The organism is Arthrobacter sp. UNCCL28, from assembly GCF_900102805.1.
Taxonomy (GTDB): Bacteria; Actinomycetota; Actinomycetes; order Actinomycetales; family Micrococcaceae; genus Arthrobacter; species Arthrobacter nicotinovorans_A.
This window is the reverse complement of the sequence record NZ_FMWE01000014.1, coordinates 1-48,893: the sequence shown is the minus strand read 5'-3', so window position 1 is coordinate 48,893 and position 48,893 is coordinate 1. Positions and strand designations below refer to the sequence as shown.

The 48,893-nt window shown below is 62.8% G+C and carries 49 protein-coding genes, 1 pseudogene and 1 riboswitch; of the genes and pseudogenes, 21 read left to right on the top strand and 29 right to left on the bottom strand.

Annotation, left to right across the window (positions count from 1 at the left end; all coding sequences use genetic code 11):
- The 5 genes from BLQ01_RS21570 to BLQ01_RS21550 form a co-directional block, all read right to left on the bottom strand.
- On the bottom strand, nt 1–767 hold a 767-nt coding region (locus BLQ01_RS21570; RefSeq protein WP_175493517.1), incomplete at its 3' end, for a serine dehydratase beta chain.
- A 557-nt stretch (nt 768–1,324) separates the two neighbouring features.
- Entirely contained in the window at nt 1,325–1,711 is a 387-nt protein-coding gene (gcvH, locus tag BLQ01_RS21565; RefSeq protein WP_026542540.1) for a glycine cleavage system protein GcvH, read from the bottom strand.
- Between the two features lie 322 nt (nt 1,712–2,033).
- Entirely contained in the window at nt 2,034–3,167 is a 1,134-nt protein-coding gene (gene gcvT, locus BLQ01_RS21560) for a glycine cleavage system aminomethyltransferase GcvT (RefSeq protein ID WP_091554331.1), read from the bottom strand.
- Nucleotides 3,168–3,180: 13 nt separating this feature from the next.
- Complete coding sequence (gene gcvP / locus BLQ01_RS21555) at nt 3,181–6,027, bottom strand: aminomethyl-transferring glycine dehydrogenase (RefSeq protein WP_091554330.1); 2,847 nt, start codon at nt 6,025–6,027, stop codon at nt 3,181–3,183.
- Between the two features lie 180 nt (nt 6,028–6,207).
- A riboswitch (glycine riboswitch) is annotated at nt 6,208–6,305 on the bottom strand.
- 93 nt (nt 6,306–6,398) lie between these two features.
- Nucleotides 6,399–6,938 (bottom strand): TetR/AcrR family transcriptional regulator, encoded by a 540-nt coding sequence (locus tag BLQ01_RS21550; protein WP_026542543.1) that lies wholly within the window; start codon nt 6,936–6,938, stop codon nt 6,399–6,401.
- A 73-nt stretch (nt 6,939–7,011) separates the two neighbouring features.
- On the opposite strand from BLQ01_RS21550, the gene BLQ01_RS21545 reads away from it, so the two are divergent.
- On the top strand, nt 7,012–8,562 hold the full coding sequence (locus BLQ01_RS21545; protein WP_091554327.1) for an MFS transporter: 1,551 nt from the start codon (nt 7,012–7,014) through the stop codon (nt 8,560–8,562).
- Nucleotides 8,563–8,639: 77 nt separating this feature from the next.
- Here BLQ01_RS21545 and BLQ01_RS21540 read toward each other — a convergent pair whose 3' ends face one another.
- Nucleotides 8,640–9,299: a cyclodeaminase/cyclohydrolase family protein gene (locus tag BLQ01_RS21540; protein WP_026542545.1), complete on the bottom strand. Its 660-nt coding sequence runs from the start codon at nt 9,297–9,299 to the stop codon at nt 8,640–8,642.
- A 90-nt stretch (nt 9,300–9,389) separates the two neighbouring features.
- Between BLQ01_RS21540 and BLQ01_RS21535 the strand changes: the two genes are divergently transcribed.
- A complete protein-coding gene (locus BLQ01_RS21535) occupies nt 9,390–10,613 on the top strand; it encodes an amidohydrolase (protein ID WP_091554326.1) in 1,224 nt (407 codons plus the stop codon).
- An 87-nt stretch (nt 10,614–10,700) separates the two neighbouring features.
- Here the strand turns inward: BLQ01_RS21535 and BLQ01_RS21530 are convergent, their stop codons facing one another.
- Nucleotides 10,701–10,916, bottom strand: coding sequence for a hypothetical protein (locus BLQ01_RS21530; protein ID WP_091554323.1), 216 nt, complete (start codon nt 10,914–10,916; stop codon nt 10,701–10,703).
- A gap of 114 nt (nt 10,917–11,030) precedes the next feature.
- Entirely contained in the window at nt 11,031–12,029 is a 999-nt protein-coding gene (locus tag BLQ01_RS21525) for an NAD(P)/FAD-dependent oxidoreductase (RefSeq protein ID WP_091554337.1), read from the bottom strand.
- 108 nt (nt 12,030–12,137) lie between these two features.
- Between BLQ01_RS21525 and BLQ01_RS21520 the strand changes: the two genes are divergently transcribed.
- On the top strand, nt 12,138–12,719 hold the full coding sequence (locus BLQ01_RS21520) for a helix-turn-helix domain-containing protein (protein WP_139183531.1): 582 nt from the start codon (nt 12,138–12,140) through the stop codon (nt 12,717–12,719).
- Nucleotides 12,720–12,737: 18 nt separating this feature from the next.
- Here the strand turns inward: BLQ01_RS21520 and BLQ01_RS21515 are convergent, their stop codons facing one another.
- On the bottom strand, nt 12,738–13,040 hold the full coding sequence (locus tag BLQ01_RS21515) for a helix-turn-helix domain-containing protein (RefSeq protein WP_091554318.1): 303 nt from the start codon (nt 13,038–13,040) through the stop codon (nt 12,738–12,740).
- A 68-nt stretch (nt 13,041–13,108) separates the two neighbouring features.
- Between BLQ01_RS21515 and map the strand changes: the two genes are divergently transcribed.
- The 4 genes from map to BLQ01_RS21495 all read left to right on the top strand — a co-directional run bounded on the left by map (nt 13,109) and on the right by BLQ01_RS21495 (nt 17,744).
- The gene (gene map / locus BLQ01_RS21510) at nt 13,109–13,888 is read left to right on the top strand and encodes a type I methionyl aminopeptidase (RefSeq protein ID WP_026542551.1); all 780 of its coding nucleotides are present in this window, start codon (nt 13,109–13,111) and stop codon (nt 13,886–13,888) included.
- A 254-nt stretch (nt 13,889–14,142) separates the two neighbouring features.
- Nucleotides 14,143–15,159, top strand: a complete 1,017-nt coding sequence (locus BLQ01_RS21505) for a nitrilase-related carbon-nitrogen hydrolase (protein ID WP_091554315.1) — start codon at nt 14,143–14,145, stop codon at nt 15,157–15,159.
- Nucleotides 15,156–16,181: an agmatine deiminase family protein gene (locus BLQ01_RS21500; RefSeq protein WP_091554314.1), complete on the top strand. Its 1,026-nt coding sequence runs from the start codon at nt 15,156–15,158 to the stop codon at nt 16,179–16,181. The genes BLQ01_RS21505 and BLQ01_RS21500 overlap by 4 nt, the downstream gene beginning before the upstream one ends.
- 12 nt (nt 16,182–16,193) lie before the next feature.
- Nucleotides 16,194–17,744 (top strand): APC family permease, encoded by a 1,551-nt coding sequence (locus BLQ01_RS21495; protein ID WP_091554311.1) that lies wholly within the window; start codon nt 16,194–16,196, stop codon nt 17,742–17,744.
- 109 nt (nt 17,745–17,853) lie between these two features.
- On the opposite strand, the gene BLQ01_RS21490 is transcribed toward BLQ01_RS21495, so the two are convergent.
- The 12 genes from BLQ01_RS21490 to BLQ01_RS21435 all read right to left on the bottom strand — a co-directional run bounded on the left by BLQ01_RS21490 (nt 17,854) and on the right by BLQ01_RS21435 (nt 28,328).
- Nucleotides 17,854–18,399, bottom strand: a complete 546-nt coding sequence (locus BLQ01_RS21490) for an AMIN-like domain-containing (lipo)protein (RefSeq protein ID WP_091554308.1) — start codon at nt 18,397–18,399, stop codon at nt 17,854–17,856.
- Between the two features lie 216 nt (nt 18,400–18,615).
- Nucleotides 18,616–18,918: a DUF4193 domain-containing protein gene (locus BLQ01_RS21485; RefSeq protein WP_026542556.1), complete on the bottom strand. Its 303-nt coding sequence runs from the start codon at nt 18,916–18,918 to the stop codon at nt 18,616–18,618.
- Between the two features lie 125 nt (nt 18,919–19,043).
- Nucleotides 19,044–19,247, bottom strand: a complete 204-nt coding sequence (locus tag BLQ01_RS21480) for a hypothetical protein (protein ID WP_091554306.1) — start codon at nt 19,245–19,247, stop codon at nt 19,044–19,046.
- Nucleotides 19,248–19,311: 64 nt separating this feature from the next.
- A complete protein-coding gene (gene lhgO / locus BLQ01_RS21475; RefSeq protein WP_091554304.1) occupies nt 19,312–20,529 on the bottom strand; it encodes an L-2-hydroxyglutarate oxidase in 1,218 nt (405 codons plus the stop codon).
- Nucleotides 20,530–20,692: 163 nt separating this feature from the next.
- Nucleotides 20,693–21,187, bottom strand: a complete 495-nt coding sequence (locus BLQ01_RS21470) for a DUF805 domain-containing protein (RefSeq protein ID WP_026542559.1) — start codon at nt 21,185–21,187, stop codon at nt 20,693–20,695.
- Between the two features lie 170 nt (nt 21,188–21,357).
- On the bottom strand, nt 21,358–21,828 hold the full coding sequence (locus tag BLQ01_RS21465; RefSeq protein ID WP_091554301.1) for a DUF3237 domain-containing protein: 471 nt from the start codon (nt 21,826–21,828) through the stop codon (nt 21,358–21,360).
- The gene (gene menE, locus BLQ01_RS21460; protein ID WP_091554299.1) at nt 21,825–23,375 is read right to left on the bottom strand and encodes an o-succinylbenzoate--CoA ligase; all 1,551 of its coding nucleotides are present in this window, start codon (nt 23,373–23,375) and stop codon (nt 21,825–21,827) included. The genes BLQ01_RS21465 and menE overlap by 4 nt, the downstream gene beginning before the upstream one ends.
- 12 nt (nt 23,376–23,387) lie before the next feature.
- Complete coding sequence (locus BLQ01_RS21455) at nt 23,388–24,713, bottom strand: MFS transporter (RefSeq protein ID WP_091554297.1); 1,326 nt, start codon at nt 24,711–24,713, stop codon at nt 23,388–23,390.
- Nucleotides 24,714–24,745: 32 nt separating this feature from the next.
- Nucleotides 24,746–25,201: a MaoC family dehydratase gene (locus BLQ01_RS21450; protein ID WP_026542563.1), complete on the bottom strand. Its 456-nt coding sequence runs from the start codon at nt 25,199–25,201 to the stop codon at nt 24,746–24,748.
- A 31-nt stretch (nt 25,202–25,232) separates the two neighbouring features.
- Nucleotides 25,233–26,465 carry an acyl-CoA dehydrogenase family protein gene (locus BLQ01_RS21445; RefSeq protein ID WP_091554295.1) on the bottom strand — a complete coding sequence of 411 codons (1,233 nt, stop codon included), beginning with the start codon at nt 26,463–26,465 and terminating at the stop codon, nt 25,233–25,235.
- Between the two features lies 1 nt (nt 26,466).
- Nucleotides 26,467–27,357, bottom strand: coding sequence for an amidohydrolase family protein (locus tag BLQ01_RS21440; RefSeq protein ID WP_026542565.1), 891 nt, complete (start codon nt 27,355–27,357; stop codon nt 26,467–26,469).
- Between the two features lie 2 nt (nt 27,358–27,359).
- On the bottom strand, nt 27,360–28,328 hold the full coding sequence (locus tag BLQ01_RS21435; RefSeq protein WP_091554293.1) for an SDR family NAD(P)-dependent oxidoreductase: 969 nt from the start codon (nt 28,326–28,328) through the stop codon (nt 27,360–27,362).
- A 139-nt stretch (nt 28,329–28,467) separates the two neighbouring features.
- Between BLQ01_RS21435 and BLQ01_RS21430 the strand changes: the two genes are divergently transcribed.
- From BLQ01_RS21430 to BLQ01_RS21415, 5 genes and pseudogenes are all read left to right on the top strand, one after another.
- Nucleotides 28,468–28,926, top strand: a complete 459-nt coding sequence (locus BLQ01_RS21430; protein WP_026542567.1) for a MarR family winged helix-turn-helix transcriptional regulator — start codon at nt 28,468–28,470, stop codon at nt 28,924–28,926.
- Between the two features lie 129 nt (nt 28,927–29,055).
- Complete coding sequence (locus tag BLQ01_RS21425) at nt 29,056–29,274, top strand: hypothetical protein (RefSeq protein ID WP_081733408.1); 219 nt, start codon at nt 29,056–29,058, stop codon at nt 29,272–29,274.
- Between the two features lie 108 nt (nt 29,275–29,382).
- A pseudogene (locus BLQ01_RS22755) lies at nt 29,383–29,748 on the top strand (glycosyltransferase family A protein); the annotation flags it as partial.
- Nucleotides 29,749–29,921: 173 nt separating this feature from the next.
- Entirely contained in the window at nt 29,922–30,251 is a 330-nt protein-coding gene (locus BLQ01_RS22750; RefSeq protein ID WP_254779562.1) for a hypothetical protein, read from the top strand.
- Nucleotides 30,252–30,261: 10 nt separating this feature from the next.
- Nucleotides 30,262–30,993, top strand: coding sequence for a DUF72 domain-containing protein (locus BLQ01_RS21415; RefSeq protein WP_091554291.1), 732 nt, complete (start codon nt 30,262–30,264; stop codon nt 30,991–30,993).
- Between the two features lie 28 nt (nt 30,994–31,021).
- On the opposite strand, the gene BLQ01_RS21410 is transcribed toward BLQ01_RS21415, so the two are convergent.
- Nucleotides 31,022–31,483, bottom strand: coding sequence for a GatB/YqeY domain-containing protein (locus BLQ01_RS21410; protein WP_091554289.1), 462 nt, complete (start codon nt 31,481–31,483; stop codon nt 31,022–31,024).
- Between the two features lie 219 nt (nt 31,484–31,702).
- Between BLQ01_RS21410 and BLQ01_RS21405 the strand changes: the two genes are divergently transcribed.
- Complete coding sequence (locus BLQ01_RS21405; RefSeq protein WP_026548241.1) at nt 31,703–31,987, top strand: DUF3040 domain-containing protein; 285 nt, start codon at nt 31,703–31,705, stop codon at nt 31,985–31,987.
- Between the two features lie 10 nt (nt 31,988–31,997).
- Here the strand turns inward: BLQ01_RS21405 and BLQ01_RS21400 are convergent, their stop codons facing one another.
- Nucleotides 31,998–33,269, bottom strand: coding sequence for an NAD(P)/FAD-dependent oxidoreductase (locus BLQ01_RS21400; protein ID WP_091554287.1), 1,272 nt, complete (start codon nt 33,267–33,269; stop codon nt 31,998–32,000).
- A 119-nt stretch (nt 33,270–33,388) separates the two neighbouring features.
- On the opposite strand from BLQ01_RS21400, the gene BLQ01_RS21395 reads away from it, so the two are divergent.
- Both BLQ01_RS21395 and BLQ01_RS21390 read left to right on the top strand, forming a co-directional pair.
- The gene (locus BLQ01_RS21395) at nt 33,389–34,174 is read left to right on the top strand and encodes a histidine phosphatase family protein (RefSeq protein WP_091554285.1); all 786 of its coding nucleotides are present in this window, start codon (nt 33,389–33,391) and stop codon (nt 34,172–34,174) included.
- Nucleotides 34,158–35,081, top strand: a complete 924-nt coding sequence (locus BLQ01_RS21390; RefSeq protein WP_254779561.1) for an NAD(P)H-hydrate dehydratase — start codon at nt 34,158–34,160, stop codon at nt 35,079–35,081. The genes BLQ01_RS21395 and BLQ01_RS21390 overlap by 17 nt, the downstream gene beginning before the upstream one ends.
- 13 nt (nt 35,082–35,094) lie before the next feature.
- Here BLQ01_RS21390 and BLQ01_RS21385 read toward each other — a convergent pair whose 3' ends face one another.
- Nucleotides 35,095–36,756, bottom strand: a complete 1,662-nt coding sequence (locus tag BLQ01_RS21385; protein WP_091554282.1) for a RecQ family ATP-dependent DNA helicase — start codon at nt 36,754–36,756, stop codon at nt 35,095–35,097.
- A 270-nt stretch (nt 36,757–37,026) separates the two neighbouring features.
- A complete protein-coding gene (locus BLQ01_RS21380) occupies nt 37,027–38,586 on the bottom strand; it encodes a glycoside hydrolase family 32 protein (RefSeq protein WP_091554280.1) in 1,560 nt (519 codons plus the stop codon).
- A gap of 338 nt (nt 38,587–38,924) precedes the next feature.
- Here BLQ01_RS21380 and BLQ01_RS21375 point away from each other — a divergent pair, with 338 nt between their 5' ends.
- The 6 genes from BLQ01_RS21375 to BLQ01_RS21350 all read left to right on the top strand — a co-directional run bounded on the left by BLQ01_RS21375 (nt 38,925) and on the right by BLQ01_RS21350 (nt 45,494).
- The gene (locus tag BLQ01_RS21375) at nt 38,925–40,361 is read left to right on the top strand and encodes a glycoside hydrolase family protein (RefSeq protein WP_091554278.1); all 1,437 of its coding nucleotides are present in this window, start codon (nt 38,925–38,927) and stop codon (nt 40,359–40,361) included.
- 50 nt (nt 40,362–40,411) lie between these two features.
- Nucleotides 40,412–41,749, top strand: coding sequence for an ABC transporter substrate-binding protein (locus BLQ01_RS21370; protein WP_091554275.1), 1,338 nt, complete (start codon nt 40,412–40,414; stop codon nt 41,747–41,749).
- 46 nt (nt 41,750–41,795) lie between these two features.
- Nucleotides 41,796–42,674, top strand: coding sequence for a carbohydrate ABC transporter permease (locus BLQ01_RS21365; protein ID WP_091554273.1), 879 nt, complete (start codon nt 41,796–41,798; stop codon nt 42,672–42,674).
- A complete protein-coding gene (locus tag BLQ01_RS21360; protein ID WP_026542580.1) occupies nt 42,674–43,573 on the top strand; it encodes a carbohydrate ABC transporter permease in 900 nt (299 codons plus the stop codon). Before BLQ01_RS21365 ends, BLQ01_RS21360 begins: the two co-directional genes overlap by 1 nt.
- 38 nt (nt 43,574–43,611) lie before the next feature.
- Entirely contained in the window at nt 43,612–44,703 is a 1,092-nt protein-coding gene (locus tag BLQ01_RS21355; protein ID WP_175493516.1) for a LacI family DNA-binding transcriptional regulator, read from the top strand.
- A 137-nt stretch (nt 44,704–44,840) separates the two neighbouring features.
- Complete coding sequence (locus BLQ01_RS21350; protein WP_175493515.1) at nt 44,841–45,494, top strand: DedA family protein; 654 nt, start codon at nt 44,841–44,843, stop codon at nt 45,492–45,494.
- Nucleotides 45,495–45,504: 10 nt separating this feature from the next.
- On the opposite strand, the gene arr is transcribed toward BLQ01_RS21350, so the two are convergent.
- From arr to pnuC, 4 genes are all read right to left on the bottom strand, one after another.
- Nucleotides 45,505–45,924, bottom strand: a complete 420-nt coding sequence (arr, locus tag BLQ01_RS21345) for an NAD(+)--rifampin ADP-ribosyltransferase (RefSeq protein WP_035761178.1) — start codon at nt 45,922–45,924, stop codon at nt 45,505–45,507.
- A gap of 74 nt (nt 45,925–45,998) precedes the next feature.
- On the bottom strand, nt 45,999–46,772 hold the full coding sequence (locus BLQ01_RS21340) for an NUDIX hydrolase (RefSeq protein WP_051420997.1): 774 nt from the start codon (nt 46,770–46,772) through the stop codon (nt 45,999–46,001).
- Nucleotides 46,769–47,878: an AAA family ATPase gene (locus BLQ01_RS21335; protein WP_091554266.1), complete on the bottom strand. Its 1,110-nt coding sequence runs from the start codon at nt 47,876–47,878 to the stop codon at nt 46,769–46,771. Before BLQ01_RS21335 ends, BLQ01_RS21340 begins: the two co-directional genes overlap by 4 nt.
- A gap of 1 nt (nt 47,879) precedes the next feature.
- Nucleotides 47,880–48,545: a nicotinamide riboside transporter PnuC gene (gene pnuC / locus BLQ01_RS21330; RefSeq protein ID WP_091554264.1), complete on the bottom strand. Its 666-nt coding sequence runs from the start codon at nt 48,543–48,545 to the stop codon at nt 47,880–47,882.
- Nucleotides 48,546–48,893 lie beyond the last annotated feature (348 nt).

The window sequence follows — 48,893 nt, the reverse complement described above, 5'->3', positions numbered from 1 at the left end:
AGCCGCTCCAACCAATCAGGAGCACGACGCCGGACCCGCAACCCACCAGGAAGCACACCCTCACGCTTCAAACTGGTTTCAACACAGGCCTCCATCACGGACCAGATATGCAGCAAACCCTCCCGGATCTCCTCCTCGGACCGGGACGCACGCTCATTAATGAACATAATGTCGCTGATCCCCAACCCCTTGGACGCACACCGGCCCAACAACTCCGCCGCCGTCCTAAACGGCAACGGCAACTCCTTCTTGGACTCCTCCAACTCCTGCTGCGCAGCGTTCTCCTCACCCTCTCGTTTAATGAACCCGCCACCCACCGAGAAGAACGTCGCCTCCCGCACGATGTTTCCCTCAGCATCCGAGACAGCAAACTTCATCCCGTTCGTATGCCGCGGCAACACCGTCAACGGATGCAGAATCATGTCCTCCACCGCGTACGGCAACTCCACCCCCTCACCAGAGGCACCAGCCAGGTTCAACACACCCGTCTCCGCAATAGCAGCCAACCGCGCCTCCACCTCGTCAGGCAGGATCAGCTCAGGGTGATACCCCTCCAAACCCAACAGCGTGGCCGTCATGGTCCCATGACCACGACCCGTCGCAGCCAACGACCCATACAAATCCACCCGCAACGACGCCACCGAACCCAGGACACCAGCGTCCCTCAACTCACCAGCAAACACCGCAGCAGCACGCATCGGCCCCACAGTATGCGAACTCGACGGACCAATACCCACAGAGAACAGATCGAAAACACCAACAGCCATGGTCGGGATTCCTTAATACAGTTTGAAACGGTCCGGCAGATGGTCCTGCCGGATGGCCTCCCCCGCTTGTGGCGGAGATCGGCCGAAGCACGACGCCGGATGGCCCCCAAAGGCGGCAACCCGGCGTCGCAATTTTATTCAGTTCTACAATCCCACGCTACGCCACTGCGCTTGAGTGGTGGAGGGCTGCCCGATCGGCCAAGCTCGGCCGCTGCAACGCCCAATACGGGGATTCGCTGCAAACATGCCATGCGCACGGCACCCCCAGCAGCAAACCCACGAATACGCCAAACAACACCTCACCGGAACCCGAACTAGCCCCACCTGGGACTGGCATCCAAGCTCGGCCGCTGCAACGCCCACTACGGGGATTCGCTGCCAAACATGCCATGCGCACGGCACCCCCAGCAGCAAACCCACGAATCGGCCGGCGCACTTGGGGTCGTCGTCCGGAAGCGGGCGCCCAAAGGAGCATCGCATCCGCCCAGCGGGTGCCTATGCGACCGAGCCCGCGGAGGATGCCAGCCCCAACGGGCGCCAGCTAAGAGGAGCAGGGCTTAGGAGAGGTCTCCGCCATTCTTGGAGGCGTATTCCTCGGCGGACAGCAGCGGGCCGTCGGACTCGGCGGCGACCTTGAACAGCCAGCCGGCGCCGTAGGGGTCGTTGTTGATCAGTGCGGGGTCCGAGACAACGGCGTCGTTGATCTCCGTGACCTCGCCGGTGACCGGCGAGTACAGGTCCGAGACGGACTTCGTGGACTCAACTTCGCCACAGGTCTCGCCAGCGGTCACCGTGGAGCCAACCTCGGGCAGGTCAACGTACACAATGTCACCCAGAGCGTCGGTGGCAACCTCGGAAATACCGACGGATACCGAGTTCCCTTCGCCGCGGGAAACCCACTCGTGCTCGTCGGAGTACTGAAGTTCGGGCGCTACTTTGGGCATTCTGTTTCCTTTACGTGTAGTGGCTACATCTAATTGTGTCGTGTCTGGGCCGTGAGCGTGGCTGATTCGCGGGCGTGGGGCACCGAATTCCTCCGCGTGCTGCTCCTCCGTCGCTTTGACGCACGCTTCCGGAATCCGCTCCCCCACCGCACGGCCACGCGAGTCAGACCTTCGGAACTACGCGGGCCCCTTCGAGTCCGGGATCCGGAAGCGTGCGTCCAAGGGAGCGTCACGTCCGCTCAGCGGGCGTTCCCGCGACCGAGCACGCGGAGGATGCCGGACCCGACGGGCTTTTGGGCGACCCGTCGGGTACGGCTCCGGCTTACTTTTGGCGTTTGTAGAACGGCAGTGCGACGACTTCGAACGGCTCGCTCTTACCGCGGAGGTCAATGTCCAGGGCCGTTCCCAGCTCTGAATGCTCGACGTCGACATACGCCAACGCTACCGGGTAGCCGAGCGTGGGGCTTGGCTGGCCGGACGTGACTTCGCCAATTACTGCGCCGTCCTTGAGGACCGGGTAGTGGCCTCGGCCGGCACGGCGGCCCAGGCCCTTGAGGCCAACAAGCTTGCGTCCGCTGGTGGAGCCTGCGCCATCTGCCTTGAGGGCAGCGAGTGCGTCCTTGCCCACGAAGTCGCCTTCCTTGGACAGAGCCACCACCGGTCCGAGTCCTGCTGCGAAGGGGTTGCCTTCGCGGGAGAGCTCGTTGCCGTAGAGCGGCATGCCGGCTTCCAGGCGCAGGGAGTCGCGGGAAGCCAGGCCGGCGGGAGTGAGTTCGCCTTCTTCAGCGGCGTCGGCGATGGCCTGCCAGAGGGCGGCTGCGGAATCGTTAGCTACGAAGATCTCGAAGCCGTCTTCGCCGGTGTACCCGGTGCGGGCCAACAGCAGTTCCTGCGTGCCGCCGTCGAACGTGAACGGGACATCAACCGCGGCGTAGTACTTCAGGTCGGTGACCAGCGCGTGTTGTTCGGCGGGCACCAGGCGGAGGAGGATCGCTTCAGCCAGGGGTCCCTGAACGGCAATCAGCGAGGTCCCAGCGGATGCGTCCTCAACGACGACGTCGAACCCGGCGGCGCGCTCCAGAAGGGCTGCGGCAACAACCGCAGCGTTTCCGGCGTTCGGTACCACGAGGAACTTCTCCTCACCGCGACGGTAGGCGATGAGGTCGTCGATGATTCCGCCGTCTTCCTGGCAGATCAGCGAGTACTTGGCTTTGCCGATTGCCATGGCGGAGATTTTGCCCACCAGGGCGTAGTCCAGGAAGGCTGCTGCCTCGGGACCGGTGACCCAGACTTCGCCCATGTGGGAGAGGTCGAACAGGCCCGCGGACTTGCGGACAGCATGGTGCTCAGCCAACTCCGAGGAGTATTTGAGCGGCATCTGCCAGCCACCGAAGTCGGTGAAGGAAGCGCCGAGTTTCTTGTGCTCTTCGTAAAGAGCTGTGTAGTTCTCGTTCATTTTCCGGAACCCCTTAGTTCTCGAAGTCTTCGATCGGCGGGCAGGAGCAGACCAAGTTGCGGTCACCTGCGGCGCCGTCGATACGGCCGACCGGCGGGAAGTACTTGTCCTGCTTGAGGTGGTGGACCGGGAAGGCAGCCTGCTCGCGTGGGTACGCCCGGTCCCAATCGGAACTTACGACGGCGGCAGCCGTGTGGGGCGCGCGGCGAAGCGGGGAATCCTGCACGGAGAAATCGCCGTGAGCCACCTGCTCAATCTCGGCACGGATGGTGATCATGGCTTCGATGAAGCGGTCGATCTCGGCAAGGTCCTCGGACTCGGTGGGCTCCACCATCAGGGTTCCGGCAACCGGGAAGGCCAGGGTGGGGGCGTGGAAGCCGAAGTCGATCAGGCGCTTGGCAACGTCCTCAGCGGTGACGCCGGTCTTGGCCGTCAGTTCGCGGAGGTCCAGGATGCACTCGTGGGCCACCAGTCCGCCCTCGCCGGTGTAGAGGACCGGGAAGTGGTCGTTCAGGCGGGATGCGATGTAGTTTGCAGCCAGCAGCGCCGACTTGGTTGCCTCGGTGAGGCCCTGGCCACCCATGAGCTTCACGTAGGCCCAGGAGATGGGCAGAACGCCGGCGGAACCGAAACGCGATGCCGAAATGGGCACGTCGTTGCCTTCGGTCCAGGAGGCTGCATCGCCTGGCATGAACGGTGCAAGGTGCGCCTTGGCTGCCACAGGCCCGACACCCGGGCCGCCGCCGCCGTGCGGGATGCAGAACGTCTTGTGCAGGTTCAGGTGGGATACGTCGCCGCCGAACTTGCCCGGCTGAGCGAGCCCAACAAGGGCGTTGAGGTTTGCGCCGTCAATGTAGACCTGACCGCCGGCTGCGTGGATGGCGTCGCAGACTTCGCGGACGTCGGCATCGTACACACCATGCGTGGACGGGTAGGTGATCATGATGGCCGACAACACCTCGCGGTTGGCCTCGATCTTGGCGGCAAGGTCCGCGTGATCGATCGTGCCGTCAGCAGCCGTGGCCACCACAACAACCTTCATCCCGGCCAGCACTGCCGAGGCCGCGTTGGTGCCGTGGGCGGACGCGGGAATGAGGCAGACGTTGCGCTGCTCGTCGCCACGGGACAGGTGGTAGCCACGGATGGCCAACAGACCCGCGAGCTCGCCCTGGGAACCGGCGTTCGGCTGGATGGAAACCTGGTCGTAGCCGGTGATCTCGGTCAGCTGGGATTCGAGGTCCGTGATGAGTTCACGCCAGCCCTCGGTCTGGGAATCCGGAGCGAACGGGTGGATGGAGGCGAACTCGGGCCAGGAAATGGCTTCCATCTCAGCGGTGGCGTTCAGCTTCATGGTGCACGAACCCAGCGGGATCATGGTGCGGTCCAGCGCGAGGTCCCGGTCCGAGAGCTTCCGGATGTAGCGCAGGAGCTGGGTTTCGGAGCGGTGCGTGTTGAACACCGGGTGCTGCATGAAGTCGCTGGTGCGCTCCACGGAAGCTTCAAGCGCGAAGCCTTCAACGGCTTCGGAAACCGAAGCCCCGAAGACAGCAGCGACGTCAGCGACAACCTCTGACGTGGTGGTCTCATCAACAGAGATACCAACAGTGTCAGCGTCAACGCCGCGCAGGTTGATGCCCTTGGCCTCGGCAGCAGCGACGATCTCTGCAGCCTTGCCCGGGACGCGGACCGTGATGGTGTCGAAGAAGGAACCGTGAAGGACCTCGACGCCGGCAGCCTTCAGTGACGCTGCGAGGGTGCGGGCGTGGCTGTGGGCGGTCTCGGCAATCGCCTTCAAACCCTCCGGGCCGTGGTAAACGGCGTACATGGAGGCCACGATGGCCAGCAGTGCCTGCGCGGTGCAGATGTTGGAGGTGGCCTTCTCGCGGCGGATGTGCTGCTCACGTGTCTGCAGCGCCAAGCGGTAGGCGGGGACACCGGCGTCGTCCTTCGAAACGCCCACCAGACGGCCGGGCATGGAACGCTCCAGGCCCTTCTGGACGGCCATGTAGGCCGCGTGCGGGCCGCCGAAGAACAGCGGAACACCCAGGCGCTGCGCGGAACCAACAGCAATATCGGCGCCCTGCTCACCGGGAGGGGTGATGAGCGTCAGGGAGAGGAGGTCGGCTGCGACCGTGACCAGCGCGCCGCGTTCCTTGGCTTCAGCAATGACAGCAGAGTGGTCGAACACGCGGCCGGAAACGCCGGGCTGCTGCAGGACAACGCCGTTGATGGCTCCTTCCGGGAGGCCCAGGGAGAGATCGGCGACCTCAACCTCGAAGCCGAGTGCTTCGGCGCGGCCCTTGACGATGGCGATGGTCTGCGGGAGGCAGTCGGCATCGAGGACGGTCTTGCCGTCCTGGACAGCCTTGTTCTTGTTGGCGCGGCGCATCATGAGGACGGCTTCGGCAACGGCGGTTGCTTCGTCAAGCAGGGAGGCGTTGGCGATGGGCAGGCCAACCAGGTCCTGGACCATGGTCTGGAAGTTCAGCAGCGCTTCAAGGCGGCCCTGGGAGATTTCCGGCTGGTACGGGGTGTAGGCGGTGTACCAGGCCGGGGACTCAAGGATGTTGCGGCGGATCACCGGCGGGGTCACGGTGTCATAGTAGCCCTGGCCGATCATCTGGACGGCAGTCTTGTTCTTGGATGCGAGCTTGCGCAGTTCGGCAAGAACCTCGACTTCGCTCAGCGCGTTTTCCAGGGTGAGGGCAACATCCTGGCGGATATCGTTCGGAACGGCGGTGTCGACCAGCGAATCGACGGTGTCGTAGCCGACGGACTTGAGCATGGTCTCAATCTCGGACTGGCGGCGGGCGCCAATATGCCGATCGACGAAGGTGGTGGAGGCAGAACTAACCGTCACGAAGGAACTCCATTACTTGGGCGGCGTTTGGGTACGCCACAGCGGCTGGGTTCCTCCCCGCTCTGTATTGGACCTGAGAGTTTCCGCGGGTTGCGTGAACAACCATCGCTTGCACCGTCGGTGAGCACAGCGCCCATCCACCCTGAGGTGTGCTGAGTGCCTGCTGCTTTCCAGAGTTGCCTTGCCGCGGCGGTGCGTGGGCCTGAGAGATTCCTGGGGAGGGTTTGCTCCTACGGCGCCTGCATCACTTGCTTGCAGGACTCTCCCGCCGCAGATCAAAGGCATGTTCAGTTGTAGGTGGGCACCTTGTTGGGCACGCCACAAGAGTTAATTGTCCTACGCGCCGGGCTCTGCAGCAAATGGATGAATCACTACTTCCGCAGCCGCTCCAGGACCCCGAGCAGGATTTCGACGTCGGCCTCCCGCCCGGCGTTGCCGCCTTCCTGGCCGCCTTCAAAGATGGCATTGAAATAGAGGCCGTCGCCCATATAGCTGACGGCCTTGGCAACCTCCGGTCCGACGTCTTCGGCCAGCACGTCCAGCCAGCGCTGCTGGATGGCGGCGAACCGGCGGCGGGTTTCCTCGTGGGCCACTTCAGCCAGGCGGGTGGCAGCGACGAAGGCCCTGTCCATGGGGGTATCTGCCCAGAGCGATGACCGGATGAAGTAGGCAGCCGAACCATCGGGTGCTGCCTTCATTAGTTCAGTGTCTTCATCGGCGAGTAAGTCCAGGCGTTCCAACAGTGCCGTGATCAGCGCTTCCTTGTTGGGGAAGTGGTAGAGCAGCCCACCTTTGGATACCCCGGCACGTTTGGCAACGGCGTCGAGGGTGGCAGCCCTCTCCCCTACCTCTATAAGGAGGGCTTCAAAGGCATCCAGGACCGCGTCCCGGGCAACTGGTTTTCGTGGCATGTGTCCATCATTCCCTAAAGGCTCATGGGGCTGGTCAGTTGAAACTATACCGTCTGGACGGTACAGTAGTGGAATGTTCTCGCCGTCCCCAACCCAAGCACCCCGTTCCGCTGATCCCGTTAAGGGCCAGGCAGCACCGTGGCGCGACTGGACGGCTCTGGCACTCCTGATGTTTCCGGTGCTGCTGGTGGCCGTCGACAACACCGCGCTCACCTTTGCCCTGCCCGAAATTGCCCGCTCCCTGGACGTCGGCGGCGTCCAATTGCTCTGGATCGTTGACGCCTACCCGCTGGTTCTTGCCGCGTTGCTGGTATCCATGGGCAACCTCGGCGACAGGATCGGACGACGGCGGCTGCTGCTGATCGGCAGCACGGGCTTCGCGGCGGTTTCGGCTGCTACAGCTTTCGCGCCTTCGGCTGAGTGGCTCATTGCAGGACGCGCCGGCCTTGGCGTCTTCGGCGCCATGCTGATGCCCTCAACGCTGTCCTTGATCCGGAACATCTTCGCCGATCCCAACCGGCGCCGGCTTGCCATCGCTGTCTGGGCTGCCGGTTTCTCCGGTGGTGCCGCCCTTGGACCCATCTTCGGCGGTTGGTTGGTAGAGCACTTCTGGTGGGGTGCGGTCTTCCTCGTGGCCGCTTTCCTGCTCCTGCCGCTTCTTGTTTTCGGCAGGGCACTCATTCCGGAATCCAAGGACGCCAATCCCGGCCGCGTGGACGTGGCCAGCATTGTCCTTTCCGTGGTCACCATGGCTCCGTTCGTCTACGGCATCAAGGAATTCGCAGTCCACGGCTTCGGGGCGTCCGCGGCCGCATTCATGGGCTTCGGCCTGGTGATGGGCATTCTGTTTGTGCGTCGCCAGCAGCGGATCGAGAACCCCATGCTGGACGTTGCCCTGTTCAATAACAAGGTCTTCAGCACTGCAATCGTGGCGAACGTCCTGTCGCTCTTCTCCATGACAGGCTTCATCTACTTCTTCGCCCAGCACCTGCAGCTTGTTGAGGGTCAGTCACCAATGGAAGCCGGAATCGCCATGATTCCCGCCCTCCTGGCAACAGTCATCGCCGGCCTGCTGGTGGTGCCGCTGGTCAGGCGTGTCCGCCCCGGATACGTGGTGGCCGCCGGCCTGACACTCAGCGCCGTGGGCTACTTGATTGTGATGGTGGGCGACCACGGCAGCGGCCCCGTCTTCCTGCTGTCCGCCCTGACGGTCCTCGCAATCGGCGTGGGCGCAGCGGAAACCATTTCCAATGACCTCATCCTGGCTTCCGTTCCGGCAGATAAGTCCGGCGCCGCCTCGGCAATCTCCGAGACCGGCTACGAACTGGGTTCGCTCCTGGGAACGGCTGTTCTCGGATCCATCCTCACCGCTTCCTATCAGCACAACCTCGTGATTCCGGACGGCGTTTCCCCGCAGGCAGCCGGGAAGTCCAGCGAAACCCTTGCCGGCGCCGTGGATGCGGCCGCAGCCCTTCCGGCACCTTTGTCGGAGGCCCTGACGGTCGCCGCCCGGACGGCTTTCGAGTCCGGCGTCCACATCACTGCGGCGATTGGGCTGGTATTGATGGCCGGCGCGGCAGTGCTCGCCGCCGTCGTACTCCGGCGTGTGCCGAAGGCACAGTAGTGGCTCAGTAAGGACACAGCGCCGTTGTGAGGCCCGCTCTGCGTGGTTCCGGAGGGATTTAGCACGCAGAGCGGGCCTCACAACGCTTCGGTTGGTGCCGCCTTTTTGTCGACGCCGGCAGTCAGGTCATCGATCCTGTCGAGGGCGTCGCTGAGCCTGCTGACCGTGCTCCATAGCTCTGGGTGCTGCTCCTTGACTTCCTCGAGCGCGGTTCCGGCGGAGGTCAGGGAGGCGAGGTCGAAACTTACGTTGGTTCGGGCTCCGCTGATGGCTGCACGGAGGGCTCCGAAGCCGACCACGACGTCGGCGATCAACGCAGGATTGCCGTGGGAAGCGAGCCAGCCGAGGTCTTCAATGGCGTGGATGGCCCGCTCGCCCAGGACCGCCGAGGCCTTGGCAGCATCAACGGAGGCCTGGTGGATAGCGTCGTCGCGCTCCGGCCCGGGATCCAGGCGGAAGGCGGCGCCGAAGGCGTTGGAGGCGGAAGAGTCGTCGTCGGCCAATTGCAGGGCATCTTCACGCAGTTCACGGGCACGGGCATGGATGCCCGAGAGCTTTTCGTGCTGGTCCTCCCCGGCCTCGGTGTATCCGGCCACCATGGAGGTCAGGGAAGCGGCGATGGAGAGCATGACTCCTGTCCCGGCGCCACCGCCCGGCGAGCCGGTGGATTCGGCCAGCGCTTTGGTCCATTCCTCAACAGTGGATTGCTGCGTCGTGGCTGCTTGGGAATCATTCATGCCATCCAGTGTGCCGGGGCTTCCCAGGCTTTGCATCTTCAGGCTGGATACACTGGCCAGACCTAGGCGTCGAATGAAAAGGGCAGACTCATGACCATTGACCTCGAAGAGCTGTACAAAGACCTGCACGCCCATCCCGAGTTGTCCTTCCAAGAGACCCGGACAGCCGGGATTGCAGCGGGGCATCTGGAAGACCTTGGCTTCACTGTCCACCGAAACATCGGAAAAACCGGCGTGGTCGGCGTTCTGGAAAACGGACCCGGACCGGTAGTGATGCTCAGGGCAGACATGGATGCACTGCCTGTCAAGGAAGCAACCGGCCTGGACTATGCAAGCACGGCCATGGGTGTTGACCATGAGGGCAAGGACATGCCGGTCATGCACGCTTGCGGCCATGACGTACACGTCAGTTGCCTGGTTGGCGCGGTGGAGGTTTTGGTCGCGCAACGTGATCAGTGGCAGGGCACCCTGGTGGCCCTCTTCCAGCCAGCCGAGGAGTGGGGTGGCGGGGCCGAAACCATGGTGGCCGATGGCCTGTACGACGCCGTGCCCAAACCCGACGTCGTCCTGGGCCAGCACGTAGCACCCTTCCCCGCCGGCTGGTTCGGAATCCGGCCCGGTGTCACCATGGCATCCGCCGATTCCCTCAACATCACCCTCCACGGGCGCGGCGGTCACGGTTCACGCCCGGAGACCACTGTTGACCCGGTGCTGATGGCTGCGGCAACCACCGTCCGGCTGCAGGGCATTGTTGCCCGTGAGCTGGCAGCGAGTGATTCCGCGGTGGTGACCGTGGGGCAGATCCACTCGGGGACCAAGAACAACATCATTCCCGAAACAGCAACTTTGGGCCTCAGCGTCCGCACCTTCAGCAATGACACCCGGGATAAGATCCTCGGTTCCATCGAGCGCATTGCCGCGGGAGAATCCAAGGCATCCGGGGCACCCAAGGACCCCGAGATTCAGTTTGAAGAGCACTTTCCGCTGACCGTCAACGATCAGGCTGCCACCGAAAGGGTGGCTGCGGCCTTCAAGGCAAAGTTTGGCGAAACACAGATCATTGACCCCGGCCCTGTCTCCGGAAGCGAAGACGTGGGCGCCTTGGCCAAGGCCGCCGGTGCTCCCCTGGTTTTCTGGTTCCTTGGTGGTGCCGAGCCTGCCTTGTTCAAGGAATTTGCAACAACAGGGCGCCTTCCCGAAGATATTCCTTCGAATCACTCACCGTATTTTGCGCCCATTATCCAGCCGACCCTGACGCGGGGAACGGAAGCCCTGGTGACGGCGGCCCGGGAATTCCTGGCTGCCAGCACCTAGGCCTTCAGCCAGCCAGCCCGACACCAGTGAAGGCGCAGCAAGCGCAACGCCTTCACTGGTATTTCCTTGGTGCGGTCCGGTCCCTGCCTAGACTTTCTCGCTGATGCGGTTCGTCGTCGGTTCGGAAACCTCGGAATCCCTGCGACGGCGGGCCAGGAAAGTCCACAGCGTTCCCTCTGTCCGCGGACGGCTCTCCCCGGTAACTTCAGGTGCTTTTTCCGGCTCGGACGTGTGCGTCTCGGGCTTGCGCGCGGAGTCTTTCTTCGTGCGCCGCTCGAAGTCGTCGTAGTACGCGTAACACATACCCAACCTCCTTCAACAGCTGTCCTTCCATCGTCCTCCGGCAAGGCCCGCACGTCGATGGTTTTGTGCTTTGTGATCGGCCGGCTCAACGTGCGTCACGGCCGGATCCAGGAACTAGCGGGACAGGACCGCGTGCCGCGCTTCCCGGACAGCCAGGGTGGTCTCCTCCATCATGAGATCGGCGTTGATGGCCGCGCCCGCCATGACACCCGCAGCCGCGGAGGCCATCAATTGTCCCGTGAGGTCCGTGACGTTACCAGCTGCCCAGACGCCGGGCACTGATGTCGCCCCACCCATTGGGGCGGCTTCAACATGGGTCCCGACGCCCATCGCGTGCTCCACCGTGGGAACGCCCAAAGACTCAAGCACGCCGGACCTTGCCTCCAACCGCGGGCCGGTGACTACGGCGTCCACCGGAATCACCGTTCCCGAGGCCAGGACAACGCCGCTCAAGGCGTCATTGCTGACTTCCAAGGCCTGGACTTTCCCGTCCACCACAGTGATGGAACGGGCAGCCAATTGCTCCCATTGTTCTTCCGTCGGTTCCACCACATCGTTGAGGAACAAGGTGATGTTGGAACTCCACTGGCGGAACAGCAACGCCTGGTGCAACGCCATGGGCACCGAGCCCAGGATTCCGATCGCTTTGTTCCGGACTTCCCAGCCGTGGCAGTAAGGGCAGTGGAGAACGTCGCGCCCCCACCGTTCCCGGATCCCCGCGATCTCCGGCAGGATGTCAATCAGCCCGGTGGTGACCAGCACGCGGCGCGCTTTTACTGTCCGGCCATCGGCCAGGTCCACCTCAAAGGCGGGCCCGCCGCCAGCGGTGGAATCCGGCGTCGAACGTGCCTCTACAGCAGTGCCGGACATGATGTCGGCTCCGTACCCGACGGCCTCGGACCGTCCCAAGTCCAGCAGCTCCTTGGGATTGATACCGTCCCGGGAAAGGAATCCGTGAACCCCGGCGGCCGGGGCGTTCCTTGGCTCGCCGGCGTCGATGACCACGACCGACCGCAGCGCCCTGCCCAGCGTCACGGCGGCACTTAACCCAGCTGCGCCACCTCCGATCACCACGACGTCGTACTCCGACACTCCACTGTTCATTGCGTCCATTACCGACTGCCTCCATGCGTCTCCTGCGGCCATGCGCCGCTCCTTCCATGGTTGGGCAGGACAGCCGAGAACAGCAAGGAAGTTTGCCAGTATGGCAAAATGAGCGGCATGACAACGGATTTCAGCACAATGCTCGACGCCGTCGGCCCTCGCTTGCGTGCCATGCGAACCCAACGCAACGTGACCCTGGCGGAGGCTTCGGAAGCTACCGGCATTTCTGTCAGCACGCTTTCCAGGCTGGAATCGGGCCAACGTAAACCAACACTGGAGCTTCTCCTCCCCATCGCGCGGTTGCATCAGGTCCCCTTGGAAGAACTCATCGATGCCCCGGAAACCGGCGATCCCCGGATCCACCTGAAGCCGCACGTTCATGAGTGGGGCACCGCACTTCCCCTGACCCGGCGCCCGGGCGGCATCCAGGCGTTCAAAATGGTGCTGAAAAGCGGCACTGGAAAAGAAATACCGCAGCCCCAATCCCATGAGGGCTATGACTGGATGTACATACTCAACGGCAAGCTGCGGCTGGTACTGGGCGGCAACGACTTTGTCCTGAAACCAGGCGAGGTTGCCGAATTTGATACCCGGACTCCACATTGGTTCGCCAGCGCCACATCAGAGCCGGTTGAACTCCTTACCCTGTTCGGCCAGCAAGGCGAGCGCCTTCACGTGCGCGCACGGCCCAAGCGATAGGTCGCGCACGCGCTGAGGCTAGGAAGCGAGCCATTCCCGGGAGTGGCGCCGGGATACTGCCGGGTCGGCACCGAGCTCGGTGCGGTTGATTTCAGCCCAGACGTCATCGAGGGAGAGTCCGAGGACATCAGCAATGGCGGCAACGGTGGGGAAAGCCGGCGTCGCCACCCGGCCGGACTCGATCTTACGGAGCGTCTCGGGCGAGACCCGGGCATCCAAGGCCGTCTCCAACATGGAGCGTTCACCCCGGGCGCGCCGCAGAAGGGCGCCGAGACGTTGTCCTCGCTCGGCCTCTGCGGGTGTAAGGGGCAACCTGACCATGGCTCCAATTGTAATACCGGGATAATATGGCCGGGATAGTTATTGGTCGCCCCATGAAAGGCCCCCGCATGATTGAGATCCTGAGCCGTCCGGAGCTAAGCCGCGCCAAGGAGGCCGGCGCCCTGGTCGCCAACATTCTGCACACGCTGAAGGGCCGGGCAACGGTGGGCACAAATCTGCTGGACATCGACAAGTGGGCCAAGTCCATGATCCTCGAGGCCGGAGCGGTGTCCTGCTACGTCGACTATGCGCCCTCCTTCGGCCGCGGACCGTTCGGCCACTACATCTGCACCGGGGTAAACGACGCCGTCCTGCACGGCCTCCCCCGGGATTACGCCTTGGCTGACGGCGATCTGCTGACCCTCGACCTGGCTGTCTCCAAGAACGGAATCGCCGCAGACTCCGCCATCAGCTTCATTGTGGGCGAGTCCAAACCTGCGGAGAGTGTGGCAATGATTGAAGCCACTGAACGAGCCTTGCGGGCAGGCATAGAGGCTGCCCGTCCCGGCGCACGCATCGGCGACCTCTCCTACGCCATCGGCTCGGTCCTCAGTGAGGCCGGCTACCCCGTCAATACCGAGTTCGGTGGGCACGGCATTGGCTCCACCATGCACCAGGAGCCCCACGTGCCGAACATGGGCCGCCCCGGCCGCGGGTACAAGCTCCGGCCCGGACTGCTGCTCGCCCTTGAGCCGTGGGTCATGGCCGATACGGCACAACTTGTGACCGACGCCGACGGCTGGACCCTCCGCAGCGTCACCGGTTGCCGCACCGCCCACACCGAGCACACCATCGCCATCACCGACGGAGCAGCTGAGATCCTTACCCTGCCAACCCTGGCGCCCTAACCCGCGAGCCCCGCCCCGCCCGGCCGAGCCCGCGAGCCCGAGCCCGCCACAGCCCACCCCACCGAGCCTCCACTTCACCCCCATGTTGACCACAAACATGGGGGTGAACTGCTATCTCGGGGCTGAACCCCAAGCCACACCCGGTCATAAATGAAAGGCATTCACTTAACCCCTTGCGCTCAGCAGTGACTCGCGCCATACTAAATGAACGCTATTCATTTAGTGACTGTCGTCTCACCGGAGTACATGCCACCATGATTGAAATAACCTGCCTCGAAGCCCCGACTTCCCTGGCCCGCACCGAGCCCTCAACGCGCACCCCCTTGCGGGTAGGCGTTGTCCAGCACCGCTGGCACGCCGACGAGGCCGCTCTCCGCGCCGAACTCACAGAGGGCATCGAGCGTGCTGCCAAGCTGGGAGCCACCGTTGTTTTCCTGCCTGAGCTGACCCTCTCCCGCTACCCCGCGGACACCCGCCCGGAGAACAATCCGGCTGCAGGCATCCGCCCCTCGGACATCACCGAGGACCTCCTCACAGGGCCCACCTTCACCTTTGCTGCTGAAGCGGCCAGGAAGTACGGCGTCTCAGTGCACGCCTCGCTTTACCAGCGGGCCGAAAACCCGGACGGCAGCGATGACGGCCTGGGCCTGAACACCGCCATCCTGGTGAACCCCGCAGGCGAACTGGTGGCTCGCACCCACAAACTGCACATCCCTGTAACCGCCGGCTACTACGAGGACAAGTTCTTCCGCAAGGGTCCGGAAGCAGAGGACGCTTATGCGGTCCACGCTCCGGCCGAACTGGGGGGAGCGCGCCTGGGCATGCCTACCTGCTGGGACGAATGGTTCCCGGAACTTGCCCGCCTGTACTCCCTGGGCGGCGCCGAAATCCTGGTCTACCCCACGGCCATCGGATCCGAACCGGACCACCCCGATTTCGACACGCAGCCCTTGTGGCAGCAGGTGATCGTGGGCAACGGCATTGCCAACGGACTGTTCATGATCGCCCCCAACCGCTACGGCAACGAGGGCACCTTGAACTTCTACGGTTCATCCTTCATCTCCGATCCCTACGGCCGTATCCTGGCCCAGGCACCCCGCGACGAATCAGCTGTCCTGGTGGCAGACCTGGACCTCGACCAGCGCAAGGATTGGCTGACGCTGTTCCCCTTCCTGGCAACCCGCCGCCCGGAAACCTACGCGCGCCTCACCGAACCGGTGGACCCCAACGCCCCGCTCGGCGCAGCACAAGCACAAGCAGTCTCCGCATGAGCGCCTGGCGCATGCCCTCCGAAACGGCTCCCCAGGACCGTGTCTGGATGGCCTTCCCCACCGGTGGCTACACCTTGGGCGATACCGAAGAAGAAGCGCACGCCGCCCGCTCCACCTGGGCAGCTGTAGCCAACGCCATCCTTGAGTTCGAGCCTGTCACCATGGTGGTAGCGCCCGACGACGTCGAAACGGCCTCGCGCTACCTGGACCCCCGCGTTGAGGTACTCACCGCCGAACTCAACGATGCCTGGATGCGCGACATTGGGCCCTCGTTTGTGCTGGATGCAAACAACCAGCTCGGTGCCGTGGACTGGATCTTCAACGGCTGGGGCGGCCAGGACTGGGCTGCGTGGGACAAAGACTCCCTGATGGCCGCAAACGTGACCGAACGTGCCGGCGCCACCCACCTCCCCTCCGGGATCGTGAACGAGGGCGGCGGAATCCAGGTCGATGGCGAGGGCACAGTCCTGGTCACCGAGACCGTGCAGCTGGATCAGGGCCGGAACCCCGGACTGACCAAAGCCGACATCGAAGAAGAGCTGGCGCGCACCATCGGCGCCACCCACGTAGTGTGGCTGCCCCGCGGCCTCACCCGTGATTCCGAGAAGTTCGGCACCCGTGGACACGTGGACATCGTGGCAGCCATCCCCAGCCCCGGTACGCTGCTGGTCCACTCCCAGCAGAACCCGGAACACCCGGACTACAAGGTCTCCCGGGAAATCATCGACTTCCTGCGCACCACCCACGACGCAGCCGGCAGGGATTGGAACATTATCGAAGTTCCCGCCCCCGAAGCCCTGACCGACGACGAGGGGTTTGTGGACTACAGCTACATCAACCACCTCGTGGTCAATGGCGGCGTCATCGCCTGCAGCTTCAACGACCCCATGGACGAGAAAGCACTCCGCATTCTCGCCGATGCCTACCCCGGCCGCCGCGTGGTCAGTGTTGACGCACGCGAACTCTTCGCCCGGGGTGGCGGAATCCACTGCATCACACAGCAACAGCCTTCGGCCATCTAGAAAGGGCCTCCCATGAGCCAGACAATCCGCGCCGGTGCTTCCAAAAGCACCGCTGACGCCGCAACGTCGCACGACATCAGCGGCAAGGGACTGAAGACGGGGCAGTTGGGGCTCCTCGCCGTCGTCGTTCTTGGCATTTCAACCATCGCCCCGGCGTACACCTTGACGGGCGCGCTTGGCCCCACGGTCAACGAAGTCGGGCTGCAATTGCCCGTGATCTTCCTGATCGGCTTCATTCCGATGATCCTGGTCTCGCTGGCCTACAGGGAACTCAACGCGGATTCCCCGGACAGCGGAACCACGTTCACCTGGGTCACCAAAGCGTTCGGCCCGTGGGTGGGCTGGATGGGCGGTTGGGGCCTCCTCGCGGCCAACATCATTGTCCTGTCCAACCTGGCAGGGGTCGCAGTGGACTTCTTCTACCTCTTCCTGGCCCAGGCAACCGGCTCACCCGAGCTCGCCGACCTCGCCTCCAACAAGCTCTTGAACGTGGCCACCTGCTTCGTTTTCGTGGCCCTGGCAGTGTGGATCAGCTACCGCGGCCTGCACACCACCAAAATTGTCCAGTACGGACTGGTGGGGTTCCAGCTGCTGGTCCTGGGCATCTTTGTGGCCATGGCCTTTGCCAACTGGTCCACGTCCGAGACCGCTGTTCCCTTCAGCTGGGACTGGTTCGACGTCACCAAGATTGAAACCTTTGGCCAGATAGCCGCCGGTATCTCGTTGTCGATCTTCGTGTACTGGGGCTGGGACGTCTGCCTGACCGTGAACGAGGAAACCGCCAACGGCAAGAAGACCGCCGGACTAGCAGGCACGCTCACGGCCATCATTGTGCTGGGCATCTACCTCCTGGTCACCATTGCCACCATGATGTTTGCCGGCGTGGGCGACACAGGCATCGGCCTGAACAACGAGGAAAACCACGCCAACGTCTTTACCGCGCTCGCGTCGCCTGTGATGGGTCCGTTTGCGATCCTCATGTCCCTCGCGGTGCTGTCCAGTTCGGCGGCCTCCCTGCAGTCCACCTTCACCTCGCCCTCGCGCAGCCTGCTGGCCATGGCGCACTACGGCGCCCTGCCTGAACGCTTCAGCCACATGAGCAAGAAGTTTTCGACGCCGGGCTTCGCCACAGTTGCTGCCGGTGTCCTGTCCGCGGGCTTCTATGCAGTGATGCACGTAATCAGCGAGAACGTCCTCAACGACACCATCCTGGCCCTCGGCCTGATGATCTGCTTCTACTACGGGCTGACGGCCATCGCCTGTGCCTGGTACTTCCGTAACAGCGTGCTCGACAATGCCCGGAACTTCTTCCTGCGGCTTGTGTGCCCCCTGGTGGGTGGCGTGGGACTGTTCGTGGTGTTTGTGCAGACCGCCATCGACAGCTGGGCTCCGGAGTTCGGCAGTGGGTCCGAGATCTTCGGCGTAGGGCTGGTGTTCGTCCTCGGCATCGGAATCCTGGCACTGGGTGCCGTGCTGATGCTGATCATGGCCCGCATCCGGCCCGGGTTCTTCCGGGGCGAGACCATCCGGCAAGACACTCCCGCTTTGGTTGTACCTGAGTAGCGCGCTTCCCGAAAACGCTCTTCCCGAAAACGCTGGAAAGCTGCCAGTTCGCCGGAATTTTCCGGCGGACTGGCAGCTTTCCTGGGTTCTGGGCATACCCTCAGCAGGCCTACCAATGATGGGCGACGTCCACTACCAAGCGGGAGCCGCCGTCGGGCCCGTCCAAGGTGAGCACCCTGAACGGAAGCCGGGCACGCACTCCCAGCCCAATGCTGGTGGTGCCCTCAAAGCTGCCGGCATAAACCACCTGCCGGAAGGTCTGGTAACCGGAGACGTCGGAGAGCTCCGCCTTGGCTGCGGGCAGGTAGGTCGGCTGGCTGTACTGGTTGTACGACGGCGCGGTCACTACCACTTGCAGGTCCGCGTCACCGATCACCGGGATGGGGTAGCCCGTGGCGTCCTGGGTGACCACCGGAACATAGCGGACGGAGTAGCCGGCCACTTTGCCCGTCATGTCAATCACCAGGCGGTCGAAACAGGGCTGCTGGCCGGTCCGGACGTTGGTGACATTGGCTGAGCTCATATCAGGGTCGGCCTTGGCCAACGAACCCCAGGCCAACCCGCAGTAAGATGCTGCCGAGGCTGGCCCCGGCGCCGCCAGACCGAGCCCGGCAGCAGCCAGGACCGCTGCCAGGCCCGCTCCAATTTTCCTCATTTTTTGTGCCCCCTTCAGGCGAAGTTGATACTTCAACAGTAGGAGGGCAGGAGGCATTTCGGGCCTGTTGTGGCCGCTTCGGCGCACAACCGTTAAAGGGACAACGGGGTGGTCACGGGACGGGCATTAAGGACGGCTTTTGCGGCCGTTGCAGGGACATTCCAGGGTCTTCGCACCCGTGTTCGTGATCGAAGATAACGGAGACCCTGGCGTGGTTTAGCCTTCGCAGTCCTTGCAGAACTTGAGGCCGTTCTTTTCAAGCGCAATCTGGGAGCGGTGCCGGACCAGGAAACAGGAACCACAGGTGAATTCGTCCGACTGCTCGGGGACAACAATGACGGTCAGTTCTTCGCCGGAAAGATCGGCGCCCGGAAGGTCGATTCCTTCGGCAGTATCGTTCTCTTCGACGTCGATTACTGCAGTCTGTGCAGCGTTGCCACGGGATGCCTGAAGAGCCTCAAGAGATTCAGCGGGAGACTCTTCTTCGGTCTTGCGCGGGGCGTCGTAATCAGTAGCCATTGAGGGTTCGCTTTCGTTGCTGCATGGTGCCTCTTCCGGCACCCAGTGAAGCAGTTTAGGGCATAGTACCCGCGATCAACGAATAGTGTGCCCAACGCAACATTGTGCAGCTTCGACAGCAATCCCTATGGCTCTGAGGGCACCTTCAGGGCGTGGGACTGGATGGCCTGGGCGCCGGCCACTGTCACCCCGCTCAGCGCAGGCAGCCACGCCAGGTGGTGCTCTTCGGCGGCTTCCCCTTCTGCGCAATCCAGGACATAGGCGGCTTCGATCCACGCCAAAAATCCAGTGCCGATGCGGGTTGCCAGCGAGGCCAGTGAAGCGATCATGCGGCAACGGTATCCAGCCCTGATGTGGGGGCCATTTCTGCCGCGTCACGGGCATGTTAACTCCTCAGTCCTGCAGCGCCTGCTCCACGATGTACTCCGCAATGGCCATCGACGACGTAGCCCCCGGCGATGGCGCGTTGCGCACCAAAACGGTGTCCCGGCGTCGTGCAATCACGAAGTCGTCCACCAGTGAACCGTCGCCGTTCATGGCCTGGGCCCGCACGCCACGGGTGCCGGGCAGGATGCTTGCCCCTTCCAAGGAGGGCACAAAGCGCATCGCTTCCCGGATGAATTTTTTCCGGCTCACTACCGTCTGGAATTCGCGGGCAGCCGACGGCACGTTCTGTCGGGCAAAATTCCAGAACCCCGGGAAGAGCGCGTAGTTGGCGACATCCCGCAACGCCACCTGGTTCCAGGCATAGGACTCCCGCCCGAAAGAGATAAAAGCGTTCGGGCCGAGCATCATTTCCCCGTCAATGCGCTTGGTCAGATGCACGCCCAGGAAAGGATGCCGGGGGTCCGGGACAGGGTAGATGAGGCCGCGCACCTGATCCCGGGCTTCCTTGCCCAGCAAGTAGTACTGCCCAAAGAACGGCACGATCCGTGGGTTCGACGGCTCCCCGGTGGCCGCGGCCAACCGGTCCGACTGCAGTCCGGCACAAGCCACCACCAGGTCATAGTGTTCCCCGCCGTCCTTCGTACTGACCAGCACGCCGCTGCCCTGCTGTTCAAGTGAGATGACTTCCTGCCCCAAGCGGATGGTCCCACCCTGGCTTCTGACGTCGTCGGCGAGCGCGTTGGTGATGGCCGTGTAGTCGACGATCGCCGTTTCCGGGGAGTGCAAGGCGGAAAGTCCGACGGCGTTCGGCTCCACCTCGCGTATCTGCCCGCCGCTGAGCATTCGTACGCCGGGGACACCGTTGGCCGTGGCCCTGGCGAAGATGGCGTCCAAGCGCTTGGATTCCCCGGGGGTCTGGGCGATGACCAGCTTGCCGCACGCCTCATAGGGAAGGTTTTTGGTGGCGCAGAATTCCTGGAGCAACTCCACTCCCCTGCGGCACAGCCTTGCCTTCAGGCCACCGGGCTCGTAGTACAGGCCGGCGTGGACCACCCCGGAGTTGTGCCCGGTCTGGTGAGCTGCGAGCCGGTCTTCTTTCTCGTATACAGTCACGTGGACGTCTCCGAGCCTGCGGCCCAACTCCCTGGCTACTGCAATGCCGATGATGCCGCCGCCCACCACGGCGCAACGCCTGATGGTCCTGTTGCGTGGAGGGTTGGGCATGGCACTCCTCGTCTTTGGGGCTGGTCCATCGTTGCGTGGGTCCGTGTCAGTCTCAGCATGTCACGGTGGTCCTTTTGCGGCACGAAAGTCACGGCAAAGGGCATGAAAAAGGGCGGCACACGTGGTGCCGCCCTTTTTCTTATGGAACGTGGTGCGTGGCTGACTAGGCAGTCGGCTGGTCAAAACGCTGGCCGGCCGGGTTGGACGGCAGGAGAGCGAAGATGAAGAGCGCAATGCCGCCCAGGCCCGGAATAAGGCCAATCAGGACGAGCCAACCACTGAAGTTGCCGTCGTGGAGACGACGAACCAGCAGTGCGATGGACGGGATGAGGATCGCCAGGTAAAAGACGAACGCCAGAATAAGGCCTACAACGGAGCCCGGACCTGGAGTGGCCGTCCCGCTTGCGGAAACGGTGGCCCCGGCGCTGCCAAGTACCAGGGTGAGGATCTGCAGGACGAAGCCCACTACGCCCAGAACCAGTGCCACCCACCAGTATTCACTGCGGCTGGCGCGGCCGCTGAACGCGGTGTACTTCTTGAAGAAACGCTTAACAGCGGCACCGATGGGAGCGCCGTAGTACGGTGCCCACAGCGGCGGTTCGCCGGTCTGGGCGGCGTAGGGCTGGGTCTGCTGCGGTTGTTGCGGGTAAGTGCTCATTGGTATATCCCCCGGGTTAGGTGTGAGTCGATGAGTGCGTGTTGCTCGGAGTGAGTCGTGCCTTATCGTAATGCCCCGGAGGCGAATTAGGCAGTTCGATGGAGGAAATTTACCCGGATTTAGCTTGGTAACGGATTATGTCGGCCGGTAGCCGCCTCTCAGATCTTTAGCTACCCGACAGTAAAGACATCGATTTCCACCGAACCAAGCCTTCGGCGCCCGGTTCCGAGAGTGACTACCCTGTTCAACCATGCCAGTTCCGGAGCGGCGGTGGAAAACCGTGGGGTGCAGCGGAAATAGATCAATGCCGGGTCTACGTCCTCACCGCGGTTGAGCCTGTCGAGGTCTTCCGCCGCTCCGGAACGAAGCGCCTGGTTGTGGACGTAGACCATGGCTCCATCCTCAAGTTCCACAACGTACCTGGCGTCCAGCTCGGTCAGCCCGGCGTCGCGCTGGACCTGGTAATCGGCCCCCGCCGGCAGCACCTTTCCTTGAAGGCGTGGTCCGGACACGGTTCCTCCCACGATGGGAATGACCCGCCGTTGCCCTTCCGGGGTCATCCCGACCTCCAGCGCCGGGCCCACTTTGACATTGAGGGTGGCGAAGAACGTCAGCGCAGGGGCTTCGGGCAAGCCGGTCACAGTGCGTACTGCTTCCGAAGGTCCATCTTGCGGATCTTGCCGCTGGCGGTGCGTGGCATCTCCTCGACGAACACCACTGATTTAGGGATTTTGTACCGGGCCAGCCGGCCTTCCAGGTGCGAGCGCAGTTGGTCCTCGCTCAGGGAACCGCCGTCCCGCAAGGTGACGATAGCCCGGGGTACTTCGCCCCATTTCTCGTCGGCAACGCCGATCACCGCCACACTTCCCACTGCGGGCAGCTCAGCGATGGCTGCCTCCACCTCAGCCGGGTAGATGTTCTCGCCGCCGGAAATGATCATGTCCTTAAGGCGGTCGGATACGAACAGGAATCCCTCGTGGTCCTGATGGCCCATGTCTCCGGACCGGAACCATGAGGAATCGGCGTGGCTCTCCGCGGTGGCCTCCGGACGGTTCCAGTACTCCTTGATGACGTTGGGTCCGGAGATCTGGATCTCCCCCACCTCGCCAACTGCAGCCATTCCGCCCATCGGATCGACGATCCGCACATCGGTGAAAAAGTGCGGCAGCCCGGCTGATCCGGCCTTCTCCTTGGAACGCGATACCGGCAGCATCGTAGCCCCGGGCGCCGTTTCGGTCATGCCATAGCAGCTGGTGAATCCGATACCACGGGCTTCGTAGGCCTCCAGCACCCTGGCCGGAACCGCGGAACCGCCGCAGGTGAGCTTGTCCAGGGACGTCAGGTCCGCCGTCGACCATCCTGGGTGGTCGCAGAGCATCTGGAAGGTGGTGGGCACACCGTTGAGGGTAGTGACCCTATGCAGGCCCACCAGCTCCAGCACCCGGCCGGCGTCGAACTTGGCTTCAAGCACCACCGTTGCGCCCTTGAGCAGCATGGGCAGGAGGCCCATGTCCAGGGAAGCAACATGGAAGAGCGGTGAAATCATCAGCGCCACGTCGTTGCGGTTCAGGTCCATGTCCACCACGGTGTTGATGCAGTTCCAGGTGATGTTGCCGTGGGTCAGCAGCGCACCCTTGGGCTTGCCGGTGGTGCCGGAGGTGTAGAGGATCATGGCACCGTCCTCCAGCGTTACCGTCTCATCGAGCGGCGCGGCGGACGCTGCCGCCATTACTTCCCCATAGTGCTCGACGCCGGACGGCAGCTTTAGCGCGGAACCGTCAGTGTCGTCGTCGGGCGCCACCACCAGACGGTGGGTTACCAGTGTCTCCTTCACCGATGCGGAGGCTATGGCGTCCAGGGCCGCGGCGTTGACCAGGAGCCGCGCGCCGGAGTCCTGCAACTGGAACTGGAGTTCCGGGGCGGCGAGCCGGGTGTTGAGCGGGACAAAGATGGCGCCCACCAGCCCGCAGGCAAAAAAGGTCTCCACGAAGGACGGGTGATTCTCGCCGAGGTAAGCCACCCTGTCCCCCTTGGCTACTCCCCTGTCCTTGAGGGCGTTGGCCAAATGGTCGGTCCGTTCGGCGAGCGCTGCGTAGCTCAGGGTTTGCCCGCCGGAGATGAGGGCCGTTGCGGCCCCGGACTTGATGCGGCGGCGGTGCAGCCAGGATCCAACTCCGTTGTTGTCCATGGTGCGCAACTCCTAACTGACCGTTGAGAGGTCGTTGTTCTTAGACTCCCGCGTCAGCAGGATGAAGACAATCGAGACCAGCGACATGACGGAGAGGAACACCACCACGGGCACGATGCTCTGGCCTGCGTCCTTGTACAGTCCGGCCACGATCCCGGGGGTGAAGCCTGCACCGATCAGTGTTGCCAACTGGTAACCGACCGCTGCACCGGTGTAGCGGTTGGTGGTGCCGAACTGCTCGGAGACAAAGGCGGCGAGGGGTCCGTAGAGGGAGGAGTGCAGGATCAGTGCCACCGTGAAGGCCAGGAAGACCAATGCGATGTTGCCGGAGCTGAGCATTCCGAACATCGGGAACAGGTAAAGGATGAACAGCGCCAAGCCGGTGACCATGACCGGGCGTCGGCCGAGGCGATCGGACAGGCGGCCTCCCAGGAGCACGAACAGGATGGAGATGGCCGAGGCTCCGGCGAACGCGTAGAGAACTCCTTGCTGGGGTGCGCCCTTGGATACCGCGTACGTTACGGCGAAGGTCGGCAGGACCACTTGGAGGCCGAACCCGGCCGCACCGGCAAACATGATCATGACCAGTGCTTTGGGGCGCTTCAGGACTTCGAGAAGCGGGATCTTGCGCTTGGTGCCCTGGGCGCTTTCCTTGGCCACAGCTTCGGCAAAGATGGGGCTCTCAGAGACCCGCAGCCTCACGAACATGCCCACGATCAGCAGCACAAAGGACAACAGGAACGGCACGCGCCAACCCCAGGCCAGGAAGGCGTCCTGGGGAAGTGCGGAGAAGATGCCCATGACTACGGTGCCAAGGACGGCGCCCGTAGGTGCACCGGCATTGACGAACGAGGCTGCGAATCCGCGCCGCTTGGGATCCGAATGTTCCAGGGCCATCAACGCGGCCCCGCCCCATTCACCGCCCACGGCGATTCCTTGGCAGACACGCAGGACCACCAGGATCACCGCACCCCAGGGACCAATGACGTTGGCTCCTGGAATCAGGCCTATCAGCGTCGAGGCAATGCCCATCATGGCCATGGACACGATGAGCATGCCCTTGCGGCCGATTCTGTCACCGAAATGGCCGAAGATGATGCCGCCCAGTGGGCGGGCCACGTAGCCTGCCGCGAACGTGGCGTACGCGGCTACTACTCCCACCCATTCGTCAGTGCCGGCGAAGAAGACTTTCGGGAAGGCGACTGCTGCCGCTGTTGCGTAGAGCAGGAAGTCGTAGAACTCTATGGTGCTGCCCAAATAGCTGGACATGATGACCGTGCGCGCTTCTTTGCGTTTGGCGGCCGTGCTCGACGGGGCGAGCGCAGTGTGTCCTGACATGGCTGTTCCTTGGGAGATGAGGGACGGGATTCTTACTTGTAGAAACGGGCGAGGAATTCGGCGACGACGGCGGGGCGTTCCTGGCCTTCGATTTCGATGGTGGCGTTGACCTTGATTTGGGCGCCGCCTTTGACTTCGGTGACCTCGGCGATGCTGCCGTTCATGCGGACTTTGGAGCCGACCTTGACGGGCGAGGTGAAGCGGACTTTGTCCAGGCCGTAGTTGACCTTGGTGGTGACCCCGTCCACGTCGAAGAGTTCGCCCCAGAACGGGATGATCAGGGACAGGGTGAGGAAGCCGTGCGCAATCGGGGCTCCGAAGGGTCCATCCTTGGCGCGCTCGGGGTCAACGTGGATCCACTGCTGATCGTCCGTGGCATCGGCGAACAGGTTGATTTGCTGCTGGGTGATTTCGCGGTAATCGGTGGTGCCGAGGTCCTTGCCGGACATGGTGAGCAAGGTGTCGAAATCGACGACGAGATTGGGCATCTTTGCCTCCTGTTGATTGGTTTGAAAAGCGTTAGCTGGTGAAAGCGCCGGCGCCGGTGAGGGCGCGGCCGATGATGAGGGCGTTGATTTCGTGGGTGCCCTCGTAGGAATAGACGGCTTCGGCGTCAGCGTGGAAACGCCCGACGTCGGCGGCCAGGGTAATGCCGTTTCCGCCCACCACTTCGCGTGCCAGGGCGACGGTTTCGCGCATCATCAGGGACGTCTGCATTTTGGCCAGCGCCGAGTCCTGGTCCCGGTAGATCCCCCAGCCCTGCTGCTCGGTCAGCCGTACCACCAGCGAAAGCGACGCGGTGACGTTTCCCAGCATCCGGGCCAGTTTCTCCTGGACCAGCTGGAACGACCCCAGGGACCGGCCGAACTGCTGCCGTTCCTTGACGTACGCCAGGGCGGCTTCGAACGCGCCGGCCTGGATGCCGGTGGCGATCCAGGCAACGTCCGAGCGCATCGCCCGCAGCATCGCGGCGACGTCCTTGAACGAGTTCACGTTATGCAGGCGCATGGTGTCCGGGACCCGGACATTATCAAGGGTGATGTGGGCGTTCTGCATCATCCGCAGCGAGGTCTTGCCGTGGATTTTCTCCAAGGACACCCCTTCGGCGGTACGGTCCACCAGGAACGCTTTGACCTGACCGTCCGCGACGTCGCGGGCGAACACGCACAGCACATCCGCTGTGGAGGCTCCACCGATCCACCTCTTGGCGCCGTCCAAAACCCATGTTCCGCCGTCGGGGTTGGTTCCGGTACCCGGTTCGAACCGGGCGGTGGTGGCAAGGCCGCCGGCGATGTCCGAGCCGTGTTCGGGCTCAGTCAGGGAGAAGACGCCCTTGAGGGAGAAGTCGATGACGCGGGGCATCCACTCCTTTTGCTGTTCCTCCGAGGCACCAACCCGGATCGCGGTCCTGAACAGCCCAGCCTGCGCGGTGTACCAGGTAGCCAGTGACGCGTCAGTTCGGGCCAGTTCGAAGATCCGGAAGCCGTGGAAGACACCCCTCGCCGGTGCATCGACTGTGAGATCGGCCGGTTCCATCAAGTCCAGGTCGATCAATGGACGGGCCAGTTGCTCCGGAAATTCGCCGCGTTCCCAGTACTCGGCCAGCAACGGCTTCGCCTCGGCGGTCAGGAACGTCCGAAGCCGGCCCAGGACCTTGCGCTCTTCGGTGGTGAGGAGTGCTTCGGCGTCGTACCAGTCCGCCACTGAATACAACCGCTGATCCGTCTCTGTTGCTGCCGTCGTCGTGGTCATTTCAGCCTCCGAGTCCGAGGAGGCGGACGGCGTTGTCCTTGAGGATCTTTGGCCGGACTTCGTCCTTCAACGGCAGGTCAGCGAAAGCACCCAACCATTTCTGCGGGGTGATCAGCGGGAAGTCCGTGCCGAACAGCACCTTGTCCTGCAAGACCGAATTCGAGGCCTTCACCAGCGACTCCGGGAAGTACTTCGGCGACCATCCGGACAGGTCGATGAAGACGTTGGATTTGTGCGTCGCGATCGAATTTGCCTCATCCTGCCACGGCACCGAGGGGTGGGCCATGATGATCTGCAGTCCCGGGAAATCCGCGGCTACGGCATCGAGCAGCAACGGGTTGGAGTACGCGAGCTTAATTCCGTATCCGCCGGGAAGGCCCGCGCCCATGCCGTTCTGGCCGGTGTGGAAAATACACGGCAGCCCCAACTCCTGCAGCGTTTCCCAGAGCGGGTAGAACTGCTCATTGGATGGGTCGAACCCTTGCAGGGAAGGGTGGAACTTGAACCCCCGGGCACCAAGCTCTACTGCCTGGTGCTTGGCCCCGGCGATCGCGTCCTCCCCCGTCCTGGGGTCAACACTGCCGAACGGGATCAGCACATCGTTGTTGCGTGCCGCCCCGGCAATCAGCTCCGGGATGCTGTTGGGTTCGTGCTTGAGCTGCGTCCGGGCGTCCACGGTGAAGACGACGGCGGCCATGTTCAGTTCCCGGTACAGCTCGGCGATCCTGTCCAGCGACGGTGTCCGGTCCTCGGCCTTGAAATACTTCGCCGAGGCCTCCGTCAGCGCGTCCGGGAGCGAGCCGTGTCCACAGCTGTCCACCTCGAGGTGGACATGCATGTCAATGGCGTCCAACGCCGAAGCATCGATGCCCAACTCATAACGGTCAGCCATGATCAGCGCGCCTGCACGGGTTCAGACGTGGCAGTCTCAGCCTTAACAGGCTCGGGCTGCAGCTCTGCGGGCAGCGGCAGGAATTCCTCACCGAAGCTTTGCAGGGTGTCCGAACTGAACAGGGAGCCGGCGTTTTCCTGCAGCGCCTCGTAGTCCCACCCGCCCTGACGGTATTCGGTGGTTGCTGCCTCGGGGTGCGTCCAGACCTGCAGCCGGTCACCACCGGCACCAATCGCCTGGCCGGTAATTCCCGCAGCCGCGTCAGAGGCGAGGAAGGCAATCAGCCCGGCGACGTCGTCGGCCGTTCCAAAACCAAGATCATGACGGAAGAAGGACGGCATCGCCTCACCACGCTCTTCGGCCTCGACAGCTTTCTGGAAATACGGGACGGTCTTGGTCATTGCCGTCGCTGCCACCGGGATCACGGAGTTCACCGTCACTCCGGCCTTCTTCATCTCCAGCGCCCAGGTGCGGACCATGCCCACGATCCCGGCCTTCGCCGCAGCATAGTTTGTCTGCCCGAAGTTGCCGCGCTGCCCGGTGGGCGAACCGATGGTGATGATCCGGCCCGCGACGTTGTTTTCCTTGAAGTACGCGAATGCCTCACGCACACAGGTGAATGTGCCCTTCAGGTGCACGTTGATGACCAGGTCAAAATCCTCGTCCGTCATTTTCAACAGGCTCTTGTCCCGCAGGATCCCGGCGTTCGTGACCAGGATGTCCAGGCGGCCGAACGACTCGACAGCGCCCGCCACCAAGGCTTTCGCGGCATCGGTCGAGCCCACGGGAACCACCACTGCGGCGGCCCGGCCGCCGTCGGCCTGGATCTGCGCTACTGCAGCGGAAGCGGTTTCGGTGTTGACGTCATTAATCACGACGGCGGCACCCTGGCGGGCGAGCTCCCTCGCGTAAGCCAGTCCAAGGCCCTGCCCACTCCCGGTAACGATCGCAACCTTGCCGTTCAAGCTCATGCCGTGCTCCTTCGCATGCAGTAACCGGCCGGAGCCGGTGGGGCCGATCCCACGGCGTCGTGAGATCCTTGTCATGATCAATGAGAATACGGATCATTGAAAAAGTCAACGATTGTTTTTCATTACTATTGGAGTTGTCATGGGACCGCAGAGTACCGAAGTGGAAATCCCGCGCCTGGCCGCGGCCAAAATCGGAAACGACGTGGGCCTGCTGTTGGCCAAGCTGCATGCCACCGGGTCACTCCTGAACAACAAGGCGCTGGCGGACTATGGACTGCGGGAACGATCATTTTCCGTGCTCACCCTGGCGTGCAGCGGACTCGAACCCACGCAGCGGGAGCTGGCCGATTTCCTCAGCCTTGACCCAAGCCAGGTAGTCAGTTTGGTGGACGACCTCGAGCACCGGGGCCTGGTCAAGCGGGCGCAGGGCAAGCAGGACCGCAGGGCAAAGATCATCGTCTCCACTGCCGAGGGCCGGCGGATCCATACCAAAGCACGGACCGGGCTCGAAGCATGCGAGCAAACCCAGCTGGCGGCGCTGACGGAAGAAGAAAACGTGCAGCTGCGGGCACTGCTCAAAAAGGCGCTGTGGGGCTGAGCTTCCCTCCGCGCCACACCCGGCCGGGACGTTACTGCGAGCGGTCCTGGACATCTGCACATCACATCGCGTCTACCGTAGGCACATGTCCATACCGGCCCGGAGCAGCTTCTGTCAGGATCGGAAACTATGGACTTCCCACTCTTCCACGATCCCCTGCAGGGCAGCGTCAGTGTCGACGCGTCCGTGCGTGAGCCCAAACCCCACCGCCAGCCGCGCAGTTCCAACAGGCCGGCGCGTCAAGGAACCGGCCCATCCACGCCGGGTCGAGCCGTCAGGCAACGTGAAGTGGCCAAGGTAGCCGAAGACCTTCGCGCCCTGATGGAGAGGTCCGGAGCGAGGGGCTGAAAATAGCCCGCTCCTTGACGCAGCTTGAGGAATAGAACCGGCCCAAGTGGGTATAGATAGGGGAAACCCATCTCAATCCATACCAATCCTGAGGGCCGGAGGTGTGCTGTGGGCTGGAAAACTTCCACGCGGTGGGCAGAACCAAACAACGTTTCCGAAACGGCGACCACGGACGTGCTCATCCCTACGTGCGATCGACCCGCCGAGGCGGCAGTTACCCTCGCCGGCTTGGCGGCGCAGTCCGAACCCCCGTTCAGGGTGGTGATGAGCGATCAATCCACGGACAGCCCGGACTGGGAACATCCTGCCGTCGCCGCGGTCATCCGGGTACTTGAGGCCCAGGGCAGATCTGTTGCCCTTTTCCGCCACCTCCCTCGGCGTGGGCTTGCAGAGCACCGGCAGTTCCTGCTGGAACAGTCCACCGCAGAACAGTGCCTGTTCCTGGACGACGACGTGTGGCTGGAGCCTGGCGCCTTGGATCGCCTCAGCCGCGCCCTGGATGAACTGGGTTGCGGTTTTGTGGGCATGGCTCCCCAAGGCCTGTCCTATCTGGGCGAGAGGAGGCCGGATGAGACGGCCGGATTCGAACCGTGGCAGGGCCCTGTGATGCCCGAACGTATCCGCCCGGGCACCGCTGCCTTCAACCGTTGGCCCCTTCACACAACGCCGCCAACCTCAGCCACCTCAGTACCGATCTTCCCCTGCCTCCGGACGGATGGGTGCCCTACAGGGTTGCCTGGTTGGGCGGGTGCGTGCTGTACAACAGGCACGCCTTGATCGAGTCGGGCGGGTTCAGCTTTTGGCGTGGACTCCCGGCCAACCACGCCGGAGAGGATGTGGTGGCGCAGTGGCAGGTCATGGAGAGGTTCGGGGGTGCCGGCATCCTGCCTTCGGGCGCGGTCCACCTCGAGTCGCCTACCACCGTCACCGACCGGCGGGTTGAGGCGTACGACGTCGTGCTGGGCGCCAAGGACTAACATCCACACCATGGCGATCCACATCGGCACATCAGGCTGGAGCTACGATCACTGGGAGAACGTGCTCTATCCGCCCGGACTTCCCGCGTCAAAGCGCCTGGCCCTGTATACCGCGAGGTTCAAGACCGTGGAACTCAATGCGAGTTTCTACCGTTGGCCCCGGGAAACGACGTTCGCCGGCTGGCGTGAACGCCTTCCGCCGGGCTTCGCGATGTCGGTCAAGGCCCCCCGGGGGCTCACGCATGCCAAAAAGCTCTACAGTCCCGAGGTCTGGGTGGAACGGATTACCCGCTGCTGGCATGAGCTCGGTGACAAGCGGGCCGTGCTCTTGGTCCAGCTGCCACCGGGATTTGCCCGTGACCATGCGAGGCTCGACTACTTCCTGGCCGCATTGCCCCATTGGATCCGGGTAGCCGTCGAGTTCCGCCACGACAGTTGGGACCATCCGGAGGTGTATGCGCTGCTGGAGCGGCATGGCGCTGCCTACTGCATCATGAGTGGCGCCAATCTGCCCTGCATCCTCCGCGCCACCGCACCGTTTGTGTACATACGGCTTCACGGCCCGGACCACGAGCACCTTTACGGCGGCTCCTACTCCGATGACGACCTTCGGTGGTGGGCGGACCGGATCCGCGAATGGGCCGGCGCGGGCAAGGACGTGTACGCCTACTTCAACAACGACGGCGGCGGCAATGCCGTGCGGAACGCTGAGACGCTGCGGTGGCTGCTTGGGGTTGGCTGACGCATGGCGACACCAACCCCACGGCCACTCAAGCCAAACGGCCCCGCACGATTTCGCTGACCGTCTTACCGTCGAAGCGTCCTGCAACTTTGGCGGTGACAGGCTTCATGACGGCTCCAATGGACCGCATGGAGAGTTCCTGGCCATCTGCGGTCAAAGCCGTGATGGCCTCGTCCACGATTGCCTCTACTTCTTCGCGGGTGAGCGCCTTGGGGAGGTACGCCTCAATAATCTCCGCTTCGGCTACTTCGGCTGTTGCCCGGTCCGCCTCGCCGGCTTCAGTGTAGATCCGGGCCGTGTCGCGGCGCTTGGCAGCTTCCTTCTGCAGCAGCGAGGTGACTTGCGCGTCGTCGAGCTCCACCGGCGTCTTGCCCGACTTTTCCCGCGTGCTGATCTCGCCCAACACGTTGCGAACCGTGGTCAATGCGACCTTGTTGCCGGCCTTCATGTGGTCAACGACGTCCGCTTTCAAGCGTTCTTTGAGTGTCATGATGTTGCTCCTTGTTTGGTGTTCCCAGTGCTATCTTCCCAGCTTGGGTGCCGGAGAGGGGCCTCCCGTCCGGCGAGGGGAAGCACACAGTACGGGCGACATGCTTGCGGTTTGAATAGTAAGCATGCTTAGCTTATTGGGTCACTGGAAAAGGGTCGCCCCTGAACCGGTTGATCTCCAATCTCACAAAGCAGCCTCAGCGCTTAAGGAGGGACTCCCATGCCACTTTCTGAAAGGGAGCGCAAAGTACTTCAGCAACTTGAGCGCGAACTGTTCATCCAGGATCCCGACCTGGCCCGGCAACTCGAATCCGGGGTACCTGTGCCCGGACCGGCGCAACCCCGCCTCCGTGATGTCGTGGGCGCTGCACTCGGGGTCCTGCTGATGCTGCTGGCGATTCCCTTGCACGTGTTTCCCCTTGCCCTTGCCGGGGCACTCTTCGTAGTCCATGCACTGGTGGCACACCGCAACTACAAGAAAGCGGCGGGGTCACAGCTCCTTTGAGATCCCGTACTTAGCTTGGATCCTGGTCCGGTGATTCCTTCTCGACAGGCCCGCTGACCACCACTTGGGCAGGACTATGGAGAAGATAGCCATTGAGCCAGGAGAACAAGGCACGGACCTTTTGTTGCAGCCCCGAAAGCAGGGCCAGATGCACCAGCAGCCAGGACAGGAAGGCAAGGACGCCTTGCAACTGGACTCGCTTGCGGCCCAGCTCCGCCACTGCCGCGCCACGCCCGACCATGGCCATGTAGCCTTTGTCCACATAACGGAATGGTGCCCGGCTGCCCCCGTCCAGGTCCGCGAGGATGTTTTTGCCGGCCCATTTTCCAGCCTGTTGAGCCACCGAACCCAGCTGCGGCAGCTTTGCCCCCGTTGAATCCGTGATGTTCGCTGCGTCTCCAATGACGTAGACACCGTCCACGCCCGGAGCGGTCAGGTCAGGATGAACGTCAACCCGGCCCCCTCTCCCCTGGGCCAGTCCGGAACCATCAATCAGGCCGCCGGCTTTCAGCCCTCCTGCCCACACCACGATTTGTCCCGGTACCGAAGTTCCATCTGCCAAGGCCACCCCGTCGGGACGGACCTCGGTGACGCCCACCCCCATGTGCAGTTGGACCCCCACTTTCTTCAAATGCTCCGTGGCATACTTCTGGGACTTGGCGGAGAACATGTTCAGGACGCTGGGGACCATATCCACCAGATGCACCCTGCACCGCGCGGCAAGCTCCGGCGAGAAATACTTGCTCACAACGTATTTGACGTTCTCTGCCATCGCTCCCGCGGTTTCCACGCCGGTAGGGCCGCCTCCCACCACCACAACGTCAACGGAACCGTCCGGGTTTCTGTCGGCCTGGTCCAGCAGACGGGTGAGGCCCGTGCCAAGCCTGGTGGCATCAGTGACCGAATAGAGGGGGAATGCCAGTTCCGCCGCACCCGGAGTGTTGAAGAAGTTAGGGACCGCCCCTACGGCGATCACCAGGATTTCTCCGTGCACCGTGCGGCCATCGGTGGTGGTGACCGTCCGTTCAGCCGCGCTGACTGACTCCACTTTCGCGGTGAGGACCTTGACGGTCTTGTAGCGACGGAAAACCGAGCGCAGGGGGCGGGCAATGGCTGAGACACCTATCTGGGACGTCGCAACCTGATAAAGCAGGGGCTGGAACTGGTGATAGTTGTTTGAGTCGATGAGCAGGACGCGGATGCCTTTGCCCCCCAGCTCCTTGGCTGCTGCTACGCCTGCAAATCCGGCACCGACAATGACCACTGGGTATGAGTCCTCCATGCGAGCAACTTACTTCACTCCAAGTCCGGACAAAAGGGGTTCCCAATCCCCCGTTTACCATCCGGCCTTGGCGGGTACGCAGTGGGTAGTGTTCTGCATTCGGCAACGCACGCGGAGGGGTGATCTTTGTGGTTGAGGACGGGCTGACGGACGCAGTGCAGGAGGCTGGTGCCGTGGAATTGCTGCTGATCCGGCACGGCGAGAGTGAAGGCAACGTGGCCGCGACGGAGGCGCGCCTGGCCGGGGCCGAGGTTATCCAGGTGCCGGCCAGGGACCCTGACGTGAACCTCTCCGCTACGGGCCAGGAGCAGGCGAAGGCATTGGGGACGGCGCTGGCAAGGATGGCTGAGGAGTTCCGGCCCGATGCTGTGGTGTCCTCACCCTATGCCCGGGCCCGTCAGACGGCCGAGATCGCCGTGGAGGCGGCAGGCTGGCCGGTAAAGGTCCTCATCGATGAACGCCTGCGTGACCGGGAGCTGGGGATTCTGGACAGGTTGACGCGACTAGGCGTTGAGGCACGCTACCCGGACGAGGCCGAACGGCGGCTCTGGCTCGGCAAGTTGTACTACCGGCCGCCGGGTGGTGAGTCCTGGGCCGATGTCGCCCTCCGGCTCCGCTCGGTCCTGGACGAGCTCAACACACTGGGAAACGGCCACAGGGTGATGTTGGTCTGCCATGACGCCGTCATCCTCCTTGTCCGTTATGTCCTGGAAGGAATGTCCGAGGACGAGATCCTGGACCTGGCAGCCACCACATCGGTGCTGAATGCCTCCATCACCCGGTACGTCCGTCCCACGGGTGCCGGCCCTTGGCAACTGGAGAGCTTCAACGTAGCTGACCATCTGAAAGAGCAGGGTGTGGCAGTGACCGAACATGCCGGAGATGCCAGTGTCCACCCCCAGTGAGCCCGGCAACCCCACTCTGGTGACCCCCTCCCTGCTGCGGGACTGGCCCTTGCCCGCTCCCGGCGAAGACAAGTATTCGCGCGGAGCGGTGCTGGTCATTGGTGGCGCGCGGGCCACCCCGGGCGCAGCCCTGTTGGCCGGCATTTCGGCGCTCCGTGCGGGTGCTGGAAAGATCACGCTGGCTGTGGCAGGGTCCGTGGCGCCGCAGGTGGCCGTGGCCCTGCCCGAATGTGGGTCTGTGGGCCTGCCGGAGAACGCCGACGGCTCTGTCACCGGCGAAGGGCTGGACCGGGTGGCAGCTTATTTGGAGAAGGCCGACGCCGTATTGATCGGTCCGGGACTGGACGACCGGGACCTTGCCGAGCATCTCCTGGACGCCCTGCTGGCGCGGGAGGAAACCGAGGGTAACGACGGCCCGCAAGGAGGGCCCGCCGTCGTGCTTGATGCTTATGCCTTGGGCGGGCTGGCCCGGATCGAAGACCGGCTTGGCCCATGGCGTGGCCGGCTGCTCCTGACTCCCAACCCGACGGAAGCGGGAATCCTGCTGGGACGGGACGTTGAGGACCTGGAGAGGGATGTGGTGGCCATCGCCCAGCGATTCGGCGCAGTGGTCAGTTGCCAGGGCTTCATCGCCGGACCCTCATCCGGAAGTTCGCAGGAACCGGGGCTGTGGAAGATCACCACAGGTTACGGCGGACTGGGAACATCCGGCAGCGGGGACGTTTTGGCCGGCACCATCGCCGGGCTTCGGGCCAGGGGCACAAGCGGCGTGCAGGCAGCGTGCTGGGGCACCCACCTTCACGCCGCCGCAGCTGATCGTTTGGCGAGCAAGCTCGGTCCGCTGGGCTTCCTGGCCCGCGAGCTCGCCGATGAGCTCCCGGCATTGATGCTGGAGCTGAACACCTGAGGCGCCCTGGTACCTAGGCCGGCTTCAACAGCTCATGTTCGACGACGGCGGATCGGGACAGGGTCTTGTACCCCTCCTGCTCGAAGAGCACAGTGATGACGTCGTCCTCGTGCCGCATCACCAGGCCTTGGCCCCATTCCTTATGGATCACAGTGGATTGGAGCGGAAACAGTTCAGGTGCCGCGGTGTCATCCGCTGCGTCCTGGAGATTCACCCTGTCCGCGGAATCCTTGCAGGCATCGCAGTTGCCGCAGGGCTCGGGCATGTCCTCGCCAAAGTAGCCCAGAAGGAATTGCCGGCGGCAGCCGTCGGTCTCCGCGTAGCCCCGCATCATGGTGAGCCGGGACTGTTCCACCCGTTGCCGGGCCTCTGCACGTTCTACAGCACGGCGCACCAGCGCGGAAAGCTTGGCCTTGGAAGCAAGGCGGACACCGCGCTTCCCCGTGGTCACGGCGCCGGCATCTTCCAACTGGTTCACCAGTGCAGTGATCCGGCGCCCCGGAAAGCCCGTGAGCTCCACCAGGGCGGTTTTCGGAGCCGGCGCGCCTGCATTCCTGATGACTTTGAGCACCGCGGTGAGCGCCTCAGGATCCGGGGAGTGTGTAGTGAAGAACTTGCGAAGCCCCAGGTCTTCGGCACGATAATGCAGGACTGCCTGGGCAGGCTCGCCGTCCCGCCCGGCCCGGCCGATCTCCTGGTAGTAGGAATCCAGGGAATCCGGAATGTCTGCGTGGACCACGAACCGGACGTTTGGCTTGTCGATCCCCATGCCAAAGGCTGTTGTGGCAACAACAACGTCCAGTTGGTCATCCAGGAATGACTCATGGACCTTCTCGCGGTCAGTGTCGGACCGGCCCGCGTGGTAGGCGTCGGCCCGCAGACCTTCCTCTGCCAGCTTGGCCGCGTACTTCCCGCTGTCCTTGCGGGTTGCCACGTACAGCAAGCCCACTCCCCCGGCCTTGGCGAGGGCGGCAACCTGCTCCACCACGGCTTTGCGCTTGCCCTTGTCCTCCTGGTGCCGGACCACGTCCAGGCTGATATTGGGGCGGTCAAAGCCGCGGATCAGGACCAACGGGTCCTTCATGCCCAGCCGCTCCAGAATTTCGTTGCGCACCGGTGGTGAGGCGGTAGCAGTCAGCGCCACCACCGGCGGGTTGCCCAACTGTTCGCGGACGGTACCCAAGTCCAGGTAGTCGGGCCGGAAATCATGGCCCCAGGAGGAGACACAGTGCGCCTCGTCCACCACGAACATGGTGATGTTCAGCGCCGCGATCCGGTCCACGGTGGCCTGCTTGGCCAGTTGCTCCGGGGCAAGGAACAAGAAGGTGGCCTGGCCGGATTCAGCCGCCGCCCAGGCCGCCTCCACTTCCGAATCGCTGCGGGAGGAGTTGATGGCGACGGCGGCGCCGGGGCCAAGGTCCTCGGTAAGCCCGTCCAGCTGGTCTTCCTGCAAAGCAATAAGCGGAGAAACCACGACGGCGGGCCGTCCCGTTTGGTGGTGAAGGTACCGGGCAGCGACCTGATAGGTAGCCGACTTTCCGTAACCGGTGGGCATGACCGCGAGGACATCGCGGCCTTGGACGAGGGCGCTCATCCCAGCCAGTTGGCCGTCGCGCAATTCGGGGAGGGAGAAATCGGACGCCGCGAGGGCGCTCAGGGCAAGGTCATCAGACATTCGTAGGGTGGCTCCGCATAGAGTTTCCTGCGGCCACTTGCATCAGCCGAGGTGACCAGCCTATCGGAGCCGGGGACCCGGCGTCGTGCGTTGCCTGGTCGGCTGTGGATAACGCCTTGTTGGCTGCGACCTGTCGTTGTACAGGGTGGATCAGGTGGGTCACCCGGGTGCTTGTCAGATGCGAACTGCCCAACGGACCCGGAAGAACGACGGCGACGCACCCGCCTGCTGCAGCGTCGCCGTCGTTCTTTCCAGCCGTAGGACGCAGGCTTAGATGGGGTTCCCGAACTCGCGGATGGTGATGCCGGTGAAGTTGGCCGGACCGCCGTCCGCATAGAGGGAGATCCCCGTGTCCCCGGCCGCGAAGTGCACCTGCTGCGAAACCACCGTGTGCCCGGAATTTACGAACACCTCAACACTTTGGGTGTCTACAAAGATGCGCAGGTGGACGGATCTGGCGTTCGCATCGATGGGCGCGGCGGCGCGGGTGTAGGGTGCCAGCGCATAACCGCTTTGCTCCGAGGATGCGCGATCGACGTATAACTCGTCAGCGTATTTGCCGATGTTCGTATGGCGGCTGCCATCGGACGAGCGGCCCACCGAGACTCCCACGTTCGCTGCCGTGTCCCATGAAATATCGAGTTCCAGTTCATACGCCCGGCCGCTCCACGGAAGTACGAAACTGCCGTTGACTGTACGGTCCGGAAGGGTGGTGCTGGAGGTGGCATAGTTCGAAAGCGCCGGAACAGGCGTGCTGAGCAAGGTGTACCAGCCGCCCGATTGGCGCTCGAGCCTGAGCTCGCGCGTGATGGAATTTTGCCCGTTATAGCCATCGGAAACGTCCGTGGGCACGTTGCGGGCGGCATATTTCCAGTTGTTCATCCACGCGGTGGCAAGCCGCTTGGTCTCAGGTGCTTCCACGGCCGGCCAGGTCACGGCGGCGTACCAGTCCCATCCCCAGTCAAGCCACTGTGGTGTGAGGTTGTCGGCGATGAATGCTGTGCCGTTCCATGAACCTGTCCAGTAGGCAAAGGTCATGGGCAGGCCGATGCTGTAGGCGTCCATGCTCGCCCCGAACACCCAGTGCCGGGTTCCGTCTCCTGCGGTCATCTCGAACAGATCCGGGCATTCGATACCGCCGAGGGCGTGGTTGGGGTAGTCGAAGTTGGACTTCCATTGCCAATCCCGCAGGTTGGGAGAGGTGTAGAAGGCAGCGTAGCGGGCCCTGCCGATGACACAGACCCACTCGTTGCGCGTCGCGTCCCAGTGAATTTTCGGGTCGCGGAACCATTCTGCGTTCTCCACCTCGGCGGGGGTGGTGGCCGTCCGTCCATCAGTGTTCACAATGACCGCGTCAGGCAACGCGGTGAAGGTATAGCCGCCATCCGTGGACCAGTAAAGGTACTGTTCCTGGAATTTCCGGACTCCGTCGGTGGGTTGGGTGGCGAGCGCGATGACTGCGCCGGCGCCGAAGCCGGCGGTGTTGGCGGTGTCCACTACTGCCGATCCCGACCACACGGGGAAGTCCGGTTGCATTGGCATCACCACTCCATGGTGGGTGTAAGACACTCCGTCGCCGGTGGTCGCGTGGTCCCATCCGCCCGGTCCGTTGTTCTGGCCGGAGTGGAGGTAGTAGAGCTGGTAGGCGCCGTTTGTATGTACGGGTCGCTGCGGATCACATAGCCAGCCGGAGGGCGGGGTCATGTGGTAGATCGCCCGGAGGGATGTCTGGGCGTGGGCGGCCACGGGAATGGCATTGCTCATGAAAAGTGCCAAGGCACCAACCCCTGCACCTTGCAGGGCAGTGCGGCGAGAGATGTCATACGTCATCGATTCGTTTCCTCTCAGTGTTCGGCGGGCGCGACGACACGCCAAACGTCATGGTGATGGGTGTGTGAGACCGTCGGGAAAGGTCCCGGGCAGCCTGGTACTGCACGTCAGGTGGAGAGCTGTATTGGTACTCATTGCCGGGTCCGGACGGCTCGGCATCGAGCGGTCCGGTGAGTCATCGGCTACGCAGGACATTAGCGGCGGACAGTTTTCCGGTCAAGCGTTTTAGCACCATAGGTCCAGACAAAATAAATAATTGCTAAAACGCTTGATCGCTGCTGAATTTCCGGCTAGCTTACGAGTGATCAAACGCTTTAGCAGAATGGACATCAGCGCAGATGAAACGCCCAGTCTTCTTCCAACCCGCCGACGGATGGGTTGGGGACCTTATCCCCTACGAGAAGGACGGAGAGTTCTGGCTCTTCTACCTTCACGAAGACCGCTCGGACCCGAAACCGGGAACATCATGGAACCTGGTCACCACAAAAGACCTCACACAGTTTGAAAACCATGGTGTCTCCCTGCACCACGGCAGCGAAACCGACCGGGACTTCAACGCCTACACCGGCAGCGTCGTTGCGGACGGGTCCGGCGTCCACCACCTCTTCTACACCGGCCAAAACCCCCGGAACCGCGGGGCCGACGGCGTACCGCTCCAGTTGGTCATGCACGCCACCAGCACCGATGGCATGCGCACTTGGCAAAAGCACCCGGAACTGACATTCGGCGCTCCGGACGGCTACGAGTCCGGTGACTGGCGGGATCCCTTCGTGTTCTGGGATGACACCAGGAAGCAGTGGAGGATGTTGTTGGCAGCCAGGCACTCCACCGGTCCGGAGCGCCGCCGCGGCGTGATCGCCCAGTGCGTATCCACTGACCTGATGACCTGGCAACACACCGACCCGTTTTGGGACCCACGCCGGTACATCACCCATGAATGCCCGGATGTCTTCGCTTGGGGTGACTGGTGGTACATGGTGTACTCCGAGTTCTCGGAATCGTTCACCACCCGCTACCGCATGGCCAAGAGTCCCGACGGCCCATGGACTGTGCCATCTTTGGACAGCGTCGACGGCCGCGCCTTTTACGCCTCAAAGTCCGCTGAGCGAGACGGCCGCCGTTTCTTCTTTGGCTGGATCGCCACCAAGGAAGGCAACACCGACAACGGGCCATGGCAGTGGGCCGGCACCATGTCTGTGCTCGAAGCCCGCCAAAACCCGGACGGAACCTTGGGATTCTGCTTCGCGGATGAACTGGTGGAGAGCTTCTGGGATGACGTCCCCGTCTCCCTGACAAGTGCCGTGCCCACCCGGTTCGATGTGCCGGATGGGTACACGTCGATGGTGTCCGACGAGGAGATGCCGGAACAGTTTTACGCCAAGGTGGTGCTGGACATCGCGCCGAACACCACCGAGTGCGGGTTGCTGCTCCGCTCAAGCCACGACGGCGACCACTCCTACGTCCTCCGCTTGGAACCCAAGCGGGGCAGGCTCGTCTTCGACCGCTGGCCGCGCGCGGTCACCGGTGATGCACAGTGGCACGTCTCAGGCGATGTACCGTTCGACGTCGAACTTGAGCGGCCCTGCGACCTCACCCCCGGCGTACACACGCTTGAAGTCATCGTCGACGGCGACACTTGCGTCGCCGTCGTCGACCGCCAAGTGGCGCTCAGCGCGAGGATCTACGACCGCACTACCGGGCGGATCGGCGTCTTCGTCGGCGAAGGATCCGTCGCTCTCACCGAACTTGAAATACGCCAACGTACCGACAACTGAATATTCAGCACCCACCCCAACCTCTGTTCCAATCAAGGGAGATTGCCGCAATGAAGAAACTACTCCGTGCTGCCGCCGTCGCAGCCGTCGCTGCCCTGGCGTTGACAGCCTGCGGCGGCGCTGGAGGCACCAGCGACCCCGCCAATGTCACCCCCACCGGTGAGATCAAACCCCGCGAAATCTCGTGGCTCCTGTCCAGGCCTGCCGACGGCGCCGTCATCAACATCATGAAGAAGCTCGCCGACGACTACGCCAAGGACCACCCGGGGTTTGCACTGAACCTCATCACCACCCCGGACCGCCCCTCCTACATCCAGAAGCTCGAAACCCTGGCTGCGGCCAACAAGCTCCCCGAGCTGTTTGACACCGATGCCACTCCGTTCGCCCAGCAGCTGGCCAAGCAGGGCAAGATGGTGGAGGCCGACAAGCTGCTGAAGTCGCTGGACCTCTATGACGACTACCGGCCCGGGGCCCTGGACTACCAGCGGTTCGATGACGGGTCCCTTTACATGATCCCGTTCCAGTTCGAGCTCGAATTCATCTGGTACAACAAAGCCCTGCTCCAAAAGGCCGGCGTAGCCGTTCCTCAGTCCTTGGACGACATCCCAGCGATGTGTACCGCCCTGCGCAATGCCGGAATTACTCCGATCGCCATCGACGGGCAGGACCAGTGGCCGCTGGAACGCTATGTGGCGTACCAGCCCTTCCGGGCTGCCGGCCCCGACTTCGTCCAAAAACTGAAGAAGGGTGAAGCTGCGTTCAGCGATCCTGCGGGCCAAAAGACCGTTCAATGGATGTCCGAACTCGGCAAGGCCGAGTGCTTCCAAAAGGGCTTCTCCGCGCAGGGCTACTCGGACGCGCAGAACCAGTTCACCTCCGGCCAAGCCGCGATGTACAACATCGGCACGTGGGAACTGCCCAGCCTCGCCACAGACAAACTCAACCCTGACGTCCGGGACGACATCGACTTCTTCACCCTTCCCACAACATCGGGTTCCGTGACGGCGGCCAACGAGTTCGTTTCCCCGTCCGGCATCGGCATGGCAGTGAACTCAAAGACGTACGATCCCCTTGTCAGCGACTTCCTGAAGTTCGCGTTGCAGAAGTACCCGGCTGAATACGCTGCCACCGGGGCGCTCTCCCCCACCACCACCGTGGAAACCACCGTCCCCGCGAACGCCACGCCGCTGTACAAAAAGGCCCTCGAAACGGCCAATACCCTCGGCGAAAAGCAGGCCATGCCGTGGGACACCCAGCTGGACCCCACCACCAATGGCCGCTTGCAGCAAGAGCTGGTCCTCCTGGTCCAGGGCAACGTCACGCCCGAACAATTCACCAAGACCATGGACGACGCCATCAAGCAGAACGCGCCCAAGTTCTTCAAGTAAACCGAAACGGCGGGGGCCTGTAGTGCCCCCGCCCGAAAGGCCCACCATGCTTCCCAACAGGTCAAGGACCTCAGTACTGGTTTTCCTGCTCCCGCCCCTGCTGCTCTATTGCGCAGCAGTCCTCTTTCCCATACTTCAGTCCCTGGTCCTGAGCTTCTTCTCCTGGAATGGCATCAGTGACATGGAGTTCGTCGGGCTGGCCAACTACGTCCGAATGCTCACCGCCGATGACGTCTTCTGGCGTTCCTTCTTCAATGCCCTGCTTTACCTGGCCATCTGCCTGGTCCTGCAACTGGGCGGCGCCCTGGTTGTCGCCAGCCTGCTCACATCCCTGAGCAGGGGACGTGAACTGATCAAGACCCTGTATTTGCTGCCCGCTGTGATCTCCACGGTCGCCATTGCGTTCCTCTTTGTCCGCATCTACTCCATTGATCCCGTCGGCCTGCTGAATCAGCTCCTGCACTGGGTGGGACTGGGTTCCTTGGAGCGGGCCTGGTTGTCCGACGTCAACACCGTCCTGGCCGCAGTCTCCGCCCCTGAAGGATGGCGCTTCACCGGGCTCTACATGCTCATCATCTACGCGGCGTTGATCGCCGTGCCCAAGGAGCTCGAAGAAGCTGCGGTCCTGGATGGCGCATCGAAGTGGACCCTGTTCACCAAGATCCGCTTCCCCTACATTCGGCCCGTCTGGGTTACCACCACCATCATGGCCACCACATACGGCCTGCGGGGCTTCGACATCCCGTACCTCATGACCAACGGCGGCCCCGGGCAGTCGTCCGAGCTCCTCACCACCTACATGTACAAGACAGCCTTCACCAGCACGGATTTCGGCTACGCAAGCACCATCTCCGTCTTCATCGTGATCGAGTGCCTCGTCGCCGTCGGCCTCATTTTGTTCATGCTCAAGCGGAAGGCAGATTAATGATCACCCAGACAGCCCCGGCCCGGCCCACCCGTGCACGTCCTGCTGCCGTCCCTCAGAAGCGGCGGCGGAAGCCAAGCCTTTACCGGACACTCTCGAGGGTCCTGATCATGCTCATCGTGATCGTCCAGGTCTATCCGCTTGCCTGGCTGTTCTTGACCAGCCTCCGGACTGAACACGACTTTGCCACCGGAGATCCTTTCGCGCTTCCCAGCTCACTGACCTGGGAGAACTACGCCCGGGCTTTCGAAACCGGTGACCTCGGACGGAATATCCTGAACAGTTTCATCGTCACCATGGGTGCCAACGTGTTGATTGTCCTGTTCGGCATGATGGCCGCCTACGCCATTCAGGTCCTTGGCTTCCGCCTCAGCAAGTTCGTCCGGGGCTTGTTCCTGGTCGGCATCATTGTTCCCGTCCAGATCGCGCTGGTCCCGCTGTTCATCGACTATTCCGCGGTGAACCTGTTGGACACCTACCAGTCGATGATTATTCCGCTGGCCGGTTTCGCCCTGCCGATGTCCATCTACCTTTTCTCGTCCTTCTTCGAGTACATTCCCCGCGAAACTTATGAGGCAGCATCCCTGGATGGGGCCGGACCGTACCGGATCTTCGGGCTGATCACCCTGCCGCTGTCGCTCAACACCGTGGTCACCGTAGTGCTGGTCAACAGCATCTTCATCTGGAACGACTTCATCTTCGCAAATACCTTTGTGCTCTCCGAAGAACTCAAAACCATCCCCCTGGGCTTGCAGAACTACATCGGGGCCATGGGCAAGGTCGACTGGACGGCCACCTTCGCTGCTGTATGCGTCACCATCACGCCTCTGCTGCTGGTCTTCCTGGTCCTCAACAAGGCCATGATCCAAGGCCTTGAGAGCGGAGCGAACAAGGGATGACCTCAATGACCGACGGTTATACTCCTGATGGAGGACAGATGATTTCGCAGGAGAGAGAGTCGGGCAGCGCGGCCACCCCCGCAATGCCTGCCAAAACAGGCCGTGCCCATCCGGTGACCCTCCGGGAAGTGGCTGAACTGGCCGGAGTATCCACTGCCACGGTGTCCTTGGTGATCAACAAGAAGAAGAACGCCCGGATCGCCGACGAGACCCGCCAACGCGTCACCGAGGCGATCACCGAGTTGGGTTACCGTCCCAATGCCATGGCCAAAACACTGGTGAGCGGCACATCCAAGTTCATCGGACTGGTCGCCGACGGCGTAGCTACTACGCCGTTCGCCGGCCAAATCATCCACGGCGCCCAGGACGAAGCCTGGAAACATGGCTACGCCCTCCTGATCGCGAACACCGAAGGCAACCAGGAGCTCGAAAAAGACGCAATAGCAATGATGCTCGAATACAAAGTACGCGGCATCCTGTACTCCACGTGGTTCCACCGTCCTACGGAAATTCCGGCAACGCTTCGGGAATCTGACTTCGTCCTGGTCAACTGTTTTTCCCCGGAATCCGGAACGGCCCGCGCCGTGGTCCCGGACGAGGCACAGGGCGGCCGATCGGCCACGGAGATCCTGCTCCGCGGTGGCCACCGTCGCATCGCGTTCATCAACGCCACTACCCCCTCACCTGCCAGGGATGGCCGGCTCCAGGGGTACAAGGACGCGCTCAGTGCCGCCGGAATTGGCTTTGATCCGGCGTTGGTGTTTGAAGCCTACCCGGATCAGGAGGGGGGCTACGGCGCCACGGAAAGGCTGCTCACCCTCGGTGTGGGCGCTGTGTATTGCTATAACGACCGCATGGCTATGGGACTTTACGACGGCCTGCGGGAAAACGGGCTGTCCATCCCGGAGGACATGGCCGTGGTGGGTTTCGATAACCAGGAAGTCATTGCTGCCCACCTGCGTCCGCCGCTCTCCACAGTGTCACTGCCTCATTACGAACTGGGCGCGGCCGGCGTTCGCATGCTCCTGGGCCTGGATGCGGCTCCACTTGAATCAGCTGTGAAGATCGCCTGCCCGCCGGTTGAGCGTGCGTCCGTAGCCGTGCATTCACCCGCACAACGGCGCGCTTGATCCACGAAGGATCGAAGTCGTACCCCCTGCGCATTGCCCGCAGCCGCGTGGAGGAATAGCGTTGAGGGTGGAAGCCCAGTGGTCCCCCATCACTGGGCTTCCCTTGTGGAACTGTCAGCTCATGGAAGGACATCGCTTTGTTCGGCACTTTGGAAACGGGTGGTTCCGCTGATCAGCTGACCGGAATAGTGGGCGTTGCCGCCAAAGTCATCGAGGCCCTCGGCGAATGGGGAGTGGGCTTGCTGACGTTTCTTGAGACGGTGTTTCCCCCGATTCCCAGCGAAGTCATCCTCCCTTTGGCCGGCTTCCTCACCCAGCAAGGCAACATCAACTTGTTGTTGGTGTTCCTCACCAGCACCCTTGGCGCTTACGCAGGGGCTCTGCTGTTGTATTGGCTGGGCTACAAAGTGGGGATGAAGCGGTCCATCCACTTGCTGTCGAAGCTTCCACTGGTTGACCGGGAAGATTTCGAGAGGGCAGCCGGTTGGTTCGAGCGCCACGGCAAGTCCGCCATCTTCTTCGGAAGGCTGTTGCCCGGGGTGCGCAGCCTCATCTCCCTCCCGGCCGGCGCCGAACGCATGAACCTGGTGACCTTCAGCATCTTCACCATCGCCGGAACCGGAGTATGGAACGGGCTGCTCATCGGATTGGGCGCGTTGCTGGGCAAGCAATACCACTTGGTGGACCAGTACTCGCGCTTCCTCAACTACGCCGTCTACGCCGGGATTGCCGGCTTCATAGCGTGGCTCGTTGTCCGCCGGGTCAGGCGGGGCAAGGCAAACGCCAAGTAGGCAGGCCGGCTCAATTGATGATTTCGCCGCGTTCATCCGCTTGGAGTGCGGCCAACCGCTCCTTCCACGCCTGCAGTTCCCCTGGCGTCAGCCGTGTCCAGTCGGTGACTTCACCAATGACCCTGAGCGGGGCGCTGCTGCGGTATGAGCGGGTGGGATTGCCGGGGAACTTCTTGTCAGTAACGTTGGGGTCATTCTCGAAGTCCCCTGTTGGCTCCACGGCGTAAACGCGTGGCTCGCCGTCGCCGGCGGCCAGTTCCGCAGCCAGACCGGCGCCGTCCCGAAGTGCCGTGAAATAGATGTGGTTCATGACCACCTCAGGACGGTAGTTGGACCGGAAACCCGCACTCAGGAGATCGCCTTCGCGAAGATCGGCCTTTGTTCCGTGAAAGAAGGGGCCCTCATCCAGTGGTCTATTCGAGGACGGCAGTGGTTGATTCGACGACGGCAGTGGTTGATTCGCAGATGGCGGCTGGTTCACAGATACAGCCTAAGCCCGCGGTTTCAGGAGGCAACCGCTGCCGGGGAGCCCGGGGCTTGCGGCTTGGAGAGTGGCGGATGGATATGGCGGTCAGTTGCGGTGAACAGCGCAGCGGGGGCACCGCCGGCGGCTCCCCGGCTTTTCCGGCCGGTGTCATTGAGTTGCGGCATCATTTTTCGGGTGAAGTTCCCGGCGGGCAGGGTCGTTTCCCACACAGCGTCGTAAACGGTGCGAAGCTGCGTCATGGTGAACTCTTCGGGCAGAAGGCGGGCGGCAACGGTGGTGTATTCCATTTTCCCGGCCAGCCGCTCCAGCCCGTCAGCCAGGATCGTGGCGTGATCGAAGGCCAACTCTTCGCTCCGCATAATGTCATGGACCCCGTACCAGCCGCTGGAGGCAGCATCGGATCCGGCGGTGATCTTTGGCAGCGTAATCCCGTCGGATGCCAGAAGGGCAACGTGGGCTACCGAGACAACCCGCATCCGCGGATCCCGATCCGGGTTAGTGTAGGTGGCCAACTGCTCGACGTGAACCGCCAGTCTTCCCAGGTCCAGCCCGGTCTCTTCAGCGAGTTCACGCCCGGCTGCCTGGCCGGCTGATTCCTGCGGGCCAACAAAGCCTCCCGGGAGGGCCAGCGCGTCCTTGAAGGGGTGTTCTCCCCGGCGTACCAGAGCCACCTTCAGCACGCCGTCCGTGACTGCAAACACCACCAGGTCCACGGTCAGGGCTATGGAGGGATAGTCGCCGGGGTTGTAGTTTTCCAGGAAGTTCCTGGCGGACTTGGCTTGGGAGGTCACGCTGCTGCACCTTCCAGAACGGTCCTGGCAGCCCACGGCGGGGAAGCAAGACTGCTCCGCTGGGCAAGGACCAGGTCAATGATTTCGACGGCGGTCTTCATGCGCCGATCGTGGTCGCCGGTGACCAGGATCCATGAGTGTCCCTCCTCAGTCAGGGTTTCCTTAAACCACTCAGTCATTTCTGCGCGTCGGTGTTCGCCTTCACGCCATCCATCGTCTTCGAACTCCACGCCCTCGTGATCGGTGATCAGGTAGAGGTCCCGACGGGGCAGAACGTCAGCAGCGTGGTAGGAACCGAAGCTGCCTTCGCCCAGGTAGAACCGCTCCCAGAGCGTGGTGGCCAGGGCATCGGTATCTGCAATCACCAAAGGACAGGCGTCGGCTGCCGCATTCTCCAAGACGGTCTGCCGGGCACCAACCACACCGAAGTCCTGGGCTGTCCACACCATGTCCTGGAGTCCGGCACCAGGCGTCCGGGCACGGAGCTCATCAAACTTCAGGTACGTGTATTCACGGCCGAATTCCGGGACGTCCAAGAGCCGGGGGAATTGCTGGCGGTAATGCCCGGTAAGTGCCTTTGCCAGCGTGGTGGTCCCCGTGGATTCGGCACCAACCACAATGATCCGCGTTGCCATGTCCTGACGGGCGGAAGGGATGATCCAGGACCAGGCGGCCCCAAGATCCTCACGGCACAGGGTGCCGCTGACCGGGTAGGCGCTCCGGGAGAGGTCTACCAAGACGTGCTCCGCGTCAAAAATCCCAGCCAGCCGGGCACCGTATTCTTCTGAGCTGAACAGTGCGTCCACTGAGGATATGCCGTGGGACTTCAGGGCCAGACGCATCAGCTCGGCCTGGGCTTTCCAGATTTCGTCCGAGTGGTAATCATCCGGGCAGTCGTTGGGCATCCCGATGATCTCCACACCTTTGACCTCCTGAAATTCCTCGGCGAGCCATGCGCGTCGATCCTCAACGCTGATGGACTCGAATCGGTTGCCAAGGACCAGGACGGCGACCCTTTCGGCTTGCGCTGCAGCGGTGGTGATCAGGTGGTGGTGGCCCGCGTGGGGCGGGTAGAACTTGCCGATAACCATGGCCTGCTTGTACATCTCATGCTCCTGTCTTGATGGCTTCGGAAAGGGCCGGAGTTTCAGCACGGCCGGCACGTTTCCAATCGATGAGTCCGTAAATGCAAAGGGCCAGGAATCCGATGTAGAGGATGGCGGTCAATGTCAGGCCGCGGCTGAAGTAGAGCGGAACAGAGACCACATCGATGAGAATCCAGACGTACCAGTGCTGGAAGATCTTTTTGGCCTGCCCATAGGTTGCTATGAGCGAGGCGGTCAGCACGAAAGCGTCCGGCCATGGCACCTGGGAATCAGTTCCGTGGGTAAGGACCAACGCCACAGCTACAGTTCCGACCAACGCAATACCGACGCCCAGGACGACCTCCCTGCCCGTAGCGTCCCGGATCAGCAGGTCATTCTTGACCTGGGTGTCGGAGTTGCCGCGCACCCAATTGAACCAACCGTAGGCCGAAACGACCGCGAAGATCACCTGAAGTACTGTTTCCCCATAGAGTCCTGCTCCGAGAAACAAAACGATGAACGCCAGGTTGTTCAGGATGCCAACGGGCCAGTTCCACAGCTTCTGCCGGGCTACGCCGTAGACGCAGGCTGCACCGGTAACGAAGCCGATTACCTCGATCCAACTCACCGGGCTGCCGAAAAGGTTGGGGATTGCTGCGGAGTTCATCCAGTCGAGCAGGGCCATCATTGTCGTCTTCCATTCTTTATTATCACTCTGACAAGAACAAAGTAGCAGAGTTATCGTCACTCTGACAACAACCCATTGCTGAGGCATTTCGAACAGCCTGGAAATGGGCCTCAGCGCGGTGCGGGAGTCTTGAGTTTTTCCTGAGGAAGTGTTGCGGGTTTGCAGGATTTGTTCTTGATCCTGCCCCGGCACAGTAGTTCTTGTCAGCCAGTCAGGCAGACACCAAAGAACAGGCCGGCCGGTCCCACGGTGGCCCACCGAAAGGACACTGATTCCCATGGCCATCAGCCTCAAGACCACCTCCGGCAAGATCCTCGCTTCCGTCGCACTGGTCGGCACCGCAGCCGC

Excerpts from the sequence above, each read along its gene's own strand:
- BLQ01_RS21530 (WP_091554323.1), bottom strand. The coding sequence starts at position 10,916 with ATGTGTTACGCGTACTACGACGACTTCGAGCGGCGCACGAAGAAAGAC.
- BLQ01_RS21470 (WP_026542559.1), bottom strand. The coding sequence starts at position 21,187 with ATGAGCACTTACCCGCAACAACCGCAGCAGACCCAGCCCTACGCCGCC.
- BLQ01_RS21455 (WP_091554297.1), bottom strand. The coding sequence starts at position 24,713 with ATGTCAGGACACACTGCGCTCGCCCCGTCGAGCACGGCCGCCAAACGC.
- menE (WP_091554299.1), bottom strand. The coding sequence starts at position 23,375 with ATGGACAACAACGGAGTTGGATCCTGGCTGCACCGCCGCCGCATCAAG.
- BLQ01_RS21495 (WP_091554311.1), top strand. The coding sequence starts at position 16,194 with ATGAGCCAGACAATCCGCGCCGGTGCTTCCAAAAGCACCGCTGACGCC.
- BLQ01_RS21415 (WP_091554291.1), top strand. The coding sequence starts at position 30,262 with ATGGCGATCCACATCGGCACATCAGGCTGGAGCTACGATCACTGGGAG.
- BLQ01_RS21515 (WP_091554318.1), bottom strand. The coding sequence starts at position 13,040 with ATGGTCAGGTTGCCCCTTACACCCGCAGAGGCCGAGCGAGGACAACGT.
- BLQ01_RS21355 (WP_175493516.1), top strand. The coding sequence starts at position 43,612 with ATGATTTCGCAGGAGAGAGAGTCGGGCAGCGCGGCCACCCCCGCAATG.
- BLQ01_RS21450 (WP_026542563.1), bottom strand. The coding sequence starts at position 25,201 with ATGCCCAATCTCGTCGTCGATTTCGACACCTTGCTCACCATGTCCGGC.
- BLQ01_RS21375 (WP_091554278.1), top strand. The coding sequence starts at position 38,925 with ATGAAACGCCCAGTCTTCTTCCAACCCGCCGACGGATGGGTTGGGGAC.
- BLQ01_RS21525 (WP_091554337.1), bottom strand. The coding sequence starts at position 12,029 with ATGGACGCAATGAACAGTGGAGTGTCGGAGTACGACGTCGTGGTGATC.
- BLQ01_RS21540 (WP_026542545.1), bottom strand. The coding sequence starts at position 9,299 with ATGAATGATTCCCAAGCAGCCACGACGCAGCAATCCACTGTTGAGGAA.
- BLQ01_RS21480 (WP_091554306.1), bottom strand. The coding sequence starts at position 19,247 with ATGATCGCTTCACTGGCCTCGCTGGCAACCCGCATCGGCACTGGATTT.
- BLQ01_RS21410 (WP_091554289.1), bottom strand. The coding sequence starts at position 31,483 with ATGACACTCAAAGAACGCTTGAAAGCGGACGTCGTTGACCACATGAAG.
- BLQ01_RS21360 (WP_026542580.1), top strand. The coding sequence starts at position 42,674 with ATGATCACCCAGACAGCCCCGGCCCGGCCCACCCGTGCACGTCCTGCT.
- BLQ01_RS21485 (WP_026542556.1), bottom strand. The coding sequence starts at position 18,918 with ATGGCTACTGATTACGACGCCCCGCGCAAGACCGAAGAAGAGTCTCCC.
- BLQ01_RS21535 (WP_091554326.1), top strand. The coding sequence starts at position 9,390 with ATGACCATTGACCTCGAAGAGCTGTACAAAGACCTGCACGCCCATCCC.
- BLQ01_RS21370 (WP_091554275.1), top strand. The coding sequence starts at position 40,412 with ATGAAGAAACTACTCCGTGCTGCCGCCGTCGCAGCCGTCGCTGCCCTG.
- map (WP_026542551.1), top strand. The coding sequence starts at position 13,109 with ATGATTGAGATCCTGAGCCGTCCGGAGCTAAGCCGCGCCAAGGAGGCC.
- BLQ01_RS21430 (WP_026542567.1), top strand. The coding sequence starts at position 28,468 with ATGGGACCGCAGAGTACCGAAGTGGAAATCCCGCGCCTGGCCGCGGCC.
- gcvH (WP_026542540.1), bottom strand. The coding sequence starts at position 1,711 with ATGCCCAAAGTAGCGCCCGAACTTCAGTACTCCGACGAGCACGAGTGG.
- BLQ01_RS21425 (WP_081733408.1), top strand. The coding sequence starts at position 29,056 with ATGGACTTCCCACTCTTCCACGATCCCCTGCAGGGCAGCGTCAGTGTC.
- BLQ01_RS21440 (WP_026542565.1), bottom strand. The coding sequence starts at position 27,357 with ATGGCTGACCGTTATGAGTTGGGCATCGATGCTTCGGCGTTGGACGCC.
- BLQ01_RS21445 (WP_091554295.1), bottom strand. The coding sequence starts at position 26,465 with ATGACCACGACGACGGCAGCAACAGAGACGGATCAGCGGTTGTATTCA.
- BLQ01_RS21500 (WP_091554314.1), top strand. The coding sequence starts at position 15,156 with ATGAGCGCCTGGCGCATGCCCTCCGAAACGGCTCCCCAGGACCGTGTC.
- BLQ01_RS21490 (WP_091554308.1), bottom strand. The coding sequence starts at position 18,399 with ATGAGGAAAATTGGAGCGGGCCTGGCAGCGGTCCTGGCTGCTGCCGGG.
- BLQ01_RS21435 (WP_091554293.1), bottom strand. The coding sequence starts at position 28,328 with ATGAGCTTGAACGGCAAGGTTGCGATCGTTACCGGGAGTGGGCAGGGC.
- BLQ01_RS21400 (WP_091554287.1), bottom strand. The coding sequence starts at position 33,269 with ATGGAGGACTCATACCCAGTGGTCATTGTCGGTGCCGGATTTGCAGGC.
- lhgO (WP_091554304.1), bottom strand. The coding sequence starts at position 20,529 with ATGCCCAACCCTCCACGCAACAGGACCATCAGGCGTTGCGCCGTGGTG.
- BLQ01_RS21335 (WP_091554266.1), bottom strand. The coding sequence starts at position 47,878 with ATGTACAAGCAGGCCATGGTTATCGGCAAGTTCTACCCGCCCCACGCG.
- BLQ01_RS21385 (WP_091554282.1), bottom strand. The coding sequence starts at position 36,756 with ATGTCTGATGACCTTGCCCTGAGCGCCCTCGCGGCGTCCGATTTCTCC.
- BLQ01_RS21505 (WP_091554315.1), top strand. The coding sequence starts at position 14,143 with ATGATTGAAATAACCTGCCTCGAAGCCCCGACTTCCCTGGCCCGCACC.
- BLQ01_RS21380 (WP_091554280.1), bottom strand. The coding sequence starts at position 38,586 with ATGACGTATGACATCTCTCGCCGCACTGCCCTGCAAGGTGCAGGGGTT.
- gcvT (WP_091554331.1), bottom strand. The coding sequence starts at position 3,167 with ATGAACGAGAACTACACAGCTCTTTACGAAGAGCACAAGAAACTCGGC.
- BLQ01_RS21550 (WP_026542543.1), bottom strand. The coding sequence starts at position 6,938 with ATGCCACGAAAACCAGTTGCCCGGGACGCGGTCCTGGATGCCTTTGAA.
- BLQ01_RS21520 (WP_139183531.1), top strand. The coding sequence starts at position 12,138 with ATGACAACGGATTTCAGCACAATGCTCGACGCCGTCGGCCCTCGCTTG.
- BLQ01_RS21365 (WP_091554273.1), top strand. The coding sequence starts at position 41,796 with ATGCTTCCCAACAGGTCAAGGACCTCAGTACTGGTTTTCCTGCTCCCG.
- pnuC (WP_091554264.1), bottom strand. The coding sequence starts at position 48,545 with ATGATGGCCCTGCTCGACTGGATGAACTCCGCAGCAATCCCCAACCTT.
- BLQ01_RS21545 (WP_091554327.1), top strand. The coding sequence starts at position 7,012 with ATGTTCTCGCCGTCCCCAACCCAAGCACCCCGTTCCGCTGATCCCGTT.
- BLQ01_RS21405 (WP_026548241.1), top strand. The coding sequence starts at position 31,703 with ATGCCACTTTCTGAAAGGGAGCGCAAAGTACTTCAGCAACTTGAGCGC.